The following is a 54,920-nucleotide window of genomic DNA, read 5'->3' as shown; positions in this document are numbered from 1 at the left end:
CGCCCGCGACGCCATCGGCAGCGCGGCCAGCAGCAGCGCGCGGCGGCGCAGCCTCATCGCGGCCACCACAGCGAGGCGCGCAGGCCCGGCCCGTCGTCGCGCGCCTGCAGCCGCAGCCGGCCGCGGTGGCGCTCGACCACTGTCTTCGCGATCGCCAGGCCGAGGCCGGAGCCGCGGCTGCCGCGGCCTTTCGCGAAACGCTCGCCGACCTGGCCGCTGATCTCGGGCGCCAGGCCGGGACCATCGTCGATCACCGCCAGGCTCGCGCCCAGCCCGTCGGCCGCGGCCTGCACCGTCACCGTGCCGCCGTCGCGGCCGTGCGCGATCGCGTTGTGCGCCAGGTTGGCCAGGGCCTCCTGCAGCAGCGCGCGGTCGCCGTGCACCGGCAGCGGGGCCTCGGGCACGTCAAGGCCGAAATCCAGGCCGCGCTCGCGCGCCAGCGGCAGCAGCTGCAGCGCCACCTCGCGCGCCAGTTCGCCGAGGTCGAACGGATCGTGGCGGGCCACCGCGGCATCGCTGCGCGCCAGCACCAGCAACTGGTTGGTCGCGCGGATCGCCTGGTCCAGCGCCGCGGACAGCGCCTGCAGCGCCTGCCGCGAGCGATCCGGATCGCCCTCGCGCAGCGCGTAGTCCAGCTGCGCGCGCAAGGTCGTCAGCGGCGTGCGCAGCTGGTGCGATGCGTCGTCGACGAAGCGCCGGCGCTGGTCCAGCAGCTGCTCGCTGCGCGCGAGCTGCTGATTCACCGCGTCGACCAGCGGCAGCACGTCGCCCGGCAGCCCGGCCGCCGGCAGCGGCCGCAGGTCGTCGGCGGCGCGGGCGCGGGTCTCGGCCGCCAGGCGCTGCAGCGGGCGCAGCACGAGGGTCGACACGCCGACCACGGCCGCGACCAGCAGCGCCAGCAGCACCAGGTCGCGCTGCAGCGCGCGCCGGACGAAGGCCGACGTGAAGCGCTCGCGCGAGACGGTGCTCTCGCCGACCTGGATCACGATCTCGCGGGCCCCTTCTGCGGCTGTGGCGAGCGGCGGCTCCAGCGGCCTGAGCAGCGCGCCCAGCCGCAGCGGCTCGCCGAAGTAGCTGGCGTCGTAGAACTGCGGTTCGCCGGCGCGCAGCGGCGCGGGCGGCGGCGGCAGATCGGGGCTGCCGATCTCGACCAGGCCGTCGGCGGTGGCCACGCGGAAGTGCACGCTGCCGCTGGCGGTGAGCTGGAAGAACTCGAACAGGCGGTAGGGCAGCTCGACCGCGAGGCCGCCCGATGCGGTCGACACGTTGAGCTCCAGCGCCTTGATCGCGCCGAGCAGCGAACGGTCATAAGCCGCATTCGACGCGGCCACGGCATCGGCGCGCGTCAGCCACAGGCTGGCGCCGGCCAGCAGCGCCAGGGCCGGCAGCAGCAGCAGCAGCAGCCGCGTGCGCAGGCTGGCGCGTCGCAGCGGCCGCTCAGCCATCGCGCGAAGCCTGCGGCGCGGCCGGATCGGGCTCCAGCACGTAGCCCAGGCCGCGGTAGGTGTGGATGCGCACGCCGCTGCCGTCCAGGCGCTTGCGCAGCCGGTGCAGCAGCACGTCGAGCGCATTCGGCTGCACGTCCTCGTCGTCGGCGAATACGCGGTCCAGCAGCTGCTGGCGGCCCAGCGGTTCACCCGACTTGGCGATCAGCGCGCGCAGCAGCGCATGCTCGCGCGGCGACAGCGCCAGCACCTCGTCGGCCAGCGCGAACGTGCGCGACACCGCATCGAACTGCAGCGGCCCGCAGGCCAGGCGCGGATGTTCGCTGCCGCGCGCGCGGCGGATCAGCGCGACCAGCCGCGCCTCCAGCTCGGCCAGCGCAAAGGGCTTGGCCAGGAAGTCGTCGGCGCCTTCGTTGAGCGTGTCCACCCGCTCGGCCAGCGAATCGCGCGCGGTCAGCACCAGCACCGGCAGCCGCCGGTCGGCCGCGCGCAAGCCGCGCAGGATGTGGTGCCCGCCGCGGCCGGGCAGGCCGAGGTCGAGCACCAGCGCGTCGTAGTCGTGCTCGACCAGCGCGCGTTCGACTAGGCGCCCGTCGTCCAGCCAGTCGACCCGGAAGCCGGCCTGGCCCAGCGCCTTGGCCAGCCATTCGCCCAGCGTGTGTTCGTCCTCGGCCAGCAGGATGCGCATCGGCACGCGGCGACGGTCAGGCGAGCCAGCGGCGCAGCTGCTCGGCGGCCTCGGGGCGGTCGAGCAGGTCCCAGTGGCTGCAGTCGGCCAGCACGCGGCGGTGCGCTGCCGGCAGCGCCAGCGCGAGGGCCGGGTCGTCGTGGTCGCCGAGCGCGCTGGCCAGCGAGACGAGCCCGTCGCCGACCAGTTGATCACGCAGGCGCGGCGCGCGTTCGGGCAGCGTCGCGGCCAGCGTGCCGGCCAGCGCGTAGGCCGGCACGCCGGCGGGCAGCGGCGTCGGCTGGCGGTCGTCGCGGCGCTGGTCACGGCGCCGGTCCTGGCGCCGGTCCTGGGGCCCGCCTTGGGGCGTTGGGCCCTGCCAGTCGGCGTCCTGCAGGTTGCCGAAGCGCAGGTCGGTGATGCCGGCGCTGCGGCTCGCGCCGATGCGCCCGATCGGCGCGGCATACGGGCTGAAGCCGAACAGCGCATCGACCAGCCGGCCGCCGCGCTCCAGCGCGGCGCCATGGTGCGGCGTGCCGAGAAAGACCAGCGCCTTCAGCGAGCGCAGCCAGTCCTGGCTGGATGACGCCGCCGCGTGGCAGGCGCTGCGTGCGACGAGGCCGCCCATGCTGTGCCCCAGCAGCACCAGCTCGTCCACCGGCACCGGCCAGCCGGCGACCAGGCGCTCGAGCAGCGCAGCCAGGTCGCGGCCGTTCTGCGAGACGTGGCGACCGCTGTTGTAGTGCAGGTGCAGCGGCGTGAAGCCGAGCGCTTGCGCCAGCCAGCGGCCGTGCTCGTGGCCGCGGCGCTGCCACTGCAGGTCGTTCATGCACAACCCGTGCACCAGCACCAGCAGGCGGCGGCCGTGCGGCGGGCGCGATGCGGCCAGCGACGCGGCGTTCAGCGTCAGCGCGCGGCCGCCGCTGCGCAGCCGCATCGGCAGTGCCAGCGGATTCGCGGTCTCCGCGAGGTGGTCGCCCCAGACGCCGTTTAGCGCGGCGATGACCGCTTCGCGCCGCGGCGATCGCAGCTCGGCTTCGCCACCGTGCGGCAGCGCGCCGAGCAGGGCATCGGCCGCATGCCCGACCAGCCGCGTCGTGCCCCGCACGGCCCGGTACACGCCGCCGGTGATGCCGCGGGTGCGACCCGTCGGCGCCGGGCCGACGATGCCGGCGCGCGACGAGATCGTGTGGTGCATCGCCTCGACCACGTCGGTCAGCCCGAGCACGCCCTGCACGCCCAGGCGCGACAGGCCGCGCAGGTCGGATACCGAAATCTTGCTGGTCTTCACCGGGCTCCTCTGTGCGACGATGGCCGCAGCGGGCCACTGTGCAGCGCGGGCCGCCGCCGCGCAAGCAAGGCTTTAGAGCCGCCGCCCGGCGCAGGGCTCTTCGCGTCTGATAGGCGTTTGAAAGGTCGCCGCGGGCACACTCGCCGCATTCCCCCCGTCGTTCTCAGGAGACAACATGAACGAGCTCACCTGGCGCCGCCGCGCGCTGCTGCAGGCCGCCGCCGCGGGTGCGGCCGGGGCCTTCGCCCCCACGCTGCGGGCCCAGGCCGCATGGCCGACGAAGCCGATCCGCTTCGTCGTGCCCTTCGCGCCGGGCGGCAGCTCGGAGATCGTCGCGCGCTCCAGCGCGGCGGAGCTCGCGAAGCTGCTCGGCCAGAGCGTCTACGTCGACAACAAGCCGGGCGCGGCCGGCAACGTCGCGATGCAGGAGGTCGCGCGTGCGGACGACCAGCACACGCTGATCCTCGGCCACATCGGCACGCTGGCGGTGAACCCGTACATCTTCGACAAGCTGCCCTACGACCCGAACAAGGACTTCAAGCCGGTGTCGCTGCTGGCCAAGGTGCCCAGCCTCTACCTCGTGCACCCGGACCTGCCGGCGAAGAACCTGAAGGAGTTCGTCGCGCTGGTGAAGTCCAAGCCGGGCCGGCTGAACTACGGCTCCGCGGGCAACGGCAGCGCCGGCCACCTGGCGATGGAGTACCTGAAGATGGCCGGCGAGCTGTTCATGGTGCACGTGCCCTACCGCGGCACCGGCCCGCAGCTGACCGACCTGCTGGCGGGCCGCCTGGATGCCGCGTCGGTCGGCGCGCCGGCGGTGCTGCAGTTCATCAAGACCGGCAAGCTGCGCTGCATCGCCACCGGCACGCCGCAGCGCATCCCGCAGCTGCCCGATGTGCCCACCGTCGCCGAGCAAGGCTTCCCCGGCTTCGAGATGACGCAGTGGTACGGCATGCTCGCCCCCTCGTCGCTGCCGCAGCCGGCGATCGACAAGCTGGCCGCCGCCTGCGCGAAGGCGATGAAGGAGCCGACGGCGCTCGAGCGCCTGAACGCCGATGCCGCGATCGCCGTCGGCGGAACGCCGGCCGAATTCGCGAAGTTCATCGGCGTCGAGCAGCAGCGCTGGAAGGCGGTGATCGCGCGGGCGAAGATCAAGCCGGACTGAGCGCGAGGCCTGGCTTACCATCGTCCGCCGAACAAGGAGGCGCTGACTACCGCTTCGCTGGCCTCGTCCGACAGGGGCGCCCTCGGCTGCCGCAAACTCGGGAGACGGTGCCTCCCGAATCCTCCGTGACCGCGCTGCGCAAGCCGAAACGTCAGTTCGCGACGAAAATCGCTAGCTCGGGCGGGATGTCATCGCCGTGCCGCCGAACGGCAGCATCGCCTGGGTCACCAGCCACCGATAGCAGTAGCCGTAGCCTTCCGCGCTCGGGTGGATGCCGTCGGAGCAGAAATAACTCGCCCGCTGAGCGGCGAACTGCGCGCGGTGCGGGCCGTCGTGGAAGCCGATGTAGGCGACGTCGTGCTCGCGCGCGAGCCGGCCGAAGCGTTCGGCGGCCTCGTGGGTGCGGCGCGAGAACCACCAGTTGAACGGCGGGCGAAACAGCGGCGCCAGGCCGATGTCGCCCGGCCCCAGCCACAGCATGCGCTGCGCCAGCGGCCGCAGCCGCGTGACCATGCGCTGCGCCGGCCGCTCCAGCTCGGACAGCCGGCGCGCGCGCAGGATGTCGTTGCCGCCCACATGCAGCAGCAGCAGGTCGAACGGCGAGTCGCCGTCGGAAGGCAGCGTCTGCACCTGGTCCGGCACGTCGGCGATGCGCGCGCCGCTGACGCTCAGGTTCACGACCTCGATCTGCGGATGGTCGCGCGCCAGCAGCCCGGGAATGGACTCGTCCGGCGCCTGCGCGCCGATGCCCGCGCCGGTGCTGTCGCCCAGCACCAGCACGCGGGCGTGCGCAATGTCGATGCGCCGCTCGTAGGACCGGTGCCGCGCGGCGGCGGCGCGCGCCTCGGTGAGCGCGCGGCGGCAGCGCAGGCTCTGCTCCAGCAGCGAGACCCCGGCGGCGGCGCACACCGCGCCACCCAGGGCCACGCCCCAGCTGACACGGGTGGCGGCCATCTTCTTCGTTCCTGTCGGTACGGATGACCGGCTTGAGCAACCGACGTGCCTGCCGCTGCGTCCGCGGACAGGCGCCCGGGCTGCGTCAGCCGGCGCGCATCGCCAGCCGGCCGTCGTCGGCCACGGCACCGAAGGCGCCCAGCGCCGCCAGGCTGGCCAGCGTGTCGACACACGCCCGCGCGACCTCGACGCCCTTCCTGACGAAGTGCTCGGCGAAGAAGCGGCGGTGCTCGTCGTGCTCGTGGAAGTCGCGCGGCGTCAGCACCGCGGAGAACACCGGCACCTCGGTGTCGAGCTGCACCCGCATCAGCCCGTCGATCACCGCGGCGGCGACGAACTCGTGGCGGTAGATGCCGCCATTGACGACCAGCGCGCAGGCGATGATGGCGTCGTAGCGGCCGCTCCTGGCCAGCGCCTGCGCATGCAGCGGGATCTCGAAGGCGCCGGGCACCTCGACGTGGTCGATCGCCGCGGGGCCGCCGCGACTTCGGCCGAGCTCGGCCTTCAGCGCATCGGTGGCCTGCGACACGATGTCGCGGTGCCAGGTGGCGGAGACCAGCGCGATGCGCAGCGGCCGGACGGTCGATGCGGCGCCTGCGTCGGCGGCGGAGGGGAAGGCAAGGGTCTGATTCATGGTGTCCTCGGTGACGAGTGGATGGCCAGAATCAGGGCGCACGCGAACGCCGCCACGGCGCGCCCGACGAGAACCGGGCACGCCGCGACGGCGCTTCACGCTCTCTTTCATCCGGACTGTGACCGTCGGCCCTGGCTTCGCACCAGGTCTGCTGACCCGCGGCCGTTGGCACGGCCGCGGCGCTCGCGGGCTCGTCACGTCGGGCCGGTCTGCACCAGCCGTCGGCAACCTACCGCCGGTGGGGAATTCCACCCCGCCCTGAGAACGTGCCCAGCGCTCGCGCGATGGGCGTGCGCATTCTAGGAACCGTGCCGGCGCGGCGATGTCGCCGACGCGGCAAACCGTCGGCGGATCAGGCCTCGAACGTCAGGTGGTCGGGTGCCAGCGCGGCGAGGAAGCCGCGCGGCTCGAACAGCTGACCGAGCGCGAAGGCGCCGGCGCGCGGCGCGCCCTGCACCAGCCGCTGCGCCGCCTCGACCACCATCTGCGCCGACAGCGCGTAGATGTCCCGGCCCTCGGCACGGGCCCGGCGTTCGCCCTGCGCGCCGGTGGCGACCACCTCCATCATGAAGTGCTGCGCCGAGCGGCCGTCGGCGTCGGCGGCGGCCGGCGCGGGCGTGGCCGGGTTGCGGATCTGCTCCAGCGAGGCGCTGTTCAGCCGCGAGCGCAGGTTCGGCACCGGCAGGTGGTGGGCCAACGTCATGATCTCGCTGAACGGCAGGTCGACCATCGCCTGACGTCCAAAAGGCGCGGCAAAGTCCCAATCGGAAGCCGGCGCGGGCTGCGCCAGCGGCACCAGCCGGCCGTCCTGGCGCACGACCCGCGGCACGCGGTTGCGCTCGCCGGTGATGCGGGTGCCGGCGGTCGGCCACCAGTCGCTCAGCGTGATCGCGGTGTCCAGCGTGTGCGCCGGGCCGGCATCCGCGTCGGCCAGCAGCGCGCTGGCCAGCAGGTCGGCCAGGCCGCCGTAGAAGCCGGCGGCCGGCAGCATCGCGATGCCGGCGGCGCGTGCGGGGGCGTCGAACTCGTCCAGGATCATCGCCGCCGCCGCCTGCTCGGCCGTGACGTCGATGTAGTGGCAGCCCGCGCGCAGCGCCGCGTCGGCCAGCGGCCGCGCGGTGTCGAGGAAGGGGCCGGCACAGTGGATCAGCACGCTGCAGCCGGCCAGCGCGCGGTCCAGCGCCGCGGCGTCGGCGATGCCGACCTCGATTGCCTCGTCGTTCGCGATCAGCGCGGCGTCGAGCTTCGAGACGTCGCGCGCCAGCGCGCGCACGGCCAGGCCGCGCCGCCGCAGCTCGGCGATCACGAAGCGGGCGGTGTGGCCGGCGGCGCCGTAGACGGCGATCAGCGGGCGGGCGGCGGCCGGGCGGGCGGGGGCAAGGGTCTTGGCTTGGGTGGTCATGGCGGGGCTCCTGGGGGGTGAATTACGATACAGACCTGTATGTTCGTTGAACGATACAGACAGATCTGTATCATGTCAACCATGCCTGCACGTTCTTCTGTCCAGCGCTCGGCCCCGGGTGCCGCCAACACGGCGGACCTGCGCGAGCACATCCTGTCCACCGCGTCGAGCCTGTTCTACAACCGCGGCGTGCGCGCCGTCGGCGTCGACCTCGTCGTCGACGAAGCGCGCATCGCGAAGACCAGCCTCTACCGCTACTTCCCGACCAAGGACGCGCTGATCGTCGCCTTCCTCGAACGCGAGGACCTCGACTTCTGGGGCACCTGGGACGGCGTGGCCGCCGCGCACGCCGACGATCCGCGCGCCGAGCTCGAGGCGCACATGCAGTGGATCGGCCTGCGCCTGGAGCGGGAGAACTACCGCGGCTGCCCGCAGATCAACGTCGCCGCCGAGTTCGCCGAACCCGAGCACCCGGCCCGCGAGGTCGCGCGCACGCACATGCGGCTGCTGCGCGAGCGGCTGACGCGCCTCGCCGAACGGCTCGGCGCGCCGGCGCCGGGCGAGCTCGGCGCGCAGCTGGCGATCCTGGTCAACGGCGCCTTCGTCAGCAAGGACCTGCTGGCGCCCGCCGAAGCGGCGCGGGTGCTGAGCGCATCGATGCGCGCGCTCGTCGAGGCCGCGGTGGCGCGGCCGCCGGGCGCCGGCGCCGCCACCCTCGCCACGGGCGGCGCCCACCGCCGCCCGGCCTCGTCGCGGTCGACGCCCGCGCGGTAGCGCCGGCCCAGCTACGCGGCGACGGCGGTGCGCCTCGCGCGCCGTCGCGGCCCGGGCGCGAACAGCTCCGCGCGTGCCGCCTCCGTGATCGCCGTCACGCACGGATGCGTGATGCGGCGCTCGACCGAGATCGCGAAGAACTCCGCCACCACGTCCGTCGTCGATCCGAGCACGCGCACGCCGAACTGCTTCTCGATGTCCCGCTCCAGCACCGTCGGCCCGACGAAGATGCCCATGCCGCGCCGCCCGAACTCCTTGGCCAGCGCGCTGTCGTCGCATTCGCCGACCACCCGGGGATGCAGCGACTGCGCCTGCAGCCATGCGCGCAGGCGCTGACCGAGCGCCGACTCGTCCGCCGGCACGAGCAGCGGCGCGCCGTCCAGGCAGGCCGGGAAGCGCCCCTTGCCTGCTGCGAGCAGCGAGGGCGCCGCGAAGAAGCTGATGCCGCAGCTGCCGAGGCGGTGGTTGAAAGCACGCACGCTCACATCGGACGGTATCGGCGCATCGGCGATCACCAGGTCCAGCCGGTGCAGCGCCAGTTCGCCGAGCAGCGTGTCGAGCTTCCACTCGCGGCAGACGATGCGCACGGGCTCGGGCAGCTGGGCCGCCGGCTCGATCAGGCGGCAGGCGATCGACTTCGGCACGGCGTCGGCCACGCCGACGCGGAATTCCAGCGGCCGGCCCTGGCGCGGCAGCTCGCGCACGGCTTCCTCGAGCTCCGCGCCGATCGAGAAGATGGCCTCGGCGTAGCCGAGCACCATGCGCCCGGCCTCGGTGAGCACCAGGCCGCGCCCGCTCTTGGCGAACAGCGGCGTGCCGAGCGCCTCCTCGAGCGACTGGATCTGGCCGCTGATCGTCTGCGACGACAGGTGCAGCCGTTCGCTGGCCCGCGCCACGCCGCCCAGCTTGGCGACCTGGAAGAAGTAGTGGAGGTGCTTGTAGTTCATGCCGTGCTGCCTTCCGGACGCTCCGCATGCGCCCGCGTGCGCCCGCGTGCGCCCGCGTGCGCCGGATTCTCCCGATTTTTCGGACGATCAGCCGGAACAATCTGATTTTCACGGACATGGCCGGGCCGTAGATTGCAGGCATCCGACACAACATGGAGTGACCGAATGACCTTCAGCGGCCCGACGCTGCGTCCCTATTCCCGCAACAGTCCCGAGGCCGCGGCTCGCATCGTCGCGCTCGCGCTGATCGCCAACGGCCGCGTCGAGGCGGCCGAAGTCGCGGTGCTCGATGCCCTGCAGGCCGCCGAACGGCTCGGCCTGACCCGCGCCCGTTGGCATGGCGTGATCAACGACCTGTGTGCCGACCTGCTGGGGCCCGCCCGCTGCGGCGACGAGGGCCGCATTCCCGGCGACGTGCTGAACCGGATGCTGGACGAGGTCGACGACCAGGAAACCCGCCGCCTGGTGCTGCGACTGTGTTCGGCGGTGATCCAGGCGGATCGCCAGATCGACGATGGCGAGTCGATCGTGCTGCTGGCCGCCATCGAGCGCTGGGGGCTGCATCCGGACGACCACGGCCTGCTCGAGCCGTTGCTCTACGGCGCCGACTTCGAAGTCCGGCCGCGTGGCCGGGCCCCTTGCGAGGTGCGCCTGCCGCGCCTGCGCTGAAGCATCGCCATGACCATCGAATCGTTCGCCACCGGGCCGATGTGGGCCGGTTTCATCGCCTTCGTGATCGCGATGCTGGCGCTGGACCTCTTCGTGCTCGGCGGCAACAAGTCGCACCGGGTCTCGGTGAAGGAGGCCGGCAGCTGGGTCGCGGCCTGGGTGTCGCTGGCCTTCGCCTTCGCGGCGCTGCTGTGGTGGTACCTCGACGCCAACGCCGGCCGCGAGCTCGCCAACCGCAAGACGCTCGAGTTCGTCACGGGCTACCTGATCGAACAGTCGCTGTCCATCGACAACATGTTCGTCTTCGTGATGATCTTCGGCTTCTTCGCCGTGCCGCCCGAACTGCAGCGGCGCGTGCTGCTCTACGGCGTGCTCGGGGCCATCGTCATGCGCGCCGGGATGATCCTGGCCGGCGTATGGCTGGTGCGCGAATTTGCCTGGGTGCTCTACGTGTTCGGCGCCTTCCTCATCGTCACCGGCATCAAGATGCTGGTCTTCGCCGACCACCAGCCCGACCTCGAGAAGAACCCGCTGCTGCGCTGGCTGCGCGGCCACCTGCGCATCACGCCCGGCTTCCACGGCGAGAAATTCTTCGTGCGCATCGGCGGCGTGCTGTGGGCCACCCCGATGTTCCTGGTGCTGATGATGATCGAGGCCAGCGACCTGGTGTTCGCGGTCGACAGCATCCCGGCCATCTTCGCGGTGACCACCGACCCGTTCATCGTCTTCACCTCCAACATCTTCGCGATCATGGGACTGCGCGCCCTGTACTTCCTGCTGGCCGACATGGCCGAGCGCTTCCACCTGCTCAAGTACGGCCTGGCGCTGGTGCTCGTCTTCATCGGCGGCAAGATGCTGGCGGCGCCCTGGTTCCACGTGCCGGTGCAATGGTCGCTGGCCATCGTAGGCTCGCTGATCCTGGCCTCGGTGCTGCTGAGCCTGAAGTTCTCGGCCCGCAGGCCCGACGCCGACGGTGCCTCGCCGGACCGCGGCACGCCGCCGGCTCAGAAGCTCAGCCGCCCCGACATCCCCGCGATCGCCGTGCGGCCCGGCGCGGGCTCGAAATAGCGGCCGTTGGCCTCGTTGACGATCACCGAGCCCGCGACGTGGCGCCCGGCGAGGTTGTCGGCACGCAGGAAGGCCTCGAGCGTCCAGCCCGCGCCGCGCAGCGCATAGCCCACGCTCGCGCCGAGCAGCGCGTGGCCGGCGGCGGCATCGCTGTTGGCATCGTTGACCATCACGCGGCCCAGCGCCCGCAGCTCGAGGCCCGCGCGCCAGCCGGTCGGCGGCTGCAGCGCCAGCGAGAGCTGCAGCGCCGACGGCGCGACGCCCGGCAGCCTGCGCCCGTCGTCGCTGCCGCCGCGGTAGAGCGCCTGCAGCCAGGTCGCGGCCGCCTGCGCGCGCCAGCCGCCGCTCCACTGCATCGACCACGCCAGCTCGGCGCCGCGGCGCCGCGTGCCCTCGGCGTTGCGGAAGCTCGTGCGGCCGCCGGCGCTGGCCAGCGTGACGATCTCGCGCTCGGTGCGCACCTCGAACAACGCGGCATCGAGGCGGCCCAGCGCCGCATCGCGCCACTTCGCGCCCAGCTCGACGTGCTCGCTGCGCGCCGGCTGCAGCGCCAGGTTCAGGCCGGACGCGCCATTCGGTCGATAGGAAAGTTCATTGAGGGTTGGCGTCTCGAACCCGCGGCCGAGCGTGGCGTAGAGCCGCAGCGCGGGGCTCGCGGCATGGACCAGGCCCAGCACCGGCAGCGTCGCCGAATACCGCACCGCGCCGCTGTCGTCCGGATTGGGGCCGACGATGTAGTGGTCCGTCGATGCGACCCGCAGGCTGCTGCGCCGCAGCCCGGCATGCAGCGTCCAGTCGGGCTGGAACTGCCAGATCGCCTGCGCATAGGGGTCGGTCGAGCGCGCGGTGTTGTGCTCGTCGCGGCGCAGGGCGCCTTGCACGCCGAGCGTGCTGCCGATGAAGTTCTGGTGGCCGCGCCGGTGTTCGGCCAGCGCATCGTGGCTCGCGCCGGCCACCAGCTGCAGCGGCCGGCCGCCGGGGGCCAGCGCGACGCTCCAGCGCAGGTCGGCGCCCTGGTAGCGACGATCGAGCTGGATCACCCCGCCCGGATGCAGCGCATTCGCCTGCGGACCGGTGGGAATGGCCTGGAACTGCCCGGTGCTCCGCTCGCCGCCGTAGAGCAGCGCGCGCACGGTGCCGCGGTCACCCCCGAGGCGGTGCTCCAGCGCCAGCCCCGCCTGCGTCTGGCGCATGGTCTTGCGCGTGTCGAAGCGCTCGGCCACCGGGTCGACGCCACGCGGGTCGGCCTCGAACTGCGCGCGCGTCAGCCCGAGCGGGTCCTGCGCCTGCGGCAGGTCGACGTGGTTCATCAGCAGCGTCGCCGTCGTCGCCGCATCCACGCGCCAGCCCAGGCGTGCGTTGCCCAGCGTGCGCTCGGCCGCGCTGTGTGCGCGGTAGCCGTCGCTGCGCAGCCGGCTCGCGCTGGCCGACAGGTCGAGCGCGCCGAACGAGCCCCCGGCCTTCGCGGCCAGGCGCCGCAGCCCGTCGCTGCCGGCGGTGAAGCCGGCCTGTGCGAACGGCGTGCCGGCACCGTGATCGCTGAAGACGTTGATCACGCCGCCGGAGGAGTTGCCGTACAGCGCCGACATCGGCCCGCGCAGCACCTCGATGCGCGCGGCCGAGGCCATGTCGATGTGGCTCAGCTGGCCCTGGCCGTCGGGCATCGTCGCGGGGATGCCGTCGACGATCACCCGCACGCCGCGCACGCCGAAACTCGCGCGCGCACCGAAGCCGCGGATGGAGACCTGCAGGTCCTGCGCGAAGTTCTGGCGGTCGCGCGCCGTCAGGCCAGCCACGCCGCCCAGGGCCTCGCCGACATGCACGGCGGCGCGGTCGCGGCCGCTGGCATCGAGGTCGATGCGCGCGATCGACGCCGGCACGTCGAAGGCCGGCAACTCGATGCGCGTGGCCGTCACGACGACCTGCGAGGCGTCGTCCGCCCGCGCGGACAGTGCCGCCAGCGCACCGAGCAGCGCGGCGCCGGCGGCCCGCAGGCGGGCGGGACGGCGAGAGGGGCAGGAAGGGCGAGAGGGGTGGCGCGGCGTCTTCATGCGGCCGCACCTTAGGCAGGCGGGTCAGCGGCCGCGACCCGGTGCGATCCCTCGGCAGCGTGCCGTCCTCGAACAAAACGGCCCGCGCGCTGTGGCATTCCGGCGCAGTGCCGGCGCGCGCCGCCGTCCTGTTGATCTGCCTCAACCGATCAGCGAGGCATCGATGCCGCTCGGCAGCCCGGCGATCTGCACCTCGCCATTGAGCAGCACGTCGACGCCGGGGCCGCCGGTCAGCGTGTCGAAGCCCGCGCCGCCGTCCAGCCAGTCGTCGCCGCCGCCGCCGGTCAGCACGTCGTTGCCGTCGCCGCCGTCGAGCACCAGCGGCATCAGCACCGCCACGCTCGCCTTGACGACGTCGTCGCCGGCCAGGCCGTTGAACTGCAGCTTGTCGAGCCCCGGCTCGAAGTTGCGCACCACCACGTCGTAGCCGAGGCCGCGCACGACCAGCGCGCCGTTCTCCATGAAGATCGCGACGACGTCGTTGCCGGCGCTGCCGTCGATCACGACGGTGTCGGCCACGCCGTCGCCGCCGCTGCCGCCGAGGGTCGGCGCCAGGTCGATGCGCACGGCCTTCACGTCGGTGCCGCCGAGGTGGTTCACCGTGATGCGGTCCGTGCCGCCGACCGGGCGCAGCTCCACCGTCTCGATGTCGTCGGCATCGAGCGTGATGCCGGCGATGTCGCGCGTCAGCTTCAGCCGCGCGCCATTGGCGCTCAGCACCAGCTGCTCGTAGATGGCCGAGCCGTTGAACGCCAGCACGTCGGTGCCGCTGCCGCCTTCGATGACGTCGCTGCCGTCGCCCGGATCCCAGCTGAAGCGGTCGTTGCCGGCACCGAGGAAGATGCTGTCGGCGCCCTGGTTGCCGTCGATCGTGTCGTTGCCGTCGCCGCCCCCCAGCACGTCGGCACCGTTGCCGCCGTTGATCACGTCGTTGCCCGCGCCGCCGTCGATGGTCAGCTGCACCAGCGCCGCGAGGTTGCCGGTGGCGAAGAAGCGGTCGTCGCCGCCGCCGAGCTCCAGGCGCAGCTGCTCGGTCGTGCCCAGGTCGATGCTGCCCGCCGGCAGCGGCTCGAGGCGGTCGATGCGCACCCGCTCGCCGTTGGCGGTGACGGTGAAGGTGTCGGCGGCCGCGCTGCCGCTGACCCGTGCGAGGTCCAGCCCGGCGCCGCCGTCGAACACGTCGTTGCCGTCGCCGGCCTTCCACAGCAGCAGGTCGTCGCCTTCGCCGCCGTCGATCACGTCGTCGCCGACGGCGCCGTTCAGCTCGTCGTTGCCGGCCCCGCCGATCAGCGTGTCGCCGTTGGCGCTGCCGGTCAGGCGGTCGTTGCCGAGGCCGCCGTCGGCCACCAGGCGCGCTGCACCAGCGCCGAGGCCGGCACCGCTGAGCACGTCGTGGCCATCGAGCAGCCGCAGCTGCAGGCTGTCGAGCGCGGCTTCCGCGCCGCCGACGTGCACCCGCGTCGCCAGGCCCAGCACCGTGGCGATGCCGTTGGCGAAGCCGAAGCTCACCACGTCGGCCACGTCGGTGGCCTTCACCGCGACGACGTCGGACGCCGCGTCCCCGGCGCCGCCCAGCAGCGCCAGGTCGATGCGCACGTCGCGCACGTCGGTGGCGGCCAGCGATTCGACGGTGACCAGGTCGGCGCCGCCGAAGGTGCGCAGCTCGACGGTCTCGACGTCGTCGGCATCGAATACCACGTTGGCGATGTCGCGCGTCATGCGCAGGCGCGTGCCGTTCGCGCCGCCTGCGGACAGCACGTACTGCTCCTGGATCGCCGAGCCGTCGACCTGCATCACGTCCGCGCCGCTGCCGCCTTCGATCACGTCGCTGCCGTCGCCCGGGCTCCAGGCGAAGCGGTCGTTGCCGGCGCCCATCAGCACGCTGTCGCTGCCCTGGTTGCCGTCGATCAGGTCGTTGCCGTCGCCGCCGATCAGCACGTCGGCGCCGTTGCCGCCGTTGAGCACGTCGTTGCCGCTGCCGCCGTCGATCACCAGCGTCGTCAGTGCCGCGAGGTTGCCGACCGCGAAGAACTGGTCGTCGCCGGCGTTGAGCTCGATGCGCACTTCTTCGGTCGTGCCGATGTCGAGGCTGCCCGCCGGCGCCGGCTCGGTGAGGTCGACCCGCACGCGTTCGCCGTTCGCGGTGACGATCACCTTGTCGGCCAGGCCGCTGCCGTCAACCACGACGACGTCGAAACCTTCGCCGCCGTCGACCAGGTCGTTGCCGTCACCGGCGGTCCACTGGATGCGGTCGTCGCCCGCGTCGCCATAGAGCCAGTCGTCGCCGAGGCCGCCGGTCAGCAGGTCGGTGCCGTCGCCGCCGGCGAGCGTGTCGGCGCTGGCGCTGCCGGTGAGCTTGTCGTTGCCGGCACCGCCGTCGACGGCCAGGTAGGCCGTGCCCGCAACGAGCCCCGCGCCGGTGAGCACGTCGCCGCCCTCGCCCAGCACCAGCTGCAGCACATCGGACCCCTGCTCCGCGCCGCTGACGTGCACCCGGGTCGTGAGGCCGAGCACCGTCGTGACGCCGTTGGCGACGCTGAAGCTCACCACATCGGCGCCGGTCGTGCCGTGCACCGCGACCACGTCGACCGCGCCGTCGCCCCCGCCGCCGAAGGCCGTGAGGTCCACGCGCACGTCGCGCACGTCGGTGCCCGCCAGCGGCTCGACGGTGATGCGGTCGGTGCCGCCGAGCGCGCGGATCTCGACCGTCTCGACATCGTCGGCATCGAGCACGATGCTGCCGATGTCGCGCGTCAGCCGCAGCCGCGCGCCGTTCGCGCCGAGCACGAACTGCTCGTAGATGGCCGAGCCGTTGAGCTGCAGCACATCGGTGCCGCTGCCGCCTTCGATGACGTCGCTGCCATCGCCCGGGTCCCAGCTGAAGCGGTCGTTGCCGGCGCCGAGGAACAGGCTGTCGTTGCCCTGGTTGCCGTCGAGGGTGTCGTCGCCGTCGCCGCCCTTGAGCACGTCGGCGCCGTTGCTGCCGTGGATCAGGTCGTTGCCGGCGCCGCCGTCGACGGTGATCTGCAGCAGCGCGGCGAGGTTGCCGGTGGCGAAGAACTGGTCGTCGCCGCCGCCCAGCGCAAGCTGCAGCTTCTCCATCGTGCCGGCGTCGATGAAGAACGGCGCGGGGTCGATGCGGTCGATGCGCACCCGCGTGCCGTTCGCCGTCACGGTGAAGACCTCGGCCTCGCTGCCGCCGTTGACCTCGGCGATGTCGAAGCCGTCGCCGCCTTCGAACAGGTCGGAACCGTCGCCGTTGTTCCACACCAGGCGGTCGTCGCCGGCCTCGCCGTAGAGCTCGTCGTGGCCGGTGCCGCCGATCAGCAAGTCGTTGCCGACGCCGCCGAACAGGAAGTCGTCGCCGCCGAGGCCGCGCAAGACATCGTTGTCGAGCTGGCCGAACAGCATGTCGCTGCCGGCGCCGCCGGTCAGCGTGTCGTGGCCGGCCCCGCCGAACAGCTGGCCGTGCGGCAGCGGGCCGTTCACCTCGCTGAGCAGCACGCTGTCGTTGCCGTCCTGGCCGAAGACCTGGATCAGCGTCGTATTGGCGATCGTCGGCTGCACGCCGGCCACGGGGATCGCGCTGCCGTTGACGAACAGCTTGCCGGCGGCATCGCGGCCGACGGTCAGCGGGTTGTCCAGCGCATCGCCGGCGATCGCGAGAACGCCGTCGGTGAAGGTCGCGGTGAAGCTCATGGATGCAGTCCTGCGCAACAGCGGTGGACGGCGCTCACTGCGCGGTCGCCACGAGGGCGCGCTCGCCCCGCTCGACCTTCTCGGGCTTGACGCCCTGCTCGGCCTTCCCGGACTTCTCGCCGGCCTTCTCGCCGCCCATTTCGGCGGCCTGCAGCGCCGCCTGTTGCCGGGCCTTGCGCACCGCCAGCTCGCCGATCGCGCGGCCCATCACCAGGCTCACCTCGTTGGTCGAGCGGTAGTGCAGGCCGCCCCACACGCGCGCCATCGCCACTTCGTTGACGAAGTCGTCGATGCGCGTCCACTGGCGCGTCGCGCCCTTGGCGGTCGGGCTGCTGGTGGCCAGCGTCACCGGCGCCGAGCCGACCTCGGCCTTCAGCACCGCGCCGACCGCACCGGCCAGGATGCTGTGGCCGCTCGGGTACTCGGGATGCATCGGCGTGTCGATCAGCGGCAGCCAGCCGGCGTCGCGGCTGGTGGCGTCGTTGCCGTCGAGGTCGGCATTGCGGATCGCGGTGACCGGGCGCCAGAAGCGGTAGTGGTGCTTGGCATCGAAGACGGCGATCAGCGCATCGTCCATCGCCTGCGCGACGGTGGCAAACAGGCGCGCATTGGCCGCCACGTCGCGGCCCGGCGTCAGCGCCACCGAGCGCACGACGCCGTGGTAGATCGCCGGCAGCGAGTAGTCCCAGAAGCGCGCGATCTCGGTCTGCTCGGCGCTGCGCGCCTTGCTGTCGCGGCCGCCGTAGGCCTTGATCTCGTCGAAGTCGCGGGTCCAGGTGTCGCTGGCCAGCGCCACCGGCGGGCCGGGGCGGAACTGCGCCGGCCCGGTCATCACCCACGGCGTGCGCGCGGCCCACGCGGTGGCCGCCGGCAGCACGGTCGGCACGTAGACGCCCGGCTGGTTGCCGATGTGCGGCCGCGTCATGTCGACGGCAGCGAACACCGGTGCTTCCTTGGCGCGCGCGCCCAGCACCGCCGCGGCGGCACGTTCGCCGGCGGCGATGCCGGCGGCCTTGGCCGAGGCATCGGGCAGCGCGGCGAGCATGGTCGTGTAGGTGGTCTCGATGGCCGCCTTCTGCGCCGGCAGCAGCGCCATCAGCGTGGCGCGGTTCGCGGCGGCCACCGCCGCGTCCTGCGACGCCGCCGGCACCTGCTGCGCGGCGTCGTGCACGGCGGTCTGCACGACCGCCATCACGCGCATCGCCGGGGGCGTGCCGAGCTTGGCGTCGGTGATGAATTCAGCGGCCTTGATGTTCCAGTCGGTGACCGCGTCGGCGCGGGCCGGCGACGCGACGTGCAGGGCGGCCAGCGCGATGCCGGCGAGTGCGAAGGAGACAGGGGAACGAACGGGTTGCATGGTGGGATCTCGATGAGGATGAAGGACAGGGGAAGGTCGCGGCGCGTTCGATGCACCGCAGGCAGGAAGCCGTTGCCGTGCGCTCAGGTCGCGCAGTCGGCGGTTTCGGTGGCCGCGCCGCTTCGTTCGGCCGCGGCCGGCGCTTCATGCGGCGCGCGGCACGGCACGTCGAAATGCAGGAAGCGCAGCAGGCGCTCGTTGACGGTCCGCGGATGCGTCAGCGGCCCCATGTGCGCGAGGCCGTCGAGCACCTCGTGGCGGCCATGCGGCAGCAGGCAGCGCAGCAGCGCCGTGACATGCAGCGCGGCCATCGTCGTGCGCGAGCCGCGCAGGCACAGCAGCGGCATGCGCAGCTTCTGCAGCGCGTGCAGCGGCAGCGGCTCGCCGACCAGCGTGGCGAAATGCTGCGCGACCACCGGCATGCGCTCGGCCACCGCCTGCTGCCGGCTGGCCGACATCGCGCGCCACGCGCCGGCACCTGACCAATAGTCGACAAAGCGCTCGGCCGCGGCGGCCGGCGCGGCGCGCTCGACCTGCTCGCGCACGAAGGCGGCCAGCGCGAAGGCCTCGCGGATGCCGGGGCTCATCGGGGCCTGGGCCTCGAGCAGGCTGAAGAGCACCGGCTCGTAGACCGCGAGGCTGTGCACCAGCGCGGGCGACGCCGCGGCCAGGTGAGTCGCCACCGCGGCGCCGTAGGAATGGCCGATCACGTGGCCGCCGCCGCTGCGCTCGAGCACCGCGCGGGCCAGCGCCGCGTCGTCGTGCACCGACAGCGGCCGGCCGGCGGTCCACGCCGGGCCGCGGCCATGGCCGTGCAGGTCGATCGCCTGCACGTCGAAGTGCGGCGCGAGCGCCTCGGCCAGCGGGTCCCACTGGCGCGACGACGAGGCGCTGGCGTGCAGCAGCACGACCGTTTCCCGGCGGGCGGGGCGGCGGTGTGCGGCGAGGGAAGGCAAAGCGTGCATCGGTGCGTCCTTTCGGTGAGGACGCACTGTGCGCAGGGCTGCGTTCCATGGGCGTTCCATGCCGCCGGCGGAGGCGATCAGGAACGCGGCGGAACGGGGCGGAACGGCGGGCAGCGACGCGCGGCGCCCGGGCGCGCCGGCGCGGCTACGACAGCGCGGCGATCAGCGGCGCATGCGCCAGCGGCGCCTCGGCGACGATGCGCTGCATCAGCTCGGTCAGGCTCCAGCCGGGCCAGGGCGGGTCGGGCGTGTCCGGCGGGCGGTGGCGGGTGAAGGCGGCCATCAGTTCATCGCGGTCGGGCGCGCTCAACGTCGGCTCGGCCGCGGCGAAGCCCAGCACGCGGCGCGCGGCCCGGGGCTGGCCCTGCGCATCGAGCAGCTCGGCCAGCGCATTCAGCACCAGCGGCTTGATCGCCTGCGCGCCCAGGCTCAGCGCCAGCGCGGCGGCGTCGGCCAGCCAGGTGCGCGCGTCGTCCAGCGCGGCCTGGCGCACCGCCACGCGCGCCAGGTGCACCTTGAACCAGGCCACCAGCGAGCGCAGGCCGGCGGCGTCCGCACCTTCGAGGCCCTGTTCGCCGAAGCTGCGCGCGTCGTCGATGTCGCCGGCCTTCAGCGCCAGGTCGCCCAGGTTGGCCAGCGCGAACGCGCGCGTGCTGACGAGGCCGTGGCGCTCGCACAGCGCCTGCGCCTCGAGCAGGTGCTCGCGCGCGGCCGCGTCCTCGTCGAGGAAGGTGTAGAGCGAGCCCAGGTTGTTCAGGCACACCGCCAGCCGCGCATCGTCGCCGTGCCGGCGGTGCTCGGCCAGTGCCTCCAGCGTCAGGCCGAGCGCCTCGTCGTAGTGGCCCAGGCGCTTCTCGCACAGCGCCAGGTTGTCCAGGGTCGACGCGATGTCGCTGACGTTCTCGCGGGCGCGTGCCAGGTCCAGCGCGCGCAGGTAGATCTCGCGCGCGTCGGCCGACCGGCCGGCGTAGTGTGCGCAGCCGGCCTGCACCGCCAGCGCCTGGTAACGCGCATCGCGATCGGCCGGGGCTTCAGCCGCGTCGATCGCGGTGCCGGCCGTCACCTGCGCGTCGGCGTAGCGCGCCAGGCGCATCTCCATCAGCGCGGCCTGGGCCAGCACGCGCGCGCGCAGCAGCGCATCGGCCGCGGCCAGCTCGGAATCGGCCGCCGCGCGCCACAGCGCCAGGCCGTCCTCGAACCGCGCGCGATGCTCGAAGTAGTGGCGCCAGGCCGGCAGCACGCGCAGCAGCGCGGCGGCGTCCTGGCGGGCGATCGAATGCAGCCAGGCGCGCCGCGCGTTCTCGAAGTCGTCGTCGATGGCCTTCAGCGCCTCGCGCCGGCCGCGCGCGGCCGCCGGCTCCAGCTGCAGCAGCCAGCCGTGGAAGTGCCGCGCATGGCGGTCGTGCGTGGCCGAGGACGCGTCGAGCGCCTGCAGCTTCAGCGCCGCCAGCTGCTGCACCAGCGGGTGCAGGCGCATGCGCTGGCGGTCCTTGGTCAGCAGCGACTTGTCGGCCAGCGCGCCCAGCACCGGCAGCGACGCACCGGCCACCGCGCGCGCGGTCTCGACCGAGAAGCCGCCGTGGAACACCGACAGCCGCGCCAGCACCTCGCGCTCGCTGGCGCTGAGGCGTTGCCAGGACTGCTCGAACACCGTCTCCAGGCTGGCGTGGCGCTCGGGCAGGCGGGCATCGGCGGCGCGCAGCAGCTCGGTGCCCTGGTGCAGCTCCTGCGCGATCTCGGCGCAGGACAGCATGCGCACCCACGCGGCGGCCAGCTCCAGCGCCAGCGGCAGGCCATCGACCTGGCGGCAGATGTCGACGATGGCCGCGGCATCGGCGGCCGCGCTGAAGCCGGGCTCGACACGCTGGGCGGCCTTGACGAACAGGCGCACCGCGTCGAAGGCCTCGACGCGGTCGCGGTCCTCGGGGTCGGGGCAGGGCAGGCCTTCGAGCGGCAGCGACCATTCGTCGGCCAGCTGCAGCCGCACCCGCGTGGTCACCAAGAGCTTCAGGCGCGGGCAATCGCGCAGCAGCCGCGAGAGGGTGGCCGTCTCGCCGGACAGCTGCTCGAAGTTGTCCAGCACCAGCAGCAGCTGGCGCTCGCGCCAGGCCTCGATCGCGCGGTCCAGGGCCTGGCCGGCGCGCGGGCCGGTGGCCACCCCCGCTTCCTGCGCCAGCCGCAGGCCGAGCTGCGCGGCGGTCTCGACGTCATCGAGCGCGATGAACAGCGCCCCGTCGTCCTGCTGCGGACCCAGCAGCTGCATCGCGCGCCTGGCCAGCCGCGTCTTGCCGACGCCGCCCGGGCCGACCAGGCACAGCAGCCGGCACTCGTCGCGCGACAAGAGCTCGGCGATGCGCGCCAGCTCGCCGGAGCGGCCGACGAAGCCGTCATCGGCGAGCGGCGGCGCCATGACCGCCGGCGGGCGTGGTGGCGCCGCGGCGCCCGCGCCGAGGCCGTCGTGCAGCGCGCGCAGCGCCGCGCCGGGCTCGATGCCGAGCTCGGCTTGCAGCCGCTCGACGAACTGCCGGTAGGCCGCGCGCGCGGCGCCCGCCTGGCCGCTGGCCGCCAGCGCAGCCAGGCGATGCTGCAGCGCGGCTTCGTCGAGCGGATCGGATTCCAGCAGCCGCGTGCTCAGCGCCAGCGCGGCCGACGTGTCCAGCGTGCCGCCGTCCAGCGTCGCCAGCGCGGCATGGCGCCAGGCGGCGCGCAGCCGGTCGCGTTCGAAGCCGAGCCAGCGGGTCCAGCCGTCGCTCTGGCCATCGTCGAAGCCGTCGAGCAGGTCGCCGCCGTAGGCCGCCAGCGCGTCGGCGGTGCGGCCGTCGTTCAACGCGGCCTCGAACTCGCCGACGTCGGTGGGCACGTCGAAACGCAGCGCCGCCGGCTCCACCGCCACCGCCTGCGCCCAGGGCAGCGATGGCAGCCGGAACAGCGTCTTGCGCAGGTTCGCGTAGGCCTGCTTGTCGCTCAGCTCGGGCCACAGCAGCGCGGCGACCTCGGTGCGCGGCACCCACTGCCGCCGCAGCGCCAGCAGCACCGCCAGCTGCGTGCGGCGCTCGAAGGGCAGAGCAAGCATTCGGCCGCCGAACGCGACCGCCGGCGCCCCGAGCAGCTTGAAGTGCAGGTCCGGGACGGGCAGGTGCGGAACAGGCAGGTCCGTGGCAGGCGGGTCCGACATGGGCGACGAAGTATCCCCCGCGGCCGCCGGCTGCTGGGGCGGCGGTGTCAGGGAACGCTGGTGGAACGCGGGGGCCGCGACAGTCCGCTTCCACCGGTCGACCCCGGACCGCTTTCAACCTGACGAGGATTCTTCATGCCCCGCTACGACAACATCCTGCAGACCGTCGGCAACACCCCGATCGTCCGCCTGAACAAGCTGGCTCCCGAGGGCGTGCACCTGCACGTCAAGATGGAGTCCTTCAACCCGCTCGGCTCGGTCAAGGACCGCCTGGCGCTGGCCGTGATCGAGGACGCCGAGCGCCGCGGCGTGCTGAAGCCGGGCCAGACGGTGGTCGAGGCCACCAGCGGCAATACCGGCATCGGCCTGGCGATGGTCTGCGCCCAGAAGGGTTACCCGCTGGTGCTGACGATGGCCGAGAGCTTCAGCGTCGAGCGCCGCAAGCTGCTGCGCTTCCTCGGCGCCAAGGTCGTGCTGACGCCGGCCGCCGAGAAGGCCACCGGCATGCTGAACAAGGCCATCGCGCTGGCCGAGGCGCACGGCTGGTTCCTGTGCCGCCAGTTCGACAACGAGGCGAATGCCGAGATCCACACCCGCACCACCGCGCAGGAGATCCTGCGCGACTTCGCCGGCCAGCCGCTGCACGCCTTCGTCTCCGGCTTCGGCACCGGCGGCACGCTGCTGGGCGTGGCGCGCGCGCTGAAGGCGGCCGACCCGGCCATCCGCGTCGTCGCCGCCGAGCCCGACGTCGCGCCGGTGCTGTCCAGCGGCATCGCCCAGCCGTGCAATGCCGCCGGCCAGCCCACCACCCATCCGGCCTTCAAGCCGCACCCGATGCAGGGCTGGTCGCCGGACTTCATCTCGCGCCTGACGCAGGCGGCGTTCGACGAGCAGCTGGTCGATGAGATCGTCAAGGTCAACGGCGCCGAGGCGATGCGCCTGGCGCGCGCGCTGGCGACGCAGGAAGGCATCTTCGTCGGCACCTCCAGCGGCGCCACGCTGGCCGCCGCGCTGGAGGTCGCACGCAACGCCCCGGCCGGCAGCCACATCGTCTGCATGCTGCCCGACACTGGGGAGCGCTACCTGTCGACGCCGCTGTTCGAAGGCATCGACATCGACATGAACGACGAGGAACGCGCGATCCTCGCGTCGATCGCGGCACCGGCGGCACCGGCGGCACCGGCGGCGCCTGCAGCGCCCGTGGCGCAGGTGGCCTGAGCATGAAGCGACTCGTTCTCGCGGCCCTGCCGGTGCTGCTGGCCGCCTGCACCACGCCGAAGTCCGACACGCCCGCGTCCGAGGCGCTGCCCGCGGCGCTGGCGGTGGGCGCCGGCGAGACCCTCGTCGCCACGCTGGCCGCACGCGGCGTGCAGGTCTACGAATGCCGCCCCGGCCAGGTCGGCAGCACCTGGGCCTTCGTCGCGCCCGATGCCGCGCTTTTCGATGCCGACGGCCGCCGCGTCGGCCACCATGGCGCCGGCCCGTACTGGCAGGCGCTGGACGGCAGCCGCATCGAAGCCAAGCCGACCGCGCGCGCCGATGCGCCGGTCGCCGACGCGATCCCGTGGCTGCTGCTGCAGGCCACGCGCACCGGCGGCGCCGGCCGCTTCACGCACATCGCCGCGGTGCGCCGCGTGCACACCACCGGCGGCCTGGCGCCGGCCGGCAGCTGCCTGCTCGGCACGCAGGTGCGCGTGCCCTACACGGCCGACTACCTCTTCTATTCCGCGAGCTGACCATGACCACCGAAGCCGCCGAAACCGGCCGCCTGCAGCCGCTGCTCGAGCGCCTGGGCGCCGGGCTGGACGCGTACCTGACGTTCGAGCACCCGGACGCGCTGCACGGCGGCGCACGCTGGCGCGCGCGGCTCGATGCGCCGCTGCCGCAGCAGGGCATCGGCGCCGACGCGGTGGTCGACGAGCTGCTGCACGAGGTCGTGCCCTTCGGCTCGGCGATCCCGCGGCCCGGCTTCAGCGGCTTCATCACCACCGGCGCGACGACGGTCGCGACGCTGGCCGCCACCGCGGCCTCGGTCGCGTCACCTCAGCGTTATGGGCTGACCTCGTTCAACTTCCTCGAGGCCCTGTCGCTGCGCTGGCTGGCCGACGCCTTCGGCCTCGGCGCGATGCAGGGCGTCTACAGCAGCGGCGGCTCGACCGCCAACCTGCTGGCGCTCGGTGCCGCGCGCCAGCAGGCCTTCGAGCGCCTGGGCTGCGACCCGGCGGCGGACGGCCTGCAGCTGCATCGGCCGGTGGCGGTCTACGCCAGCACCGAGACGCACCACACGGTGCAGCGCGCCGCCGGCGTGCTCGGCCTCGGCCGGCGCGCGGTGCGGGCAATCGCCTGCGATGCCGGTGGCCGCATGCGCGTCGACGCGCTGCGCGCGGCGATCGAGGCCGACCGCCGCGCCGGCGTGCTGCCGATGGCGGTGGTGGCCAACGCCGGCACGACCAACACCGGCGCGATCGATCCGCTGTCGAGCATCGGCGAGCTCGCGAAGGCCCAGGGCCTGTGGTTCCATGTCGACGGCGCCTACGGCCTGCCCGGCCTGCTCGACGAGCGCGTGGCCACGCTCTTCAAGGGCCTGGCCCTGGCCGACTCGGTGATCGTCGACCCGCACAAGTGGCTGGGCGCGGCGGTCGGCATCGGCGCCACCTTCGTGCACGACCGCGGGCTGCTGCAGCGCGCGTTCACGCAGGAGCCGGCGCACTACCTCGAGGGCAGCGTCGAGCCGGCGGCCACCGAACCGGGCACGCAGCACTCGATGGACGACTTCGGCACCCCGTACTTCGACTACGGCGTCGAGCTCAGCGCGCCCGCGCGCGGCGTCGTCGTCTGGGCGCTGCTGCGCGAGATCGGCATCGCTGGCCTGCGCGAGCGCGTGCGCCGCCACAACGACATGGCGACCGCCGTCGCGCAGATGGCCCGCGCGCATCCGAACCTCGAGCTGCTGCTGGAGCCGACGCTGTCGATCTGCTGCTTCCGCTATGTCGCGCCGGGCGTCGACGACCTGGATGCGCTGAACCAGCGCCTGCACCGCCGGCTGATGCGCGAGAACCGCAACATGCCCAGCACCACGCGCATCGGCGGCCGGCTGGCGCTGCGCCCGTGCTTCGTCGGCGCCCGCACCGGCATGGCGCAGGCGCGCGAGCTGGTGGCCGACGTGCTGCGCATCGGCGATGCGCTGGTGCGCGAAGGCGCGCTGGCCGCCGCGGCGGCGTAGCTCCGAGGCGAGCGCGGCCGCTGGGGCCGGCGCGTCAGCGCGGTGCCTGCTTCGGCGCCGCGTCCCAGTGCTCGGCGATGCGGCCGTTCTCTATGCGGAACATGTCGAACCAGGTCGTCGTGTACTTCTTCGCCGCGTCGGCCGGGTCGGCGGCTTCGCGCACGAAGCTCAGGATCACCAGGTCGCCCTCGGCGGTGATCGCCACCAGCGGCGCCTTGATGCGCGGCTCGACCGGCTTGGGCTTCGCGAACTTGCCGAAGAACTCGACGAAGCCGGCGCGCCCGGTCGGCACGTTCGGGTTGTGCTGGATGTAGGACTCGGCCAGGTACCTCTCGGCCAGCTGCAGCTGGCCGCCTTCGAACACCTCGCGCCAGAAGTCGTAGACCAGGCGCTTGTTGGCGGCCAGCTTCGCATCGGCCGCGGCCAGCAGCAGCTCGTGGTTCGGCTGCGCGGCCACCGGCACCTGGGCGGTGGCGGTGAGCGGCAGGGCCAGCAGCACGGCCGAGGCCAGGCGCATCAGACAGGATGGGAGGGTCTTCATGGTGCGCGCGATGTTATGTCCCGGACGACGCGGCCGCGCCTGCACGTCGTGCCGGGCACCGCGTTTGCCGCGACGTTCGTTTCCTCGACCCGACAAGGAGCCCCCCATGGCCTACATCGATGGATTCGTGATCGCGGTGCCCAACGCCAAGCGCGAGGCCTACCAGGCGATCGCCCAGAGCGCGGCCGCGGTGTTCAAGGACCACGGCGCGCTGCGCGTCGTCGAGTGCTGGGGCGACGACGTGCCCGAAGGCAAGGTCACGTCGTTCCCGATGGCCGTCAAGCGCACGCCGGAAGAGAGCGTGGTGTTCTCTTGGATCGAGTGGCCCGACAAGGCCACGCGCGACAAGGGCATGGAGAAATCGATGGCCGACCCGCGCATGGACCACAAGCCGGAGGACATGCCCTTCGATGGGCAGCGCATGATCTTCGGCGGCTTCGAGACGATCGTCGACGCCTGAGCAAGGCCATGCGAAACGATGCGCCGACGACGGCGTTCCGTTCCGCTTGACCTGCCGCCTGCAGGGGGACGCGCGCCGTCTGCGTCGTCGGCAGGCGTCGGGGCGCGCGCGGCCGTCCGGCCTATCATCGGCCTCCCGCCTCGAGCCTCCCGTCCCAGCCTCCCGACGCCGCGGACGCGTCGGCTCCAGGCTCAGGCGCCGCACACCCACACCCAGCGAGTTGCCGTGAACATCGACGACTTCATGCTCGGCTACAAGGCCGCATGGGAGCAGCGCGACCCCGGAATGTTCGCGGCGCTGTTCCTGCCCGATGGCGAATACCACAACACGCCGTTCCAGGTTCAGCGTGGCACCGCGCAACTCGGCGAGTACTGGAAGCGGGTGCAACTCCAAGAAGACGTCCAGGTCTCCTTCGAGGTCCTGGCCACGGCGGCCACTTCGGGCATCGCGCACTGGCGTACCACGTACCAGGTCGCATCGGAGGAACTGTTCCAGATCTGGGCCCGGTCCACCGGCACCCCCCTCGTTGCGCGCAAGCCGGGCGATCCCCTGCCAAGAATGGTGCTCGACGGTGTTCTCCAGGCCACGTTCAACGGCGACCACTGTTCGCTTGCACGCATCTGGTGGCACAGCCTGCCGCAGCCCGCCTGAGGCGCGGCGCCACGACGCCGCGCCGCCATGCCATTGCCGACACCCACCTCGTGGACCCGGCTCACACGATGCGGCCCGACCCCAGCACGCGGTAGTTCGGATTGGCCAGGGCCGTCGGGTTGCGGTGCCGGTGGCCGAACCAGCCCTTCGGCGCCTTCTTCGGGCGGTCGTACTCGCAGCTGCCGTAGGTGGCCCAGTAGAGCTCCCAGGCCGCGCCGTTGACCACGCCGAAGACGATGGTGCCGCCGACGAACTCGACGTTCGTGCGGTTCTGGGCGGTCTTGCGCAGCACCTCGGCGTTGGCGCCGAAGTTGTAGGCCGGCTTGTCGATGTTGCCGGCGGGCGCCAGGTTCAGGTTGTACGGCGCGGCCGCCAGCACGCCGCGCGCGGCCACGTAGAGCTGGTTCAGCCGCGTGGTGCAGGCCGGCAGCTGCAGCGTCGGCTGCTGGCCGCCCAGGTGGCCGGGCGGGGCGTTGGTCTGGTTGTTCGCGTGGTAGACGACGATCGAGCCGGGCACGCCGTTGACCCGGTCGACGTAGACCATGCAGCCCGACAGGTTCGTCGTCAGGAACGACTGCGCCGCCGCGGCGGCCGGCGCCGGCAGCACGATCGAGCAGATCTTGTCGGTTGCGAAGGGCAGGAAATAGGTGTCGCCGGCGGCGTTGGCCGCGGGGTCGAGGCTGGTGATGCCGGCGACGCCGACGCCGACGTTCATCGTCGGATTCAGGTTGACCCGGCAGTTGGCCGCCGTGTAGTGCCGATGGTCGCCGCCGGCGGCGATGGCCGGAATGAACGTGCCGCCGTTGAAGTTGCCGAGCGACACGGTGGTCGGGTTGGTGCGGCAGTTGTTCACGTTGATGGGCATCGGGGCACCTCCTCGCGGCGGAGTATCCACCTCGCTTGAACCGTTGGCACGGCCGGCGCAACGGAGCACGCATGGACGTCCTTGCCCGTTCGCTGCGCCTGCTTGCCGCCCTTGCGCTGCCGGCGCTCATCGCCACCCCGACGCCGGCCGCCGCCGCGCCCGAGCCGCAGCGCGTGATCAGCGATGCCGCCGCGCTGCGCCGCTGCGTCGACCACCTGCTGCTCGACCACGGCGCGCGCGACCTCCTGCTGCAGGTCGGCGAGATCGACGAGCGTGCCGCGCGCGGCGCCGGCGGCCTGCGCGAGCTGCTGCTGACCGCCGCCGCCGACATGAGCGCGCGCAGCCGCGCGGTGCGGCTGCTGGCCGCGCCGGCAGCGTCGGGCGCGGCGGGCGCCACCGCGCCGGTGCTGACCGGCAGCCTGCGGCGCGAGACGTCCGTCGACGCCTTCACGCTCGACCTGTCGCTGCAGGCGCCCGAGGACCGTTCGCAGCTGCCCGGCAGCGGCTCGCGCCACGGCGTCACGCTGGCCGGCGGCCAGGCCGAGCTGCAGAAGTTCGGCACCCGGCTGGTGGTGCCGGCCGCCGGTGGCGACACGGGCGCCGCCGCGTTGCGCCTGCTCGCCGACGTCGCCGCCGCCGAGCTGATCGGCCGCCTCGCGAAGGTGCCGTACTGGCGCTGCTTCGGCGCCGGGCTGGACGACCCCGCGGTGGCCGCCGAGGTGCAGGACTGGTTCGACACGATGGCCACGCGGCCGTCGCAGCTGATCGGCTGGTTCCAGCAGCAGCTGCGGCTGCAGCGGCTGTGGGACGGCCCGCTCGACGGCGAGGTCAGCCCGGCGCTGAAGGACGCGATCGGCCGCTACCGCGCGCGCCTGAACCTGTCGCGCGAACCGAAGCTCACGCTCGACTTCTTCCAGGCCGCCCTGTCGGCCGAGCCCGCGGCAGCGCCCGCACCGCCGCCGCCGTCGCCGGCCCTGCCAACGACGCCGCCCGCGGCGCCGTCCGCGGCACCGCCCGCGCCGGTGGCGCCGGTGGCGCCGCCCGCGCCCGCCGCGACCGCCTTCGCGGTCGCCCCGCGCCCGCTGGAACTGCGCATCGCCGGCCCCACGGCCAATGGCTTCGGCCGGGGCGAAGCGGTGCGCCTGTCCGTGCGACCCAGCCGCGATGCGCACGTCTACTGCTTCCTGCAGGACGAGCAGCGCCGCATCACCCGCTTCTTTCCGAACCGCTTCCAGGCGGATTCGCGCATCGGCGCCGCCACCGGGCTGCAGCTGCCGGGCGCGATGCGCTTCGAGATCACGATGAACCCGCAGGGCCTGACCGAGACGGTGACCTGCTTCGGCACCGAACGCGACGTGCTGGCCGCGCTGCCCGGCGAGCTGGCGGGCGCCGACTTCGCCGCGCTGCCGCTGGCCTCGCTGGACCAATTGCGCCAGGCCTTCGTCGCAGTGACCGACGGAACGCTGGCCCAGGACTCGTTCCAGATCCGCGCCCGCCGCTGACTGTCCACCGGAGCCCCGCATGTCCTTCAAAGCCTGCCTCGCCCACCTGCTGCTCGCGGCGATGGCCGGCGGCGGCCTCGACGTCGCCGCGGCCCAGCCTTGCAGCGGCCCGCTGCCGTCCCCCGCCGCGTCGATGCCTGGCGGTTCGGCGCCCGCCGAAGCGACGGCGCCCACCGAAGGCTTGCAACGCTTCCGGCTGATCGCCTCGTCATGCCCGACCCTCCCCGCACCCCGCGGCCCCGCCCGCACCGCCGAGCAGCTGCAGCTCTTCGACCGCGCGACCGTCGTCGCGCTGAGCTGGCAGGACGCCCCGGCGCAGACCACCACGCTGGCGATGGCCGCGCTGCCCGTGCCGCGCGCGCCGCTGAACCGCGACGGCGAGCGCATCGTCGCGCTGGCGCCGGCGCTCATCGACGCCGCGCGCGCGCACCGGCTCGACCCGCTGCTGCTGCATGCCATCGCGCATGTCGAGTCGCGCCACAACCCGCAGGCGGTGTCGCCGGCCGGTGCGCGCGGCCTGATGCAGGTGATGCCGGCCACCGCCGAGCGCTTCGGCGTGAAGAACGGCGAGCGCACGCTGCAGGACCCCGAGACCAACCTGCGCGCCAGCGCCGCGCTGCTGCGCAGCCTGCAACAGCGCTACGGCGCCGACCTGCGCCTGGTGCTCGCCGCCTACAACGCCGGCGAGGGCGCGGTCGCGAAACACGGCAACGACGTGCCGCCGTACCCCGAGACGCAGGCCTACGTGCGCGACGTGTCGGCGGTCTACCGGCGCCTGCAGTCCGAGTTCAGCGTTTCCAGAGCAGGCGAGCTGGTCGCCAGGGGGCCTTGACGACGCCGCCCGCACTCCATCGCTCGTCGCGGTGGCGCAGCGCCAGCAGCGCACCGATGCAGGCGGCCGCCGTGATGTCGTAGCTCATGCAGAACCCCGGCCACACCTCGGGCACGCCGGTGTTGTCGACGAACAGGTGGTGCACCAGGTCCATGGCCCCGTGCGCCGCCATCGCCGCCGCAACCCACCACAGCCGGCCCTTGAACCCGATCACGGCGACCGCGACGAAGGCCGCGCAGATCAGGGACTCGGTCAGCAGGATCCGGACGCTGCCGTCGACGGTCGCGAACGCGACGTAGTACGAGGCGACGGCCATCAGCATCGTCGGATAGAAGACCCGTTCCCGGTCCATGCCGAGCCACCAGGCCGCGCCGCAGACGACCAGCGCGAGGACCACGCCCACGAGGTATTCCATTCGAGCTCTCCGAGGTATTGCGTTGCGGAATTCTGGTTTCGCAGGCCACTTCGGACTTGAACGAAGCGGCTGACATCGCCGCCGGCGCGGCCGGCACCGCACCGGCGCAGCGCCCGGCGCGTGACGGATGGCACGCCGGCGCCCGGGTTCGTGCCCCGCACCCCCGCGCCGCATGAACGGCCCGCCGGTGCCGCGCAACCCAGCCCGGTCCAGCGAACCGCCAGAGCGCAGAGGCCCCCACCGTGACGATGTCCGCCTATTTCCGCAGCGCCGGCAGCATGAGAGAGGGCCTGCTCGCCCGCTACAGCGACCTGGTGATGGTGGCCGGCGTGATCGCCATCGTCGCGATGATGGTGCTGCCGCTGCCGACCTGGCTGATCGACGTGCTGGTGGCGCTGAACATCGCCTCGGGCATCCTGCTGCTGCTGCTGGGCATCTACATCCAGTCGCCGCTGGAGTTCTCCGTCTTCCCCAGCGTGCTGCTGATGACCACGCTGTTCCGGCTGTCGCTGTCGATCGCGACGACCCGCATGATCCTGCTGCAGGGCCACGCCGGCGACATCATCGACACCTTCGGCAAGGTCGTCGCCGGCGGCAACCTCGTCGTCGGCCTGGTGGTCTTCCTGATCATCACGGTGGTGCAGTTCATCGTGATCGCCAAGGGCGCCGAACGGGTCGCCGAGGTGGCCGCGCGCTTCTCGCTGGACGCGATGCCGGGCAAGCAGATGTCGATTGATTCCGACCTGCGCGCCGGCCTGATCGACAAGGACGAGGCCAAGCGCCGCCGCCGCGCGCTGGAGCTGGAGAGCAAGCTGCACGGCAGCCTCGACGGCGCGATGAAGTTCGTCAAGGGCGATGCCATCGCCGGCATCGTCATCATCGTCATCAACCTGCTCGGCGGCCTCGCGGTCGGCGTGATGATGCAGGACCTGGACATCGGCAGCGCGCTGTCCAAGTACTCGATCCTGACCATCGGCGAAGGCATGGTCGCGCAGATCCCGGCGCTGCTGGGCGCGATGGCCGCCGGCCTGATCGTCACCCGCACCACCGACGAGGACGACAAGCACCTGGGCGACGCGGTGCGCAAGCAGCTCACCGCCAAGCCGCGCGTGCTGGTCGTCGCCGGCGGCATCTGCGTGCTGATGGGCCTGGTGCCGGGCTTCCCGACCACCGTGTTCCTGATGCTCGCGCTGGCCATCGCCGGCAGCGGCCTGATGATGATGCCGGCCTGCCGCGGCTGGCTGCGCGCGCGCCAGAACCCCACGGTGCGCGGGCTGGTCAAGAAGCTCGACGTGCCGCAGCAGGTCACCCTGACCGCGCTGCCCCAGGCCAAGCCCGCGGTGCCGCTGCTGCTGCGCGTGCCGGCGGCGCTGCTGGTGTCCGAATCCGGCCGCGCCTTGACGCCGGCGCTGGAGCAGGTGCTCGAGGAATTCCAGCTCGGCCTCGGCCTGCAGCTGCCGCGCATCCACGTGCACGGCCAGCCGGGCGAGTCGAACGCCCGCCGCTGGGAGCTGCTGGCCTTCGAGGTGCCGATCGCCCAGGGTCGCCTGCCGGTCGACGCCTCGGGCGCGGTCGATGCCGCGGCCGCGCTGGCCGAGCCGGTGCAGCAGGCGCTGCGCCGCCATGCGCCGCTGTTCCTCGGCATGCAGGACACGACGAACCTGCTGACGCGCGCCTCGGTCGACGCGCCCGACGTCGTCAAGGAAGTGCTGCGCGCGCTGCCGGTGCAGCGCGTGGCCGACGTGCTGCGGCGCCTCGTCGGCGAAGCGGTCTCGATCCGCAACCTGCGCGACATCCTCGAGGCGCTGTCCGAAGCCGGCCAGCGCGACAAGGATGCGCATGCGCTGACCGAGTTCGCGCGCATCGCGCTGAAGCGCCAGATCTGCCACCGCATCGCGCCCGACGGCAAGCTGCCGGCGCTGCTGCTGGAGCCGGCGCTGGAAGACCTGCTGCGCCAGGCGGTGCGTGTCAACGGCGGCGTCGCGCAGCTCGCGCTCGAGCCCGAGACCGCGCGCCGCATCGCGCAGGACATCGCCGAGCGCGTGCGGCGCCACGCGCCGCGCGTCGTTATCACCACCATCGACGTGCGCTGGCACCTGCGCAAGCTGATCGAGCCCGAGTGCTTCGACACGCCGGTGCTGTCGTACCACGAGCTGATGCCCACGCTGGAGCTCGACATCCTCGACCGCATCGCGGTCCCTGCCGCACCGATGCTGAAGGCCGAATGATGAACACCGCCACCTTCTTCCGCGTGCTGCGCGACATCACCACGCTGCTGACGCTGGTCGCCATCGCGCTGACCGTGCTGGCCTTCGGTGCCGGCACGGCGCAGGCCGGCCCGCTGCCCAACGGCCAGCGCCCGGTGTCGATCACCGCGCGCGAGCAGCCGATCGCCGCCTTCCTGCAGGACCTGTTCGCCGCGGTCGACGTGCCGGTGACGCTGGGCGCGGGCCTGGGCGGCGCGGTCAACGGCACCTTCAGCGGGCCGGCCGAGAAGGTGCTGCGCGACGTCGCGCGCATCTACAACCTCGTCACCTACTTCGACGGCGCGGTGATGCACGTGGTGCCGGCCTCGGACCTGGTGCGCAGGAGCTTCAACGCCTCGCCCGCCGCAGCCGACCGCCTGCTGCGCGAAGCCGGCGAGCAGGGCCTGCCCGATGCGCGCAATACGCTGCGCCGCGGCGGCGAGGGCCAGTTGCTGGCGGTGGGCACGCGGCGCTTCGTCGAGCAGGTCGACGAGCTGGTGCGCGCGGCGCAGGTCGCGCCCGCCGCGGCGGCGCCGAACGCCGGCGCGATGGACTTTCGCGTCTTCTACCTGCGCTATGCCTGGGCGCAGGACCAGACCATGACCTTCAGCGGCCGCCAGGTCGTTCTGCCGGGCGTGGCGTCGATCCTGCGCTCGCTGGTGGGCGGCCGGCCGGGGGCGCCGCTGGGCCAGGAAGTGCTGCTGAAGCCGACGCAGCCGAGCCTGCGCGGGCAGGGGCTGGCGGGGCAGGGGCAGTCGGTGAAGACGAGCAGCTCGCGTGACAGCGCCGCGGACCTGCTGGTGGCGGCGCTCGCCCGCACCGCGCAGCCGCCCGAAGGCCCGCCGGCCACCATCGCGCCCGACGCCAACCCGATCCGCATCGAAGCCGACCAGCGCCTGAACGCCGTCATCGTCCGTGACCTGGCCGATCGCCTGCCACGTTATGAACAGCTGATCGCCGCGCTCGACGTCGAGCCGCAGTCGCTGGAGATCGAGGCCACCATCATCGACGTCAACACCGACCGCCTGCGCGAGCTCGGGGTCGACTGGCGCTGGAACAACGCCGGCAACTCGCTCGGCTTCGGCGGCTCGGTGCCGCCGGTGGGCGCGGGCGGCGTGATCACCGCAGTGCTGGGCTCGGTCGGCCAGTTCGTCTCGCGCATCCGCGCGCTGCAGGCCGAAGGCGCGGCGCGGGTCGTCTCCAGCCCGCAGGTGGTGACCTTGTCCAACGTCGAGGCGGTGTTCGACAACAGCTCGACCTTCTTCGTGCGCGTCGCCGGCAAGGACGAGGTCGACCTCTTCAACGTCAGCGCCGGCACCTCGCTGCGCGTGACGCCGCATGTCTTCAAGGACCGCGAGGGCGCGCGCATCAAGCTGATGGTCAACGTCGAGGACGGCAACATCACCGGGCGCACGGTCGACCAGATCCCGGTCGTCGAGCGTTCGACGATCAATACGCAGGCGCTGATCATGGAAGGCGAGAGCCTGCTGATCGGCGGCATGACGCGCGACGTCACTTCGTCCAGCAACGACAAGGTGCCCGGCCTCGGCGACATCCCCGTGGTCGGCAACCTCTTCAAGACGACGAAGAGCAACAGCGCGCGCATCGAGCGCATGTTCCTGATCACGCCGCGGCTGGCGACCTCGCGGCCGGCCGCCGGCGGCACGGCGGCGCCGCGGCAGGCGCCGACGCAGGCCGCGCCAGCCGCTCCGATCCCGCCCGCGCCGGTGCCGATGCCCGCGCAGCCGCCGGCCGTGCTGCAGGCGGCTGCGCCGAGGGCGCCGATCGCCGCGGCCCCGGCCGTCTACACCCCGCCGGCGGCGCCCGTCGCCTACACGCCGCCCGCGCGGGCGTCGGTCGTGCTCGACCTCGACGCGATGCCCAGCCGCCCGCAGGCCGCCGCGCCCGGCGCCCGCCACCGCACCTCGCCCTGACTGGACCGTCACCACCATGGACCGCGACCCGCTGATGATCGATTCGCTGCAGGCCCTGGAACTGCGCGTGCTCGAAGGCCCGCAGGCCGGCGCGCGTGCGCCGCTGGCCGCCGGCCGCCCGCTGGTGATCTGCGCCGGCGCCGCCGGCACCGTTGGCACCGCCGGCACCGTCGGCGATTCCGACATCGTGCTGCGTGCCGATACCGGCACGGCGCGCATGCGCATCACCGCCGATGTCACGCATGCGCTGGTCGAGGTGATCGACGGCGAGGCGACGCTGGCCGACCAGGTGCTCGCCGCCGGCGCCCACGCCGCGTGGGCGCGCCACGCACCGCTGCGCATCGGCGACACGCTGCTGGCGTTCGGCCTGGCCTGCGAGGACGAGTGGCCCGCGCCGGGCGCCGCGGCCGCGCACGCGCTCGCGGCCACCGACGACACGCCGGCGGCGCGGCCCTGGCACCGCCGCGCCGAAGCCTGGCTCGCCGCCACCGGCGCCGCGGTGCTGATCGCCTGCGGCGGCAGCCTGTGGATGGCGCATGTCGCCGCCGCCGCGCCGCCGCCGGTGCCGGTGCTCAACGCCGCGATGCTGGCCGGTGCGCTGAAGGCCGGCGAATTCGCCGCGCTGGACGCGGCCACCACCGCCGACGGCCGCCCCGTGCTGCGCGGCCGCCTGGCCGACCTCGCCCAGCGCTCGCGCCTCGAAGCCTGGCTCGCCGCGCGCCAGTGGACACCGGCGCTCGACCTGCTGGTCGACGAGCTGGTGGTGCGCGACATCACCGAGGTCTTCCGCGTCAACGGCATCGCCGCGCAGGCCAGGGCTGCCGGCGCCGGCCGCTTTGCCGTCGAGGTGGCCGAACGCGATGCCGACCGCCTGGCGCGCGCCGAGGACGTGGTGCGCCGCGACGTGCGCGGCGTGCAGCAGCTCACGCTGCGCAACACCGCGACGCCGCTGCCGCCGCCCGCGCCGCCGGTGATCGACGACCCGAACAAGCGCATCGCCTCGCTGGTGCCGGGCGAGCCGGCGTATGTCGTGACCGTCGACGGCGCGCGGTATTTCGTCGGCGCGATGCTGCCCTCGGGCCACCGCATCGCGCGCATCGCCGCGCAGCAGGTGGTGCTGGAACGCGACGGCCGGCAAATCGATTTGAACTTCTGAAACCCGACCCGCAACCCATGCCGCGTGCATGAATCTTCTGGCCGCCTCGGGAACGGCCGTTGTCCATCCCCCCAGGAGCCTTCCATCATGAGCAGCATCCCCGTCAACACCCTGTCCCTGCTGGCCACGAGCCCGCTGTCGCAGAACAAGGGCACCAGCAGCAGTTCCGGCAGCGGCAGCTTCTTCGAAGCGATGGCCCGCGCCTGGGGCCAGGCGCTGGACAGCCAGGCCAACCTCATCCAGCAGAAGTCCGACGCGGTCGCCGCCGGCGGCAGCGACAACCCGTCGGCGCTGACCGAGCTGACCACCGAATCGCTGCGCATGAGCTTCCTGTCGAACAGCTCCAGCACGTCGATCTCGTCCGTGGGCCAGGCCCTCGAGACGATGGCGCGCAAGGGCTGATCCACCCGCCACGCAGGAGAAGCGACATGTCGTTCGAAATCGCCGCCACCGCGGCCCTGGGTCCCTCGGCCGCGAGTGCCGCGGGCGCCACCGCCGCGGCCATGCCGGTGCAGGTCGGCTACGGCGTGTCGCTCTCCGACATCGGCGGCTTCCAGCAGGCGCTGGCCGGTGCGGCGGCGCGGCTGGAAGCGCAGCCCGCCGTCGGGCCGTCGCCCGTCGCGCAGCAGCTGATGACGCCCTTCGAGCACATCAACACCGAGGCCGCGAAGCTGTCGACGCAGGCGCAGGCGGCGACCGCGGGCGGCAAGGACATGAGCCCGCAGGACGTCGTGATGCTGACGATGCGCTGCCAGGAATTCATGTTCCATTGCCAGCTGACGTCGAACATCGCGAATCGCACGTCGGATGGCCTCCAGCAGCTCTTCCGCCAGCAGGCCTGACCATGCGAACCACCCGACTGATGCTCTGTGCGCTGGCGGTGCTGATCGCCGGTTGTTCCAGCCAGGAGCTGTACTCGCAACTCAGCGAACGCCAGGCCAACGAGATGGTCGCGGTGCTGCGCAGCGCCGGCATCGATGCCGAGAAGAAGGTCACCGACGGGCGCTTCTCGGTGGCCACCTCGCGCAGCGACTTCGCCGATGCGGTGCGCCTGCTCAACGCCCAGGGTTACCCGCGCGAGAGCTTCGACAGCATGGGCAAGGTCTTCAAGCGCGAGGGCTTCGTCTCGTCGCCGCTGGAAGAGCGTGCGCGGCTGGTGCATGCGCTGTCGCAGGAGATCTCGAACACGCTGGCCAGCATCGACGGCGTGGTCGCCGCGCGCGTGCACCTGGTGGTGCCCGAGCGCCATCCGCTGATGGACAAGCCCCAGCCGGCCGCTGCCTCGGTCTTCATCAAGCACCGGCCCGACAAGGACCTGCGGCCGCAGCTCACGCAGATCAAGGCGCTGGTGGTCAACAGCCTCGAAGGCCTGTCCTACGACCACGTCACCGTCGCGCTGTTCCCCGCCGAAGGCATGGCCCCGGAGGCCCCGCGCGTGATGACCGCCGCCGGCGCTGAAGCGCGCCAGGCGAAGCTGCAGGTGCCGCTGCTGCTGGGCAGCACGGCCGGCGGCGCGGTGCTGCTGGGCAGCGCGCTGCTGTGGTGGCGCCGGCGCGGCCACGCGCGCGCGCCCGTGCCGGCGCCGCTGCGCGCGCTGCCGGCCCCTGACACCGAATGGACGCGGCCACGCGCTGTCGATATTCCGGCCGACTTCCATGCGGCGCTGCGCCGCCAGTCCACCCCCGTGAAGTGACTTCCCCGAGCCGACATGAGCACGACCATGACCCCCGCCGCGGCCGACGCCGCGACCCGCCTTGCGAACGACGCCGCCCGCGCGGCCGCCGCCGCGCTGCGCCACCGCCGCGCGACGCTGGCGCAGCGGCTGATCGACCTCGCCCCGTCGGCCGTCGAAGCGGTCGACTGGGACGCGCTGGACCAGGCGCCCGACTGGCTGGCGCTGCCCGACGCGTCCTTCCTGATCCTGCAGGCCCGCCTCGGCGCGCTGCTGCACCGGCCGGCGATGCGCCTGTGGATCGACGGGCCGCGGCTGGTCGCGGTGTGCGCGCTGCTGGGCGACTCGGTGTTCGACGACCTGCTGGCGCAACGCGACACGGTGATGCCGATCGGCCTGGCGCCGCTCGAGCCCATCGAGTCGGCGGCCCAGGTCGGCCCGCGGCTGCGCGCCGCCGGCGTGGCGGTGCTGCTGGCGGCGTTGCCCCCAGGCACGCTGCGGGACGCCGTGTGCAAGGCCCTGGCGCCGATCGAGCCGTCGCGCATGTCGGCCGAACTGGCCGAAACGCTGATCGCCCGCGCCCGCGCGCTGGGACAGGGCGGGCGATGAGCTTTCTCTTTTGGCAGCGCGGCGGCGACGCCCGCATCGCCAGCGACCGCCTCGTGCTGCGCGCAGCCGAGGTGCCGCTGCTGCAGCATGCGCTCGCGCTGCGCGACACGCTGGAGCGCCGCCGTGACGAGCAGGTGCAGGCGATCACCGACGCCATCGAGGCCGGCCGCGCCGAAGGCCGGGCCGCCGGGTTCGCCGAAGGCCGCCGCGCCGCCGCGCAGGACCTGGCCGAAACGCTGGCGCGGCTGGCCAGCGAGACGCAGGCCGAGCGCATGCGCCAGCGCGCCGACACCGCATCGCTCGCGCTGCAGGTGGTGCGCAAGCTGCTGGGCAGCTTCGCGGACGACGCGGTGCTGCTGGCGCTGGCCGCCACCGCCGCCGCCGAGCTGCTGCCCGGTCCGATGCCGGCGCTGATCGTGCATCCCGACCAGGCCGACGCCGTGCGCGCGCGCCTGGCCGCCGCGATGCCGGCCGACGGCGCACCGATGTTCGAGGTGCGCGCCGACGCGCAATGCGCGCCCGATGCCTGCCGGCTGGAGACCGAACACGGCAGCGTCGACGTCGCGCTCGAAGCGCAGCTGGCGCGGCTGGCGCAGGCCTGGTCATGAATGCCGTCGCCGACACCGACCGCCTGCTGCGCACGCTGCAGGCCACCCGCACCGTGGTCGAGCAGGGCCGCGTGGTGCAGGCCGGCGGCACGGTGCTGCGGGCCACCGGCCTGCGCGCCCGCATCGGCCAGCAATGCCGCATCGTCGACCCGGCGCGGCCCGACGACGAGCACGACCCGCTATTGGCCGAAGTGATCGGCTTCGCCGGCGCCGAGGTGATCCTCGCGCCCTACGGCCCGCTGCAGGGCGTGGCCGTCGGTGCCACCGTGCAGGCACTGGCCGACGAAGCCACCGTGCCCTGCGGGCCGGCGCTGCTGGGCCGCGTGATCGACGCCTTCGGCCGGCCGCTGGACGACCGGCCGCTCGCGCCCGGCCCGGACCTGCAGCGCACGCCGCTGCACGCGAGCGCGCCGTCGCCGCTGAAGCGCCGCGGCGTCGACGAGCCGCTGCCCACCGGCGTGCGGGCGATCGACGCCGCGCTGACCGTCGGCATCGGCCAGCGCATCGGCATCTTCGCGATGGCCGGTGGCGGCAAGTCGACCTTGCTGGGCATGCTGGCCCGCCAGGCCGAGGCGGATGTCATCGTCATCGCGCTGGTCGGCGAACGCGGCCGCGAGGTGCGCGAATTCATCGACGACAGCCTGGGGCCCGAAGGCATGCAGCGCTCGGTGCTGGTGGTCTCGACCTCCGACCGCCCGGCGCTGGAGCGCGTGCGCGCGGCGGTGGCGGCGACGGCCATCGCCGAGGGCTTCCGCGCGCAGGGCAAGCGCGTGCTGCTGCTGGTGGATTCGGTCACCCGCTTCGCCCGCGGCCTGCGCGAGCTGGGCCTGTCGGCGATGGAGCCGCCGGTGCGCCGCGGCTACCCGCCCTCGGTGTTCGCGGAGCTGCCGCGCCTGTTCGAGCGCGCCGGCAACGATGCGCACGGCTCGATCACCGCCTTCTACACCGTGCTGGCCGAGGACGACGACAACAGCGACCCGGTGGCCGAAGAAGCGCGCTCCATCCTCGACGGCCACATCGTGCTGTCGCGCGCGCTGGCGCAGGCCCACCACTACCCGGCGATCGACGTGCTGGGCAGCGCCAGCCGCGTCTTCACCCGCGTCGCCGCGCCCGCGCACCGGCAGGCCGCGTCCAAGCTGCGATCGCTGATGGCCCGCCATGCCGAGGTCGAGTTCCTGCTGCGCGTCGGCGAATACCAGGCCGGCAGCGACCCGCTGGCCGACCAGGCGATCGAACGCATGCCGGCGATCAAGGCGCTGCTGACGCAGCGCTCCGATGAAGCGACGGCCTTCGGCGAGACGATCGCGACGCTGCAGCAGGTGGCTGAATGAGCCCCCGCCCGGCCGTTCCGAAGGGGGCTCGCACCGCAGTGCGCAGCACGGAGGTTACCCAGTGAGCGACAACCTGCCGAGCCCTCGCGACGCGGCCCGGCTGGTGCAGTTGCGCTCGCTGCGCGTGCAGCGCTCGCGCGAGGCCTTCACCGCCGCCTCGGCCGCGGTGCTCGACGCCGAACGCGCGTTGCAGGATCGCCAGCGCTCGATCGACCGCATCCGGCGCGAGATCGACGCGCTGGGCGCCTCGGTGATGCAGGGATTCGACGGCCAGCTGCCGCGCTGGTCGCAGCAGCTGGTGATCCAGCGCGACAAGCTGGCCGACCGCCTGGAGCGCGCCGAGTACGCGCTGACCGGCGACGAACGCAAGCTGGAAGAAGCGCAGGAAGGCGCCGCCCAGGCGCAGGCCGAGCTGACACGCGCGCTGGCGCGCGACGACGCGGTGCGCGGGCTGCTGCGCGACTCGAAGCGCGCCGTCGAGAAGGTGCGCGAGCAGCGGGCCGAACTCGAGCAGGACGACCTGCGGGTGAGGGCGCGATGACCCTGCGCTGTGCCGTCGCCGCAGTGCTGATGCCGGGCGGCGCGATGCCGGTGCCGGCAGGGTCCGATCCGATATCACCGCAAGGGCGCGGCCAGCTCCCGCAGCGGGCCGCGACGCCGGACCACCTCGGAAAGCAGTTCGCGCGCCTGCTCTGCAAGCAGGAGGCGCTGGACGACAAGGCGGCCGGACCGGCCACGACAGCGGCCGATGCCGCGGCCTCGGCCTTCGCAACGATGCCGCGCGCTGACTTGGCGTTTCTGCCGTCGTCCCAGGCCACCCCCACCCTGAGCGCCGGCGCGGACCCCGCCGCGCGCGCCTGCGCCGTCGCCGCGGCGGCGCAGGCGCAGGCGCCGTCGTCGACGGCGCCCACCGTCGTGACGGCCGTCGACGCGGGCAACGTCTGGGAACTGTCGCTGAACACGCCTGACGGGCTGGCGCTGTCGCTGCGTGCCGAACGCATCGCCGCGCCCCAGCCCGCGGGCGGCGCGCCGGCGGCGTGGGCGCTGACCGTCGGCGCGCCCGGCGCCGAGACCGCCGCCGCGCTGCGCCACCACGCGCCGCGGCTGGCCGAGCGCCTCGCCGCCCGTGCGCTGACGCCAGCGCACCTGCGCATCGACGAGCGCGGCGAGCGTCCCCCGCACACGGATTGAACCCGCCACGCGCGGGTCGCAACACAGCGCGAACCGGCTTGCGTCCCGCCGCCGGCCCCCTTTTCCGGAGTGCCCCGAATGAACCGACCGCCTTCGCCCGACCTGGCCCGGCGCCTGCAAGAGGCCATCGCCACCTCGCTGCATGCGCTGCAGGCCGCCGGCGCCGCCGACGCGCCGCTGCTGGTGCCGCGCGCGGCGTCGCCGATCGCGCCGGGACAGCTGGCCGCGGCGCATCCGGGGCCCGCGCGCCAACGCCTGGAGCTCGCCGCGCTCTACCAGCGCTGCCTCCAGCATTACCGCCAGGCCGTGTGCGGCGGCGCCGCCACCGAAGACGACCTCGGCACCGCGCTGGCGCACTTCGTCGTCGCCAACCTGCGCGTGCTGCACGGCATCGAGCCGCCGGCGGGTGCCGAATGCGCGCTGGGCTGGCAGCTGGTGGCCATCGTTCGCGGCAGCCCGGCGTGGCAGCGCGCCTCGCTGCGCGAGCGCCAGGCCTATGGCGAGCAGCTGGCGATCCTGTCGGTGCTGATGACCGACCTGGCCGCGCGGGCGCGCCGCGAAGGCCCCGCCGCCATCGCCCATGTGCAGCAGGGCGCCCGCAACTACCTGCGCCAGCTGCTGGGCCTGGACCCCGATGCGCTGGCGCTCGATGTGGGCGGCCTGACCGTGCGCGACGCCGCGCTGGCGGCCTGACGACCGTGCAGCTCGCTCCGGTCAGCCCCCAGGCGCCGCTCGCCGCGCCCGACGTCGCGGCCGCGGTCGATTCGCCCGACGCCGCGCCGCTGCACACCGCGTCGCTGCAGGCCGCCGCGCGGCCGCAGGCGGTGCTGACACCCGATGCGCCGCGCGCACCCGACCCCACGCTGCCGGCCGCGGACATCGCCAACGGCTTCGCGCTGCCGGCCGACCAGCTGATGCCGGTGACCCTGATCGGCCTGCAGGTGCAGCCCGGCGACGCGTGGCCGATGACGCGGCAGGCGGATGCCGACCTCACGCGCCGCGATGCACGCGACGACGAAGCGCGGCGCGGGCCTGGTCACGACACCGATTCGGCGCCGCCCGCCGACGACGACGCCGACGACGCCGATCACGCCGCCGACGATCCGGTCCTCGTCATCGACGACACCGAGCCCACCGACTGGCTCGACCCGCTCGCCCGCGCGATCAACGAGCGCCTGGCCGCCCCGCAACCGCCGGCCGCGCTGCGCGCCGCGGCCGAGCAGTGGTCGCGCGCCCGCTGCGTCGTGCTGGTGTGCCCCCGGGACGACGATGCCGCCGATGCCGCCTGGGCCTGCGTGCTGTGGCCGCGACGCCTGGCCCGCTCGCGCGGCCCGATGGCCACCCGCTTCCAGTTCACCGGCCAGCGCTTCGACGCGCGGCTGCAGTGGGCGGCGCCCGGCCCCGCCTGGTGCGAGACGCGCGCGATCAAGGACCACCACCCCCGCGCCGGCCGCCGGCTCGTCGCGCTGGATGCCGTCGGCACGCCGCTGGGCGCCGTGTCCTGCGAGCTGCAGCTGGGGCCCGTGCGCATCGCGCCGCCGCGCTGGAAGCTGGCCGGCGTGCGCATCGATGCGGTGCGCCGCTTCTGGAGCGCGATCGGCGGCCAGTGGAGCGTGCTGCTCGCCGTCAGCCCGCAAGCACTGATCGCCCGCCGCGAGCCGGCGAGCGTCGTCGAGGCCGCGTGATGCACACCCTGCTTGCGCCCGACACCCCCGCGCTGGCCGAGGTGCTGCCGCCCGCCTGCTGCCGCGCGCTGGTCGCGCTCGGCGACGCGGTGGCGCTGGTGCACCGCGCTTCCGCCACGCTGCGCTGGACCAGCCCGGCCTGGGCAGCGCTGCAGCCGTCGTTCGGCGCCGGCGCCGCGCTGGCGTCCATCGATCCGGCCCTGCCCGCGCTGCTGGACGACGAGGCCCCCGCGACGCGACGCCTGCAGCTCGGCGACGCCGGCGCCTGGGATGCGCAACTCGTGCCGCACGACGACCAGCACCGCCTGCTGCGCCTGACCGACCGCCGCGAACAGGGCCGCGCATTGCAGCGCCAGCTTGACGACCGCGAACAGCTGCTGTTCACCTCGCGCGTGATCTCGGTCGGCGAGATGGCCACCACGCTGGCGCACGAGCTGAACCAGCCGATCGGCGCCGCCGCGAACCTGCTGCGCGGGCTGCGTGCGCGGCTGTCGAAGCGCACGCTGCACGAGGAAGAAGCCGAGGCGCTCGGCCGCGCGATCGAGCAGGTGATGTTCGCGTCGCGGGTGATCGGCCGCATCCGCGAGTTCACCCATTCGCACCAGCCGCGCCACGTCAAGGTCGACCTCGTCGCGCTGGTGCGCTCCTGCGCCTCGCTGCTCGACTGGGACCTGCGCCGCAGCGGCGCGACGCTGGACCTGCAGCTGCCCGAAGCGCCGCTGCGCGTGCGCGGCGACGAGGTGATGCTGCAGCAGGTGGTGGTGAACCTGATGCGCAACGCGCTCGACGCGCTGCGCTGCGACCCGCCCGCCGACCCGCGCCTGACGCTGTGCCTGGCGGTGCGCGGCCGCGAGGCCGAACTGCAGGTGCGCGACAACGGCTGCGGCCTGGCGGACGATGCCGCCGCGAAGCTCTTCGTGCCGTTCGTCTCGAGCAAGCCCAACGGCATGGGCATCGGCCTGTCGATCTGCCGCTCCTTCGTCGAGCTGCACCAGGGCCGCCTGTGGTTCAGCCGGCATGCCGACCGCGGCACCACCTTCCACCTGGGCCTGCCCTTGCTGGCCGAATCAACCAAGGAATCGCCGTGAGCCGATCCACCGTCTACATCGTCGACGACAACCCCGAGTTCCGCGAAGCCACGCGCTTCTGGCTGACGGGGTACGGATTCGACGTGCACACCTGGGGCGACCCACGCGAAGCGGTCGAGGCGCTGGCCAGGCGCGACCGCAGCGAACGCTGCTGCCTGATGCTGGACGTGCGCATGCCGGAGTTGTCGGGCCTGGACGTGCACGACCGGCTGGCCGCGCTGGATGCAGTGCCGCCCGTGATCTACATGAGCGGGCATGCCGACGTGCCGCTGGCCGTGCAGGCGATGCGCAAGGGCGCGGTGACGCTGCTGGAGAAGCCCTTCGACGACGAGGCGCTCGAAGCGGCGCTGGATGCGGCCTTCGCGCGCTGCGAGACGCCGCCGCGGCCTGCGATGGCCACGCCCGCAGCGGCGAGCGCCGTCGATGACCTCGCCGACGAGACCACCGCCGATGAATCGCAGCGCCGCTTCGCCGCGCGCGAGGCATCCCTGACCCCGCGCGAGCGCCAGGTACTGGGCCACGTGATCCAGGGCACCTACAACAAGAACATCGCCGACCGCATCGGCCTGTCGATCAAGACCGTCGAGCTGTACCGCGCCCGCGGCATGGCGAAGATGAAGGCGCGCTCGGTGGCCGAGCTGACGCGCATGATGGTCAGCCGGCGCGCGTGAGGGCGGCGATGCAGCACGCAGCGATCCCCGCCGACGCCACCTTCCTGCGGCACGCCGATGGCTTGCAGGGCGCCCGCGCCGTCGAATCGACGCTGACGCGCCCGACCATCGAATCGACGCTGACGCGCCCGACCATCGAATCGACGCTGACGCGCCCGGTGGCGCCGCCCGCCCCCGGCTGGGCCGCGCTGGGCACCTGGTTCGACGCGCCGACGCCGCACGGCCCGCTGCGGTTGTACGTCGGCGAGGCGGCGGGCCCGTCGCCGCATGCGGCCGGCGCGGCGCTGGCGCTGCAGCGCTGCGGCGAGCTGCTCGATGCGCTGGACGATTGGCTGGGCGAGCCGGTGCCGTGGCGCTGGTCCGGCCCGCCCGATCGCATGGCGACCGGCGCGGCGCAGGTGCGCGTGGCCTGGCGCGGCAGCTGTCACCAGCTCATCGCCCCGTGGCGCTGGCTGCGTGCCTTGCCGCCGCCGCCGCAAGCGCTGGCCGCGCGCCTGCAGTGGCCGGCCCACGATGCGGTGCTCGGCGTGTCGCAGCTGCGCCTGGATGCCGACGCGGTGCAGCAGCTCGAGGCCGGCGGGGCGGTGCTGCTGCCCGCCTCGATGAAGCCCGAGTGGACCGGCGGCCTGCGGGCCGCCGTCGAAGGTCCTGACGACGGCGTCGCGCTCTCGCTGCGAGACCCGGCGGGGCCGTGTTTCGCGCCCGGCGTCGTGGTGCCGACGGACGTGCATGGCGCGGCCGCCGGCCGCCGCTGCGAGGTGCGGCTGACGCTGCAGCACGCGCTGCCCGCGGACTGCCTGGCCGGCTGGCAGACCGCGCCGCTGGCGGCCGCGCTGGCGCCCGGCATGGCCGCGACGCTGTGGCTGCACGCCGCCGCGCGCGAGCCGTCGCGCTGCCTGGCGCACGGCCGGCTGATGCCGTGGGGCGACGGTTGGGCGCTGGCGCTGCAGCAGGTCGAGGCGCAGGCCGTCGCGCCCGGCGCGCGCAGTGCCGCGGCGTGAGCCCCGAATCCGATGTGGCGGTGCCCTTCAGCGCGCGAGCTTCGCCAGCAGCATCGCGCCGACGAAAAGTGCGAAGGCGCCGAAGCCGATCCAGCGCAGGCCGCGCCGCGCGGAGCGGGCCCACAGCCACATCGCCAGGATCACCAAGCCGCAGCCCATCACCACGCCGAGCAGGCTGGGCAGGCGCGAGTAGCCGTCGCCCGTGCGCAGGCCCGGCAGTTCGCCGACGACCAGCACGCCACCGCCCACGGCCAGCAGCAAGCCGAGCGCATCGCGCACGGGCGTGCGGGCCGGGGCCTCGTCGTCCTGCCGGCGGTCGGGCAACCGCAGGCCCCGGCGCTTGAACAGCCACGCCAGCCCGATCACGAGGACGAGCAGTACCGGGAGCGGAATGAGCCCGCTCAGCCAGCGCGGCAGCTTCCGGGGCGGCGGCGGGCGCGTGCTGGCATCGAACTCCATCAGCACCAGGCCCTTGTCGCCGACGAAGCGCAGCCGCCCCTCGCGCGCGCCGCCGCCGGCGTCGGCGATGCCGATGGTGTGGATCAGGCCCTCGTCCGAGGCGTAGCGCTCCCGCCACACGCTGGCGATCAGCGGCTTCGCCTGCTCACGGCGCATGCCGATCGCCAGGCCTTCGTGCGTGCGCTCGGCGGCCGGTGGGCGCACCTGCATCGTCGCGATGCGCGGGTCGCGCGTGCGGCGGTCGGCCGCCGTGACGATGAAGGCCAGCCCGCGCTCGGGGTACTCGAAGACGATGCCGCCGTTGAGCTTGGCTTCACCGGCGGGCACCCACTCGCGCGATCGCGGCGGCTCGCCGAGCGTGGCCACGAGCGCGCTGTAGCGCAGCTCGGTGCGGATCACGCCGCCGGGCTCCAGGAAGGGCAGGGTCTGGGCCCCCGCCGAGCCGGCCGCCAGCAGCAGGCACAGCAGCAGCAGGCGCATCAGCGGAGGCAGGCGGGTCTGATCGGCGTTCACGGGGGGTGGTCGGGGGCTTGGTCGGGACAGCGTCGCGCGAGGGCGCGCGGGTCCGCATGATGCGCGAGCGGTGAGCGCACGCCGGCCACGGACCGCCGCGCCTGCTAGCCGGCAGGTCGTGGAAAGCGGTAGTAGCGCACGGTCGGCGCGCCTGGCCGCGGCCGAAGCCTTCGCCGCTTGAACCGCGCCGCCGCCCGCTGCGACACAGCGGGCCATGGACCTCTCGCAATTCACACCCTCGTCAGCGCTGCTCACCGTCGTCGTGCTGGCGCTGGCGCCCTTCGTCGCGGTGATGGTCACCTCGTTCACGAAGATCGTCGTCGTGCTGAGCCTGCTGCGCAATGCGCTCGGGCTGCAGCAGGTGCCGCCGAACGTGGTGCTCAACGGGCTGGCGCTGGTGCTCAGCATCTTCGTGATGGCCCCGGTGGGCAGCGACATGGTGGCGCGCATCCAGGCGGTGCCCGAGGCCGCCGCCGGCAGCACGCAGGGCCTGCTGAAGGCGGCCGACAGCGCCAAGGAGCCGCTGCGCGACTTCCTGATCAAGCACAGCCGGCCGCTGGAGCGCGCCTTCTTCCTGAAGACCGCGCAGAAGGCGCTGAAACCGGAGCAGGCCGCCACGCTCACCGAGCGCGACTTCCTGGTGGTGGTGCCGGCCTTCACCGTCAGCGAGCTGGCGGTGGCCTTCGAGATCGGCTTCCTGATCTTCCTGCCCTTCCTGGTGATCGACCTCGTGATCAGCAACGTGCTGATGGCGATGGGCATGATGATGCTGTCGCCGACCACGGTGTCGATGCCGTTCAAGCTGCTGCTGTTCGTGCTGATCGACGGCTGGGTCAAGCTGACGCACGGCCTCGTGCTGACCTACGCGTGACGCCATGGGTCACAGCGACATCCTCCAGTTGACGCAGCAGGCGCTGTGGTTCGTGCTGCTGCTGTCGGCGCCGCCGATCCTGGTGGCCGCGGTGGTGGGCCTGGTCATCGCCTTCGTGCAGGCCGCGACGCAGTTGCAGGAACAGACCGTGCAGTACGTGGCGAAGTTCTTCGCCATCGTCATCACGATCTTCCTCACCGCCTCGCTGCTCGGCGGCGGCCTCTACCAGTTCGGCGACCGGGTGTTCACCGACTTCGCCGGCCTCGTGCGCCGCTGAGCACCGCGATGGACGCCTTGTCCCTCGTCACCCCGCTGCGCGAGCTGGTGCTGCTGCTGGGCCTGTCGACCACGCGTGTGGCTGTCGCCTTCCTGCTGGTGCCGCTGTTCACCGCCGACCTGATCCCGGCCACGGTGCGCAACGCGATCTTCCTGTCGATCGCGCTGATGGCGCTGGTGATGCAGCCGCACACGGGCCCGGTGCCGGCCGGCTTCGCGCTGCTGCCGCTGTTCGCCAAGGAGGCCTTCATCGGCGGCGTGCTCGGCTTCCTGTTCGCCGGCGTGATGTGGGCCTTCGAGATCGCCGGCCAGCTGATCGACACCAAGGTGGGCATGACGCAGGCGCAGGTGAACGATCCGCTGTCGGGCCACCAGACCTCGCTGACCGGCGCGCTCTTCGCCCGGCTGGCCAGCTGGGTGTTCATGGCCAGCGGCGGCTTCATGGTGATGATCGCCGCGCTGTTCGAGAGTTATGCGCTGTGGCCGGTGGTGGCCCCGATGCCGACGCTGGCCGCTGGCGGCGCCCGCCTGCTGGAAGCCGAGTTCGGCCGCATCATGCTGCTGGGCCTGCTGGTCTCGGCCCCGGCGCTGGTGCTGCTGTATGCGGTGGACGTGGTGCTGGGCCTGATCAACCGCTTCGCGCAGCAGCTGAACGTGTTCTCGCTGTCGATGTCGCTGAAGGCGGTGGCCGCGACCTGGATCGTGCTGATCCAGCTGGCCAGCCTGGTGCAACTGCTGCAGGACGACCTGCTGGGCCGCGGCGGCATCGCGCTGCGCACCGTGCGCGCGCTGTTCGGAGGCTGACATGGCCGACAAGAACGACGGCGGCGACAAGACCGAACAGCCGACAGCGAAGAAGCTGGAGGACGCGCGCAAGAAGGGCGATGTCGCGAAGAGCAAGGAAGTCACCAGCGCCGTCGGCCTGGTGCTGTGGCTGGCGATGGCCGCGCTGGCCACCGGCTTCGCGGCGAAGCGCCTGGCCGCGCTGTTCGATGCGCTGTTCGGCGTCATCGGCGCCGGCTGGGCCACCACCGGCTTTGCCGGCGCGGCGCGGCAGATCGGCGCGCTGTCCGCCGAGCTGGCGATCACGCTGGTGGCCATCCTCGTGGTGCCCGCGGCGCTGGTCGGCCTGCTGGTCGACTTCCTGCAGATGGGCCCCATCCTCACCTTCGAGAAGGTGACGCCGAAGCTCGAGAACATGAACCCGGTCGAGGGCGTCAAGCGCATGTTCTCGATGGACCATTTGATCGAGGTGTTCAAGGCGCTGGCCAAGACCGTGCTGCTGTTGGTGGTGGGCTGGCTGGTGGTGCGCGGGCTGCTGCCGCAGATGGTGATGCTGGGTCGCACGGCCGACCTGCCCGCCGGCGCCATCGGCGCACTGATGCACACGGTGACGATGCAGCTGATGGGCTGGGCCGTGGGCCTGTTCGCGCTGGTCGCGATCCTCGATGCGGTGTACCAGCGCCATTCGTTCCTGAAGAAGATGCGCATGAGCATGCGCGACATCCGCCAGGAGATGAAGGAAAGCGAAGGCGATCCGCACGTCAAGGGCCAGCGCCGGCAACTGGCGCAGGAACAGGCCCAGAAGCAGCAGACGCAGGCCGCACGGCAGGCCAGCGCGCTGGTGGTGAACCCGACGCACGTGGCGATCGCCATCCAGTACGACGGCGACTCGTGCCCGGTGCCGACGGTGACCGCCAAGGGCGAAGAACACGTGGCCCGCGCGATGCGCGCCGCCGCCGAGGAAGCCGGCGTGCCCATCGTCCGCAACGTGACGCTGGCCCGCGACCTGCTCAAGCGCGCCGAGGTGGGCGACATCGTGCCGGCCGACCTCTTCGACCTGATCGCCGAGGTCATCCTGTGGGCGCGCGAGGTGCGCGAACACCTCGATGCCCAGCGCGCCGCCGACCACGCCGCCGCGTGGAACCTGCCCGCGCCTGAAGGCCCGCCGCCGCGCCGCCGCGCCGCGCCGGGCCTGGACCTCACCGCCTACCCGGACCGCTCCACCGGCCCGTCGCGCGAATCCTGAACACGAAAGACCGCCCATGGAATCGTTCGCCACCAATTTCGCCGTCACGCTGCTGGCGCTGGGCTTCGTCATCGCGCTGGCGTGGGTGTGCCTGCGCCTGCTGCGTGACCGCCTGCAGCCGCGTGGGGCGCCCGGCAAGGCCGACGACGGGCTGCGCTTCGTGCGGGCACTGCCGGTGGGCACCAAGGAACGCGTGGTGATCGTGGAACACCAGGGCGCGCGCTGGATGCTGGGCGTGACCGCCGGTGGCATCAGCACGATCGCCCATTGGCCGGCCGATGGCGCCGCTTCTAACGTCGAATCGGCGCGTCCCATTCAGGGTGACCAAAGGCATTGGGAGCGCTCCTAACTGCCGATCGTCCCGACTTACCAAATCCATTCGCATCGCCTGTAATGAAGCTGTCCACGGCGCGAATGCAAACCAAAAAGGGCAGCGAGTCGTTGGTCTAGGAAAGTGCGAAGAACGAGGTCGAACAGCTCGAACGACGCACGAAGTTTTCAAGTAGCAACCCCGGGGCGCCAAGTCGCATCGCGCTGAAATGCCCCAACACAACTGGAGCATCATCATGGGTCTCTTCGACAGCATCGTCAGCGGCGTTGGCAACCTGGTCGGCGCCGCCGCGTCGGCCGCCACGGCAGCCGCCTCCTTCTGCTTCCCGCCGCTGGCCATCGCCACCAGCCTGGGCAACCTCGTTCAACAGGGCATCGGGCAGGCGCTGGGCGCCGCGGTGCAGACGCTGACCCAGGTGGCCGGCATGCCCAAGTTCATCGCCAACGAGGTGCAGGACCTCATCGGCAATGTGCTCGACAAGCTGCTGCAGCCGTCCGACAAGGGCTGCGACGAACACGTGCGCAACTGCTGCGGCAACCAGTACGACAACTTCGTCGAGAACTTCTGCGGCGACATCATCAAGAACGCCATCGAGGACATGAAGGGTGGCAAGGGCGGCAAGGGCGGCGGCGCCAGCTGGTTCGAAGCCCTGGCCAAGGCCCTGGGCAAGGCGCTGGACGCGCAGGCCGCCGAGGTGCAGAAGCTCTCCGACGCCGTGCAGGGCCAGGACGCCAAGGACAACCCCAGCGGCTTCACCGACCTGCAGGCCGCGTCGCAGCGCATGAGCTTCATGATGAGCGCCGCCGACCAGGTGCTGAAGACGCTGGGCGAAGGCCTGGCCACCCTGGCCCGCAAGTAAACGCGGCGCTTCCTGCGCGGGCCCCACCGGCCCGCGCCACCGGCGGGGCAAGGGTTCGCCAACTCTTGCCCCGCCTTTCGTTGGGAGACCTCACCATGCTGCCTTTCGACATCAGCACCGCCCTGTGGTGGACCTCGGTGCCCAAATGGGAGTGGGAAGCGCTGCCGGCGCCGGAGGGCGAGGGCACCACCGCCGCCGATGCGTCGGCCGTCGCGGAAGCGTCCGCCGGCGATACCGCGGCCGACGCGGCGCCGCCGGCCCGCATGGCTGCCCCTGCGACGGCCTTCGCCGCGGCCGGCCCCGTCAATGCGCCGCCGCCGAAGCCCGGCGACGAGCGCGACGGCTACCGCCTCGTCTTCAAGGGCTACGAAATTTCGTCCAGCGTGTTCTGGTACCCGTCCGACTCGCCGCTGTCGCGGCCCTGGACGGCCCACGACGCCGCCGACGACCACCGCCCGCGCAGCGACGACGACGCCGCCGACGCCGCCGCCCGTGCCGCGCTGCTGCGCGCGGCGAATGACGACGGAGCCGAGCCGACATGATCCGCGCCGCCGACCTGATGATGTCGCCGCTGGCCGGCACCGGCCTTCGGCCTGCGCCAACGCTGCGCGACACCAGCAACGAGACGCTGAACCCGTCGTCGTGGTTCGACGGCGACGGATTGAGCGCCGCCACCCGCATCGGCGTCGAGCTGGCGCCGGCGTCGCGCGGCTTGAGCATCACGCAGCATGCCGAGCGCGTGCTGTCGCACCTGCTCGGCGACGCGGCGGATTGACGGCAACGCCAGGGAGCGAAGCGATGGCCGCGCTGCAATTGCTGACCGAACCGCGCTGGGCCCCGGCGGCCCAGGCGCTGGTGGACGGCTGCACCGACCTGCGCGACGACGACGACCGCGTGGCCCTGCTGGCCGCCGTGTGCGAAGGCCTGGGCGACGAGCTGTACCCCGCCTTCCTGCGCGTGCTGTGGACCATCGGCCAGCACGGCGATCACGCCGCCTGCGCGGCCATCGCCCGCACACTGGTGCACGCGCTGCGCACCGGCCGCCTGCCCAGCGGCCGCCGCAGCGCCTGGGGCGACAGCGCCCCCACCCCCGCACAAAGCGCCTTCGGCCGCGTGCGCTGCCTGGGGCCGCTGGAGTACCTGTGCGCCTGGCACACCCAGGCCGACCCGGTGCGCGCGCTGTCGTCAGCGCAGTTCCACCTGGCGGCGCGGGCGCTGATGGACCTGGTGGGCGCGGACGCGCAGGCACGGGCGCTGTACTGCGAGAAGCTGCTGGCTGACGCGGACGACCCGCTGCCAGGGGCGCTGACGCGGCAGACGCGGGAGGGCTTGAGGGCGCTGGCGACGGCGTGGGGGCAGGGGGCGGCGCCGTTCGAGGCGTGTGCGCGGTTTGCGGGGGCGTTGCCGGGGGCGGGGGTGAGGATCCCGCCGGTGTTGACAGGCCATCGCGACCTCGCGCGGGGCGAAAGAGTGCCGGGGCATCCTCTCAAGAGGTGAGCCGAGGCCTCCGCCTTGTTGGAAAGGACCGACGAACGGCGAGGCCTGCTCTACACAGGCGAGCAAGGATGGCAACATCAGGGCGCTGCTGGCTATGTCGCCGGTCGGTCTGAAGGGCCCACCCTTGTGGCCGGTACTGGAAGATGCATGCCGTGACATGGCCACTCAACTACTGAATGCACGTTAGGCGTCATTAATGCTGCAGCCCTTCCTCGCCGGCCTTCCCAGGTACCTCGTAGAGCTGATGGAGCGCGAGTACGAGTACAAGTGCAGCAGGCTCGCGAACTGGCGCGAGAGCTCTCGTTCAAATCGGCTTCGACCGTATCTGCAGAGGGCAGATGTCATCCATCAGGTCTTTGCTCTCGGCATTTACTACCGACATGTCATCGCGCCTCTGACCAGCGCGGGGAATTTTGTTTCTCGGCTGCATCGCGAGGACCTATCACTTCGAGTCGCAGGGAAGCCGGTGAGTATTGAACTTCACTACGCGCTTGAATCTGCTCGGATCAAGTTCCATCGCTTGTCTAATGCCTTCGGCCTTGATGAGACGTTTTTTGCACTCTCTGATCTTCGACAGATCGTTATGACACTCGTGCGAATCGACGAACAGCGCGCCGATGGCAACAACTAGATCCCCATTTAGAGACAACGCGCTCTTCCAGCGCGAGATCACCGCATTCCTGGCGCAACACCAGAGCCTATTTTCGCAACAGATCAAGAAGACTTCGGCCTTCTTTGAGATCGCTTGCTACAACGACCTTGTCAAGTTCTACGAGAACACCGGCTTTGCGGTTAAGCCCGAGAATGCGCAGTCGCGCGGCAAGGAGTTTGTTTACGCGCTCAGCCCAAGCGCCAAGCCCGAGCGGTGCTCATACTTTGTGGCGACGCGTACCTACCAGTCGCAAGGCGGAGTTTCCTTCGAGATCAGGCACAACGTGCGCGTGCAGTCAGCCCACGATGCTGGGGTTTTTGTCAGCCCGGACTATGTCGTCATCAACCCCAGTGCAATAACTTCAGTACGAGACCCAAACTTCTACAACGGAAAGGTCGACTACGACTTTGTTCCCTCATCGCATGTGCAGACATTTGCAGAGACAAAGCACTACCCACCGGGACCCGAACTGATTCTGAACTTCGTAGGGCTAGTAAACGAACTTCTGCCACATTTGATGACGGGCGCAGTTCCCACCGCCCTTCCGAAGCATCTGGGGCCATCGTTATTCATCTCTGGCGTCGGCAATGCGCACCACGAGAGGATACGGGACAGCCTTGCCAAGAGGTACAGCATTAATGTCTTCCTTGGACTGTTTGCCCGCAGGTCCCAGGTCTATGCCAAAGGAAATCAATCCAATCTCACAAAGGTTGGCACGCGATGACGCCTGAAGTCAACTTTGAAGTGCAACACCCTCAAGACTGAAAGAGCGCTTCGTTCGGTGTTCTGAAGCCGAGCCTTTCGCGTGGTCTGTCATTGAGTTCTGCGGCAATCCGATCGCACTCGGACTGGGTCAAATTCTTTAGACACATGCCCTTTGGCAGGTACTGTCGGATCAGTCCGTTGGTGTTCTCGTTGGTGCCACGCTCCCACGAGTGGTACGGCGTCGCGAAGTAAGACCGCACCCGGTGCAGGCGCTCCACCGACATGTAGTCATGGAACTCGGTGCCGTTGTCCAGCGTGATCGTACGCACCAGGCGGCCAAGCTCGAACAGCGCGTGCGACAGGGCCGCTGCCGCCTGCTCCTTGGTCCGCGCGCTCAGCTTCTTCATCACCAGGTAGCCCGTCTTGCGCTCCACCAGCGTCAGCACACAGTGCCTCTGGTCCACGCCCATCACCGTGTCCCCTTCCCAGTGTCCGATCCAGCGTCGTCGTTGCACCGCCTCGGACCTCTCGCTGATGTGCCTCTTGCCCACCAGTCTTCCTCGTGTAGCGGGGCTGCCGCGCCTCTTTCGGCCGAACTTGCTCATGATCCGCAGCTGTCGCCACAGCTGGCCCCCGGCACGCCGGTCTCGCCTGATGCGTAAGCTCCCCCGTCAAGTAGACAGTTCAGAAGTAGAGACTTCCGCGTTGAACACCCTGGGCCGGAACACCACCGGTGGCACGTTGCCCAGGGACTCATGGGGCCGGCATTCGTTGTAGTCGACCA

The 54,920-nt window shown here is 72.5% G+C and carries 55 protein-coding genes, 1 pseudogene and 1 riboswitch (1 of these 57 running past the window's edge); of the genes and pseudogenes, 38 read left to right on the top strand and 18 right to left on the bottom strand.

Going from position 1 to position 54,920, the window contains the following annotated elements:
* The 4 genes in view from P1K89_RS25440 to P1K89_RS25425 are tightly spaced (at most 16 nt apart) and all read right to left on the bottom strand, a layout consistent with a single transcriptional unit that may run on beyond the window.
* A protein-coding gene (locus P1K89_RS25440) for a tripartite tricarboxylate transporter substrate-binding protein (protein WP_284619337.1) crosses the window boundary here: on the bottom strand, positions 1-57 show its 5' end (the start). The gene continues 1,020 nt to the left of window position 1, outside the view; only the first 57 of its 1,077 coding nucleotides appear in the window; it begins with the start codon at positions 55-57; the stop codon falls past the left edge of the window.
* Positions 54-1,445 (bottom strand): sensor histidine kinase, encoded by a 1,392-nt coding sequence (locus P1K89_RS25435; RefSeq protein ID WP_284619336.1) that lies wholly within the window; start codon positions 1,443-1,445, stop codon positions 54-56. The genes P1K89_RS25440 and P1K89_RS25435 overlap by 4 nt, the downstream gene beginning before the upstream one ends.
* Complete coding sequence (locus tag P1K89_RS25430) at positions 1,438-2,133, bottom strand: response regulator (protein WP_284619612.1); 696 nt, start codon at positions 2,131-2,133, stop codon at positions 1,438-1,440. The genes P1K89_RS25435 and P1K89_RS25430 overlap by 8 nt, the downstream gene beginning before the upstream one ends.
* Positions 2,134-2,149: 16 nt before the next feature.
* A complete protein-coding gene (locus P1K89_RS25425; protein WP_284619335.1) occupies positions 2,150-3,403 on the bottom strand; it encodes an esterase/lipase family protein in 1,254 nt (417 codons plus the stop codon).
* A 175-nt stretch (positions 3,404-3,578) separates the two neighbouring features.
* Here P1K89_RS25425 and P1K89_RS25420 point away from each other — a divergent pair, with 175 nt between their 5' ends.
* Positions 3,579-4,568: a Bug family tripartite tricarboxylate transporter substrate binding protein gene (locus tag P1K89_RS25420; RefSeq protein ID WP_284619334.1), complete on the top strand. Its 990-nt coding sequence runs from the start codon at positions 3,579-3,581 to the stop codon at positions 4,566-4,568.
* 171 nt (positions 4,569-4,739) lie between these two features.
* Here P1K89_RS25420 and P1K89_RS25415 read toward each other — a convergent pair whose 3' ends face one another.
* From P1K89_RS25415 to P1K89_RS25405, 3 genes are all read right to left on the bottom strand, one after another.
* Entirely contained in the window at positions 4,740-5,522 is a 783-nt protein-coding gene (locus P1K89_RS25415) for an SGNH/GDSL hydrolase family protein (protein WP_284619333.1), read from the bottom strand.
* Positions 5,523-5,607: 85 nt separating this feature from the next.
* A complete protein-coding gene (locus P1K89_RS25410; RefSeq protein ID WP_284619332.1) occupies positions 5,608-6,156 on the bottom strand; it encodes a 6,7-dimethyl-8-ribityllumazine synthase in 549 nt (182 codons plus the stop codon).
* Positions 6,157-6,251: 95 nt separating this feature from the next.
* Positions 6,252-6,426: riboswitch (FMN riboswitch) on the bottom strand.
* Positions 6,427-6,508: 82 nt separating this feature from the next.
* Positions 6,509-7,558 (bottom strand): NAD(P)H-binding protein, encoded by a 1,050-nt coding sequence (locus P1K89_RS25405; protein WP_284619331.1) that lies wholly within the window; start codon positions 7,556-7,558, stop codon positions 6,509-6,511.
* Between the two features lie 72 nt (positions 7,559-7,630).
* Between P1K89_RS25405 and P1K89_RS25400 the strand changes: the two genes are divergently transcribed.
* Complete coding sequence (locus P1K89_RS25400; RefSeq protein WP_284619330.1) at positions 7,631-8,332, top strand: TetR/AcrR family transcriptional regulator; 702 nt, start codon at positions 7,631-7,633, stop codon at positions 8,330-8,332.
* An 11-nt stretch (positions 8,333-8,343) separates the two neighbouring features.
* On the opposite strand, the gene nhaR is transcribed toward P1K89_RS25400, so the two are convergent.
* Entirely contained in the window at positions 8,344-9,279 is a 936-nt protein-coding gene (gene nhaR, locus P1K89_RS25395; RefSeq protein WP_284619329.1) for a transcriptional activator NhaR, read from the bottom strand.
* A gap of 165 nt (positions 9,280-9,444) precedes the next feature.
* Here nhaR and P1K89_RS25390 point away from each other — a divergent pair, with 165 nt between their 5' ends.
* Positions 9,445-9,948 (top strand): TerB family tellurite resistance protein, encoded by a 504-nt coding sequence (locus P1K89_RS25390; protein WP_284619328.1) that lies wholly within the window; start codon positions 9,445-9,447, stop codon positions 9,946-9,948.
* Positions 9,949-9,957: 9 nt separating this feature from the next.
* Positions 9,958-11,016: a TerC family protein gene (locus P1K89_RS25385; protein WP_284619327.1), complete on the top strand. Its 1,059-nt coding sequence runs from the start codon at positions 9,958-9,960 to the stop codon at positions 11,014-11,016.
* On the opposite strand, the gene P1K89_RS25380 is transcribed toward P1K89_RS25385, so the two are convergent.
* From P1K89_RS25380 to P1K89_RS25360, 5 genes are all read right to left on the bottom strand, one after another.
* Positions 10,953-13,067: a TonB-dependent receptor domain-containing protein gene (locus P1K89_RS25380; RefSeq protein WP_284619326.1), complete on the bottom strand. Its 2,115-nt coding sequence runs from the start codon at positions 13,065-13,067 to the stop codon at positions 10,953-10,955. The two genes, P1K89_RS25385 and P1K89_RS25380, sit on opposite strands and share 64 nt — an antisense overlap.
* Before the next feature lie 141 nt (positions 13,068-13,208).
* Positions 13,209-16,766: a calcium-binding protein gene (locus P1K89_RS25375; RefSeq protein WP_284619325.1), complete on the bottom strand. Its 3,558-nt coding sequence runs from the start codon at positions 16,764-16,766 to the stop codon at positions 13,209-13,211.
* A 34-nt stretch (positions 16,767-16,800) separates the two neighbouring features.
* Complete coding sequence (locus P1K89_RS25370; protein WP_284619324.1) at positions 16,801-18,123, bottom strand: vanadium-dependent haloperoxidase; 1,323 nt, start codon at positions 18,121-18,123, stop codon at positions 16,801-16,803.
* An 83-nt stretch (positions 18,124-18,206) separates the two neighbouring features.
* The gene (locus P1K89_RS25365; protein WP_284619323.1) at positions 18,207-19,088 is read right to left on the bottom strand and encodes an alpha/beta fold hydrolase; all 882 of its coding nucleotides are present in this window, start codon (positions 19,086-19,088) and stop codon (positions 18,207-18,209) included.
* Positions 19,089-19,233: 145 nt separating this feature from the next.
* Positions 19,234-22,161: an ATP-binding protein gene (locus P1K89_RS25360; RefSeq protein ID WP_284619322.1), complete on the bottom strand. Its 2,928-nt coding sequence runs from the start codon at positions 22,159-22,161 to the stop codon at positions 19,234-19,236.
* A gap of 237 nt (positions 22,162-22,398) precedes the next feature.
* On the opposite strand from P1K89_RS25360, the gene cysK reads away from it, so the two are divergent.
* From cysK to P1K89_RS25345, 3 genes are read left to right on the top strand one after another with little or no spacing between them, the layout of a single operon-like run.
* Positions 22,399-23,481 (top strand): cysteine synthase A, encoded by a 1,083-nt coding sequence (gene cysK / locus P1K89_RS25355; RefSeq protein WP_284619321.1) that lies wholly within the window; start codon positions 22,399-22,401, stop codon positions 23,479-23,481.
* A gap of 2 nt (positions 23,482-23,483) precedes the next feature.
* Positions 23,484-23,999, top strand: a complete 516-nt coding sequence (locus P1K89_RS25350) for a DUF3455 domain-containing protein (RefSeq protein WP_284619320.1) — start codon at positions 23,484-23,486, stop codon at positions 23,997-23,999.
* A 2-nt stretch (positions 24,000-24,001) separates the two neighbouring features.
* Positions 24,002-25,486, top strand: coding sequence for a pyridoxal phosphate-dependent decarboxylase family protein (locus P1K89_RS25345; RefSeq protein ID WP_284619319.1), 1,485 nt, complete (start codon positions 24,002-24,004; stop codon positions 25,484-25,486).
* 34 nt (positions 25,487-25,520) lie between these two features.
* On the opposite strand, the gene P1K89_RS25340 is transcribed toward P1K89_RS25345, so the two are convergent.
* Complete coding sequence (locus P1K89_RS25340) at positions 25,521-26,027, bottom strand: nuclear transport factor 2 family protein (protein WP_284619318.1); 507 nt, start codon at positions 26,025-26,027, stop codon at positions 25,521-25,523.
* A gap of 106 nt (positions 26,028-26,133) precedes the next feature.
* On the opposite strand from P1K89_RS25340, the gene P1K89_RS25335 reads away from it, so the two are divergent.
* Positions 26,134-26,487, top strand: a complete 354-nt coding sequence (locus tag P1K89_RS25335) for a DUF1428 domain-containing protein (protein WP_284619317.1) — start codon at positions 26,134-26,136, stop codon at positions 26,485-26,487.
* A gap of 225 nt (positions 26,488-26,712) precedes the next feature.
* Positions 26,713-27,138 (top strand): nuclear transport factor 2 family protein, encoded by a 426-nt coding sequence (locus tag P1K89_RS25330; protein WP_284619316.1) that lies wholly within the window; start codon positions 26,713-26,715, stop codon positions 27,136-27,138.
* Positions 27,139-27,199: 61 nt separating this feature from the next.
* Here P1K89_RS25330 and P1K89_RS25325 read toward each other — a convergent pair whose 3' ends face one another.
* Positions 27,200-28,003, bottom strand: a complete 804-nt coding sequence (locus tag P1K89_RS25325; RefSeq protein ID WP_284619315.1) for a hypothetical protein — start codon at positions 28,001-28,003, stop codon at positions 27,200-27,202.
* A 71-nt stretch (positions 28,004-28,074) separates the two neighbouring features.
* On the opposite strand from P1K89_RS25325, the gene P1K89_RS25320 reads away from it, so the two are divergent.
* Both P1K89_RS25320 and P1K89_RS25315 read left to right on the top strand, forming a co-directional pair.
* Entirely contained in the window at positions 28,075-29,505 is a 1,431-nt protein-coding gene (locus tag P1K89_RS25320) for a DUF4384 domain-containing protein (RefSeq protein ID WP_284619314.1), read from the top strand.
* A gap of 19 nt (positions 29,506-29,524) precedes the next feature.
* Positions 29,525-30,337 carry a lytic transglycosylase domain-containing protein gene (locus P1K89_RS25315; RefSeq protein WP_284619313.1) on the top strand — a complete coding sequence of 271 codons (813 nt, stop codon included), beginning with the start codon at positions 29,525-29,527 and terminating at the stop codon, positions 30,335-30,337.
* Here the strand turns inward: P1K89_RS25315 and P1K89_RS25310 are convergent.
* Positions 30,294-30,752 carry a hypothetical protein gene (locus tag P1K89_RS25310; RefSeq protein WP_284619312.1) on the bottom strand — a complete coding sequence of 153 codons (459 nt, stop codon included), beginning with the start codon at positions 30,750-30,752 and terminating at the stop codon, positions 30,294-30,296. The two genes, P1K89_RS25315 and P1K89_RS25310, sit on opposite strands and share 44 nt — an antisense overlap.
* A 248-nt stretch (positions 30,753-31,000) precedes the next feature.
* Here P1K89_RS25310 and P1K89_RS25305 point away from each other — a divergent pair, with 248 nt between their 5' ends.
* From P1K89_RS25305 to P1K89_RS25230, 16 genes are all read left to right on the top strand, one after another.
* Positions 31,001-32,980 carry a flagellar biosynthesis protein FlhA gene (locus tag P1K89_RS25305; RefSeq protein WP_284619611.1) on the top strand — a complete coding sequence of 660 codons (1,980 nt, stop codon included), beginning with the start codon at positions 31,001-31,003 and terminating at the stop codon, positions 32,978-32,980.
* Positions 32,980-34,932: a type III secretion system outer membrane ring subunit SctC gene (gene sctC, locus P1K89_RS25300; RefSeq protein ID WP_284619311.1), complete on the top strand. Its 1,953-nt coding sequence runs from the start codon at positions 32,980-32,982 to the stop codon at positions 34,930-34,932. The genes P1K89_RS25305 and sctC overlap by 1 nt, the downstream gene beginning before the upstream one ends.
* 16 nt (positions 34,933-34,948) lie before the next feature.
* A complete protein-coding gene (locus tag P1K89_RS25295; RefSeq protein ID WP_284619310.1) occupies positions 34,949-36,088 on the top strand; it encodes a SctD/MshK family protein in 1,140 nt (379 codons plus the stop codon).
* A gap of 87 nt (positions 36,089-36,175) precedes the next feature.
* Entirely contained in the window at positions 36,176-36,490 is a 315-nt protein-coding gene (locus P1K89_RS25290; RefSeq protein WP_284619309.1) for a hypothetical protein, read from the top strand.
* 26 nt (positions 36,491-36,516) lie between these two features.
* Positions 36,517-36,930, top strand: coding sequence for an EscF/YscF/HrpA family type III secretion system needle major subunit (locus tag P1K89_RS25285; protein WP_284619308.1), 414 nt, complete (start codon positions 36,517-36,519; stop codon positions 36,928-36,930).
* A 2-nt stretch (positions 36,931-36,932) separates the two neighbouring features.
* The gene (gene sctJ / locus P1K89_RS25280; RefSeq protein ID WP_284619307.1) at positions 36,933-37,781 is read left to right on the top strand and encodes a type III secretion system inner membrane ring lipoprotein SctJ; all 849 of its coding nucleotides are present in this window, start codon (positions 36,933-36,935) and stop codon (positions 37,779-37,781) included.
* A gap of 15 nt (positions 37,782-37,796) precedes the next feature.
* Positions 37,797-38,369: a hypothetical protein gene (locus tag P1K89_RS25275; RefSeq protein ID WP_284619306.1), complete on the top strand. Its 573-nt coding sequence runs from the start codon at positions 37,797-37,799 to the stop codon at positions 38,367-38,369.
* Entirely contained in the window at positions 38,366-38,977 is a 612-nt protein-coding gene (locus P1K89_RS25270; RefSeq protein WP_284619305.1) for a FliH/SctL family protein, read from the top strand. The genes P1K89_RS25275 and P1K89_RS25270 overlap by 4 nt, the downstream gene beginning before the upstream one ends.
* The gene (locus P1K89_RS25265) at positions 38,974-40,308 is read left to right on the top strand and encodes a FliI/YscN family ATPase (RefSeq protein WP_284619304.1); all 1,335 of its coding nucleotides are present in this window, start codon (positions 38,974-38,976) and stop codon (positions 40,306-40,308) included. The genes P1K89_RS25270 and P1K89_RS25265 overlap by 4 nt, the downstream gene beginning before the upstream one ends.
* Before the next feature lie 61 nt (positions 40,309-40,369).
* Positions 40,370-40,849 carry a hypothetical protein gene (locus tag P1K89_RS25260; protein ID WP_284619303.1) on the top strand — a complete coding sequence of 160 codons (480 nt, stop codon included), beginning with the start codon at positions 40,370-40,372 and terminating at the stop codon, positions 40,847-40,849.
* The gene (locus P1K89_RS25255) at positions 40,846-41,499 is read left to right on the top strand and encodes a hypothetical protein (RefSeq protein ID WP_284619302.1); all 654 of its coding nucleotides are present in this window, start codon (positions 40,846-40,848) and stop codon (positions 41,497-41,499) included. The genes P1K89_RS25260 and P1K89_RS25255 overlap by 4 nt, the downstream gene beginning before the upstream one ends.
* A gap of 78 nt (positions 41,500-41,577) precedes the next feature.
* Positions 41,578-42,192, top strand: coding sequence for a DUF6683 family protein (locus P1K89_RS25250; RefSeq protein WP_284619301.1), 615 nt, complete (start codon positions 41,578-41,580; stop codon positions 42,190-42,192).
* A 5-nt stretch (positions 42,193-42,197) separates the two neighbouring features.
* A complete protein-coding gene (locus P1K89_RS25245; protein WP_284619300.1) occupies positions 42,198-43,184 on the top strand; it encodes a hypothetical protein in 987 nt (328 codons plus the stop codon).
* Positions 43,184-44,272, top strand: coding sequence for a sensor histidine kinase (locus P1K89_RS25240; protein ID WP_284619299.1), 1,089 nt, complete (start codon positions 43,184-43,186; stop codon positions 44,270-44,272). Before P1K89_RS25245 ends, P1K89_RS25240 begins: the two co-directional genes overlap by 1 nt.
* Positions 44,269-44,943, top strand: a complete 675-nt coding sequence (locus P1K89_RS25235; RefSeq protein WP_284619298.1) for a response regulator transcription factor — start codon at positions 44,269-44,271, stop codon at positions 44,941-44,943. The genes P1K89_RS25240 and P1K89_RS25235 overlap by 4 nt, the downstream gene beginning before the upstream one ends.
* Positions 44,944-44,951: 8 nt before the next feature.
* On the top strand, positions 44,952-45,944 hold the full coding sequence (locus tag P1K89_RS25230) for a hypothetical protein (RefSeq protein WP_284619297.1): 993 nt from the start codon (positions 44,952-44,954) through the stop codon (positions 45,942-45,944).
* Between the two features lie 27 nt (positions 45,945-45,971).
* On the opposite strand, the gene P1K89_RS25225 is transcribed toward P1K89_RS25230, so the two are convergent.
* Entirely contained in the window at positions 45,972-46,916 is a 945-nt protein-coding gene (locus tag P1K89_RS25225) for a hypothetical protein (protein WP_284619296.1), read from the bottom strand.
* Between the two features lie 214 nt (positions 46,917-47,130).
* Here P1K89_RS25225 and sctR point away from each other — a divergent pair, with 214 nt between their 5' ends.
* From sctR to P1K89_RS25170, 11 genes are all read left to right on the top strand, one after another.
* Complete coding sequence (sctR, locus tag P1K89_RS25220; protein ID WP_284619295.1) at positions 47,131-47,787, top strand: type III secretion system export apparatus subunit SctR; 657 nt, start codon at positions 47,131-47,133, stop codon at positions 47,785-47,787.
* 4 nt (positions 47,788-47,791) lie between these two features.
* Positions 47,792-48,064, top strand: a complete 273-nt coding sequence (gene sctS / locus P1K89_RS25215; protein WP_284619294.1) for a type III secretion system export apparatus subunit SctS — start codon at positions 47,792-47,794, stop codon at positions 48,062-48,064.
* Between the two features lie 8 nt (positions 48,065-48,072).
* Positions 48,073-48,867: a type III secretion system export apparatus subunit SctT gene (gene sctT, locus P1K89_RS25210; protein ID WP_284619293.1), complete on the top strand. Its 795-nt coding sequence runs from the start codon at positions 48,073-48,075 to the stop codon at positions 48,865-48,867.
* 1 nt (position 48,868) lies between these two features.
* On the top strand, positions 48,869-50,092 hold the full coding sequence (gene sctU, locus P1K89_RS25205; protein ID WP_284619292.1) for a type III secretion system export apparatus subunit SctU: 1,224 nt from the start codon (positions 48,869-48,871) through the stop codon (positions 50,090-50,092).
* A gap of 16 nt (positions 50,093-50,108) precedes the next feature.
* A complete protein-coding gene (locus tag P1K89_RS25200; RefSeq protein ID WP_284619291.1) occupies positions 50,109-50,441 on the top strand; it encodes a FliO/MopB family protein in 333 nt (110 codons plus the stop codon).
* A 190-nt stretch (positions 50,442-50,631) separates the two neighbouring features.
* Positions 50,632-51,282, top strand: coding sequence for a hypothetical protein (locus tag P1K89_RS25195; protein WP_284619290.1), 651 nt, complete (start codon positions 50,632-50,634; stop codon positions 51,280-51,282).
* Positions 51,283-51,377: 95 nt separating this feature from the next.
* Positions 51,378-51,824 carry a hypothetical protein gene (locus tag P1K89_RS25190; protein WP_284619289.1) on the top strand — a complete coding sequence of 149 codons (447 nt, stop codon included), beginning with the start codon at positions 51,378-51,380 and terminating at the stop codon, positions 51,822-51,824.
* Positions 51,821-52,057, top strand: a complete 237-nt coding sequence (locus P1K89_RS25185; protein ID WP_284619288.1) for a hypothetical protein — start codon at positions 51,821-51,823, stop codon at positions 52,055-52,057. The genes P1K89_RS25190 and P1K89_RS25185 overlap by 4 nt, the downstream gene beginning before the upstream one ends.
* A gap of 23 nt (positions 52,058-52,080) precedes the next feature.
* Complete coding sequence (locus P1K89_RS25180) at positions 52,081-52,779, top strand: hypothetical protein (RefSeq protein WP_284619287.1); 699 nt, start codon at positions 52,081-52,083, stop codon at positions 52,777-52,779.
* Between the two features lie 196 nt (positions 52,780-52,975).
* Positions 52,976-53,410 carry a hypothetical protein gene (locus P1K89_RS25175; protein ID WP_284619286.1) on the top strand — a complete coding sequence of 145 codons (435 nt, stop codon included), beginning with the start codon at positions 52,976-52,978 and terminating at the stop codon, positions 53,408-53,410.
* Positions 53,397-54,155: a hypothetical protein gene (locus tag P1K89_RS25170; RefSeq protein ID WP_284619285.1), complete on the top strand. Its 759-nt coding sequence runs from the start codon at positions 53,397-53,399 to the stop codon at positions 54,153-54,155. Before P1K89_RS25175 ends, P1K89_RS25170 begins: the two co-directional genes overlap by 14 nt.
* A gap of 31 nt (positions 54,156-54,186) precedes the next feature.
* On the opposite strand, the pseudogene P1K89_RS25165 reads toward P1K89_RS25170, so the two are convergent.
* Positions 54,187-54,792, bottom strand: a pseudogene (locus P1K89_RS25165) (IS30 family transposase); the annotation flags it as partial.
* Positions 54,793-54,920: the final 128 nt, after the last annotated feature.

Origin of the sequence: Aquabacterium humicola (assembly GCF_030167915.1) — a bacterium.
In the GTDB taxonomy this organism is placed as follows: domain Bacteria; phylum Pseudomonadota; class Gammaproteobacteria; order Burkholderiales; family Burkholderiaceae_C; genus Pseudaquabacterium; species Pseudaquabacterium humicola.
This window is presented reverse-complemented; position numbering and strand designations above follow the sequence as displayed.

Bases quoted from the DNA above. Each gene is read 5' to 3' on its own strand.
- P1K89_RS25435 (WP_284619336.1), bottom strand. From the start codon at position 1,445: ATGGCTGAGCGGCCGCTGCGACGCGCCAGCCTGCGCACGCGGCTGCTG.
- P1K89_RS25430 (WP_284619612.1), bottom strand. From the start codon at position 2,133: ATGCGCATCCTGCTGGCCGAGGACGAACACACGCTGGGCGAATGGCTG.
- P1K89_RS25420 (WP_284619334.1), top strand. From the start codon at position 3,579: ATGAACGAGCTCACCTGGCGCCGCCGCGCGCTGCTGCAGGCCGCCGCC.
- P1K89_RS25415 (WP_284619333.1), bottom strand. From the start codon at position 5,522: ATGGCCGCCACCCGTGTCAGCTGGGGCGTGGCCCTGGGTGGCGCGGTG.
- P1K89_RS25410 (WP_284619332.1), bottom strand. From the start codon at position 6,156: ATGAATCAGACCCTTGCCTTCCCCTCCGCCGCCGACGCAGGCGCCGCA.
- P1K89_RS25405 (WP_284619331.1), bottom strand. From the start codon at position 7,558: ATGACCACCCAAGCCAAGACCCTTGCCCCCGCCCGCCCGGCCGCCGCC.
- P1K89_RS25400 (WP_284619330.1), top strand. From the start codon at position 7,631: ATGTCAACCATGCCTGCACGTTCTTCTGTCCAGCGCTCGGCCCCGGGT.
- nhaR (WP_284619329.1), bottom strand. From the start codon at position 9,279: ATGAACTACAAGCACCTCCACTACTTCTTCCAGGTCGCCAAGCTGGGC.
- P1K89_RS25390 (WP_284619328.1), top strand. From the start codon at position 9,445: ATGACCTTCAGCGGCCCGACGCTGCGTCCCTATTCCCGCAACAGTCCC.
- P1K89_RS25385 (WP_284619327.1), top strand. From the start codon at position 9,958: ATGACCATCGAATCGTTCGCCACCGGGCCGATGTGGGCCGGTTTCATC.
- P1K89_RS25380 (WP_284619326.1), bottom strand. From the start codon at position 13,067: ATGAAGACGCCGCGCCACCCCTCTCGCCCTTCCTGCCCCTCTCGCCGT.
- P1K89_RS25375 (WP_284619325.1), bottom strand. From the start codon at position 16,766: ATGAGCTTCACCGCGACCTTCACCGACGGCGTTCTCGCGATCGCCGGC.
- P1K89_RS25370 (WP_284619324.1), bottom strand. From the start codon at position 18,123: ATGCAACCCGTTCGTTCCCCTGTCTCCTTCGCACTCGCCGGCATCGCG.
- P1K89_RS25365 (WP_284619323.1), bottom strand. From the start codon at position 19,088: ATGCACGCTTTGCCTTCCCTCGCCGCACACCGCCGCCCCGCCCGCCGG.
- P1K89_RS25360 (WP_284619322.1), bottom strand. From the start codon at position 22,161: ATGCTTGCTCTGCCCTTCGAGCGCCGCACGCAGCTGGCGGTGCTGCTG.
- cysK (WP_284619321.1), top strand. From the start codon at position 22,399: ATGCCCCGCTACGACAACATCCTGCAGACCGTCGGCAACACCCCGATC.
- P1K89_RS25350 (WP_284619320.1), top strand. From the start codon at position 23,484: ATGAAGCGACTCGTTCTCGCGGCCCTGCCGGTGCTGCTGGCCGCCTGC.
- P1K89_RS25345 (WP_284619319.1), top strand. From the start codon at position 24,002: ATGACCACCGAAGCCGCCGAAACCGGCCGCCTGCAGCCGCTGCTCGAG.
- P1K89_RS25340 (WP_284619318.1), bottom strand. From the start codon at position 26,027: ATGAAGACCCTCCCATCCTGTCTGATGCGCCTGGCCTCGGCCGTGCTG.
- P1K89_RS25335 (WP_284619317.1), top strand. From the start codon at position 26,134: ATGGCCTACATCGATGGATTCGTGATCGCGGTGCCCAACGCCAAGCGC.
- P1K89_RS25325 (WP_284619315.1), bottom strand. From the start codon at position 28,003: ATGCCCATCAACGTGAACAACTGCCGCACCAACCCGACCACCGTGTCG.
- P1K89_RS25320 (WP_284619314.1), top strand. From the start codon at position 28,075: ATGGACGTCCTTGCCCGTTCGCTGCGCCTGCTTGCCGCCCTTGCGCTG.
- P1K89_RS25315 (WP_284619313.1), top strand. From the start codon at position 29,525: ATGTCCTTCAAAGCCTGCCTCGCCCACCTGCTGCTCGCGGCGATGGCC.
- P1K89_RS25310 (WP_284619312.1), bottom strand. From the start codon at position 30,752: ATGGAATACCTCGTGGGCGTGGTCCTCGCGCTGGTCGTCTGCGGCGCG.
- P1K89_RS25305 (WP_284619611.1), top strand. From the start codon at position 31,001: ATGTCCGCCTATTTCCGCAGCGCCGGCAGCATGAGAGAGGGCCTGCTC.
- sctC (WP_284619311.1), top strand. From the start codon at position 32,980: ATGAACACCGCCACCTTCTTCCGCGTGCTGCGCGACATCACCACGCTG.
- P1K89_RS25295 (WP_284619310.1), top strand. From the start codon at position 34,949: ATGGACCGCGACCCGCTGATGATCGATTCGCTGCAGGCCCTGGAACTG.
- P1K89_RS25290 (WP_284619309.1), top strand. From the start codon at position 36,176: ATGAGCAGCATCCCCGTCAACACCCTGTCCCTGCTGGCCACGAGCCCG.
- P1K89_RS25285 (WP_284619308.1), top strand. From the start codon at position 36,517: ATGTCGTTCGAAATCGCCGCCACCGCGGCCCTGGGTCCCTCGGCCGCG.
- sctJ (WP_284619307.1), top strand. From the start codon at position 36,933: ATGCGAACCACCCGACTGATGCTCTGTGCGCTGGCGGTGCTGATCGCC.
- P1K89_RS25275 (WP_284619306.1), top strand. From the start codon at position 37,797: ATGAGCACGACCATGACCCCCGCCGCGGCCGACGCCGCGACCCGCCTT.
- P1K89_RS25270 (WP_284619305.1), top strand. From the start codon at position 38,366: ATGAGCTTTCTCTTTTGGCAGCGCGGCGGCGACGCCCGCATCGCCAGC.
- P1K89_RS25265 (WP_284619304.1), top strand. From the start codon at position 38,974: ATGAATGCCGTCGCCGACACCGACCGCCTGCTGCGCACGCTGCAGGCC.
- P1K89_RS25255 (WP_284619302.1), top strand. From the start codon at position 40,846: ATGACCCTGCGCTGTGCCGTCGCCGCAGTGCTGATGCCGGGCGGCGCG.
- P1K89_RS25250 (WP_284619301.1), top strand. From the start codon at position 41,578: ATGAACCGACCGCCTTCGCCCGACCTGGCCCGGCGCCTGCAAGAGGCC.
- P1K89_RS25240 (WP_284619299.1), top strand. From the start codon at position 43,184: ATGCACACCCTGCTTGCGCCCGACACCCCCGCGCTGGCCGAGGTGCTG.
- P1K89_RS25230 (WP_284619297.1), top strand. From the start codon at position 44,952: ATGCAGCACGCAGCGATCCCCGCCGACGCCACCTTCCTGCGGCACGCC.
- sctR (WP_284619295.1), top strand. From the start codon at position 47,131: ATGGACCTCTCGCAATTCACACCCTCGTCAGCGCTGCTCACCGTCGTC.
- sctS (WP_284619294.1), top strand. From the start codon at position 47,792: ATGGGTCACAGCGACATCCTCCAGTTGACGCAGCAGGCGCTGTGGTTC.
- sctT (WP_284619293.1), top strand. From the start codon at position 48,073: ATGGACGCCTTGTCCCTCGTCACCCCGCTGCGCGAGCTGGTGCTGCTG.
- sctU (WP_284619292.1), top strand. From the start codon at position 48,869: ATGGCCGACAAGAACGACGGCGGCGACAAGACCGAACAGCCGACAGCG.
- P1K89_RS25200 (WP_284619291.1), top strand. From the start codon at position 50,109: ATGGAATCGTTCGCCACCAATTTCGCCGTCACGCTGCTGGCGCTGGGC.
- P1K89_RS25195 (WP_284619290.1), top strand. From the start codon at position 50,632: ATGCCCCAACACAACTGGAGCATCATCATGGGTCTCTTCGACAGCATC.
- P1K89_RS25190 (WP_284619289.1), top strand. From the start codon at position 51,378: ATGCTGCCTTTCGACATCAGCACCGCCCTGTGGTGGACCTCGGTGCCC.
- P1K89_RS25185 (WP_284619288.1), top strand. From the start codon at position 51,821: ATGATCCGCGCCGCCGACCTGATGATGTCGCCGCTGGCCGGCACCGGC.
- P1K89_RS25180 (WP_284619287.1), top strand. From the start codon at position 52,081: ATGGCCGCGCTGCAATTGCTGACCGAACCGCGCTGGGCCCCGGCGGCC.
- P1K89_RS25175 (WP_284619286.1), top strand. From the start codon at position 52,976: ATGCTGCAGCCCTTCCTCGCCGGCCTTCCCAGGTACCTCGTAGAGCTG.
- P1K89_RS25170 (WP_284619285.1), top strand. From the start codon at position 53,397: ATGGCAACAACTAGATCCCCATTTAGAGACAACGCGCTCTTCCAGCGC.